52 protein-coding genes, 11 tRNA genes and 1 pseudogene (1 of these 64 running past the window's edge) are annotated in these 57,671 nt (G+C 45.1%); 31 read left to right on the top strand and 33 right to left on the bottom strand.

All coding sequences use genetic code 11. From position 1 onward, the window contains the following. Positions 1–586, top strand: partial view of a sensor histidine kinase gene (locus BT127_RS10310; RefSeq protein WP_075424915.1) — the end only. The gene continues 710 nt to the left of window position 1, outside the view; the window shows 586 of its 1,296 coding nt (coding positions 711–1,296); the start codon falls outside the window, past its left edge; its stop codon occupies positions 584–586. A 346-nt stretch (positions 587–932) separates the two neighbouring features. Then, entirely contained in the window at positions 933–1,370 is a 438-nt protein-coding gene (locus BT127_RS10305; protein WP_075424914.1) for a hypothetical protein, read from the top strand. Between the two features lie 336 nt (positions 1,371–1,706). Here BT127_RS10305 and BT127_RS16510 read toward each other — a convergent pair whose 3' ends face one another. The 4 genes from BT127_RS16510 to BT127_RS10285 form a co-directional block, all read right to left on the bottom strand. After that, entirely contained in the window at positions 1,707–1,841 is a 135-nt protein-coding gene (locus BT127_RS16510) for a FeoB-associated Cys-rich membrane protein (RefSeq protein WP_139275500.1), read from the bottom strand. Further along, positions 1,841–4,189, bottom strand: coding sequence for a ferrous iron transport protein B (gene feoB / locus BT127_RS10295; RefSeq protein ID WP_075424913.1), 2,349 nt, complete (start codon positions 4,187–4,189; stop codon positions 1,841–1,843). The genes BT127_RS16510 and feoB overlap by 1 nt, the downstream gene beginning before the upstream one ends. A 171-nt stretch (positions 4,190–4,360) precedes the next feature. Further along, positions 4,361–4,436: transfer RNA gene (locus BT127_RS10290), tRNA-Thr, on the bottom strand. 331 nt (positions 4,437–4,767) lie between these two features. Beyond that, positions 4,768–6,342: a cohesin domain-containing protein gene (locus BT127_RS10285; protein WP_075424912.1), complete on the bottom strand. Its 1,575-nt coding sequence runs from the start codon at positions 6,340–6,342 to the stop codon at positions 4,768–4,770. Between the two features lie 188 nt (positions 6,343–6,530). Here BT127_RS10285 and BT127_RS10280 point away from each other — a divergent pair, with 188 nt between their 5' ends. Next, positions 6,531–9,161: a cation-translocating P-type ATPase gene (locus BT127_RS10280; protein ID WP_082334997.1), complete on the top strand. Its 2,631-nt coding sequence runs from the start codon at positions 6,531–6,533 to the stop codon at positions 9,159–9,161. Between the two features lie 287 nt (positions 9,162–9,448). Here the strand turns inward: BT127_RS10280 and BT127_RS10275 are convergent, their stop codons facing one another. From BT127_RS10275 to prfB, 6 genes are all read right to left on the bottom strand, one after another. Beyond that, positions 9,449–9,904, bottom strand: a complete 456-nt coding sequence (locus BT127_RS10275; protein WP_082334996.1) for a GNAT family N-acetyltransferase — start codon at positions 9,902–9,904, stop codon at positions 9,449–9,451. A gap of 11 nt (positions 9,905–9,915) precedes the next feature. Further along, on the bottom strand, positions 9,916–10,677 hold the full coding sequence (locus BT127_RS10270) for an amidohydrolase family protein (protein ID WP_082334995.1): 762 nt from the start codon (positions 10,675–10,677) through the stop codon (positions 9,916–9,918). 90 nt (positions 10,678–10,767) lie between these two features. Next, entirely contained in the window at positions 10,768–12,114 is a 1,347-nt protein-coding gene (locus tag BT127_RS10265; RefSeq protein ID WP_075424908.1) for a leucine-rich repeat domain-containing protein, read from the bottom strand. Continuing rightward, positions 12,101–14,233: a leucine-rich repeat domain-containing protein gene (locus tag BT127_RS10260; RefSeq protein WP_075424907.1), complete on the bottom strand. Its 2,133-nt coding sequence runs from the start codon at positions 14,231–14,233 to the stop codon at positions 12,101–12,103. Before BT127_RS10260 ends, BT127_RS10265 begins: the two co-directional genes overlap by 14 nt. 258 nt (positions 14,234–14,491) lie before the next feature. Further along, entirely contained in the window at positions 14,492–15,052 is a 561-nt protein-coding gene (locus BT127_RS10255; protein ID WP_075424906.1) for a dockerin type I repeat-containing protein, read from the bottom strand. A 477-nt stretch (positions 15,053–15,529) separates the two neighbouring features. Next, entirely contained in the window at positions 15,530–16,648 is a 1,119-nt protein-coding gene (gene prfB / locus BT127_RS10250) for a peptide chain release factor 2 (protein ID WP_075424905.1), read from the bottom strand. A 491-nt stretch (positions 16,649–17,139) separates the two neighbouring features. On the opposite strand from prfB, the gene BT127_RS16850 reads away from it, so the two are divergent. From BT127_RS16850 to BT127_RS10230, 4 genes are all read left to right on the top strand, one after another. Then, on the top strand, positions 17,140–18,951 hold the full coding sequence (locus tag BT127_RS16850; RefSeq protein WP_075424904.1) for a hypothetical protein: 1,812 nt from the start codon (positions 17,140–17,142) through the stop codon (positions 18,949–18,951). Positions 18,952–19,362: 411 nt separating this feature from the next. Further along, the gene (locus BT127_RS10240) at positions 19,363–20,634 is read left to right on the top strand and encodes an SH3 domain-containing protein (protein ID WP_075424903.1); all 1,272 of its coding nucleotides are present in this window, start codon (positions 19,363–19,365) and stop codon (positions 20,632–20,634) included. A gap of 13 nt (positions 20,635–20,647) precedes the next feature. After that, positions 20,648–21,496 carry a hypothetical protein gene (locus BT127_RS10235; protein ID WP_075424902.1) on the top strand — a complete coding sequence of 283 codons (849 nt, stop codon included), beginning with the start codon at positions 20,648–20,650 and terminating at the stop codon, positions 21,494–21,496. Further along, positions 21,496–22,527: an acyltransferase gene (locus BT127_RS10230; protein ID WP_075424901.1), complete on the top strand. Its 1,032-nt coding sequence runs from the start codon at positions 21,496–21,498 to the stop codon at positions 22,525–22,527. Before BT127_RS10235 ends, BT127_RS10230 begins: the two co-directional genes overlap by 1 nt. A 77-nt stretch (positions 22,528–22,604) precedes the next feature. Here BT127_RS10230 and BT127_RS17200 read toward each other — a convergent pair whose 3' ends face one another. From BT127_RS17200 to BT127_RS10215, 3 genes are read right to left on the bottom strand one after another with little or no spacing between them, the layout of a single operon-like run. After that, positions 22,605–23,033: a hypothetical protein gene (locus BT127_RS17200; RefSeq protein WP_318257219.1), complete on the bottom strand. Its 429-nt coding sequence runs from the start codon at positions 23,031–23,033 to the stop codon at positions 22,605–22,607. 22 nt (positions 23,034–23,055) lie between these two features. Continuing rightward, positions 23,056–23,685, bottom strand: coding sequence for a methyltransferase type 11 (locus BT127_RS10220; protein ID WP_075424900.1), 630 nt, complete (start codon positions 23,683–23,685; stop codon positions 23,056–23,058). After that, positions 23,682–24,194, bottom strand: a complete 513-nt coding sequence (locus BT127_RS10215; protein WP_075424899.1) for a P-loop nucleotide/nucleoside kinase family protein — start codon at positions 24,192–24,194, stop codon at positions 23,682–23,684. Before BT127_RS10215 ends, BT127_RS10220 begins: the two co-directional genes overlap by 4 nt. A 197-nt stretch (positions 24,195–24,391) precedes the next feature. Here BT127_RS10215 and BT127_RS16500 point away from each other — a divergent pair, with 197 nt between their 5' ends. Next, a complete protein-coding gene (locus BT127_RS16500; RefSeq protein WP_139275498.1) occupies positions 24,392–24,700 on the top strand; it encodes a hypothetical protein in 309 nt (102 codons plus the stop codon). A 388-nt stretch (positions 24,701–25,088) separates the two neighbouring features. On the opposite strand, the gene BT127_RS10210 is transcribed toward BT127_RS16500, so the two are convergent. From BT127_RS10210 to BT127_RS10185, 6 genes are all read right to left on the bottom strand, one after another. Next, positions 25,089–26,135, bottom strand: a complete 1,047-nt coding sequence (locus tag BT127_RS10210; protein ID WP_075424898.1) for an RNA ligase family protein — start codon at positions 26,133–26,135, stop codon at positions 25,089–25,091. A gap of 27 nt (positions 26,136–26,162) precedes the next feature. Next, a tRNA-Gln gene (locus BT127_RS10205) sits at positions 26,163–26,237 on the bottom strand. Next, positions 26,238–26,313 (bottom strand) — tRNA-Phe (locus BT127_RS10200). A 5-nt stretch (positions 26,314–26,318) separates the two neighbouring features. After that, a tRNA-Cys gene (locus BT127_RS10195) sits at positions 26,319–26,392 on the bottom strand. A 119-nt stretch (positions 26,393–26,511) separates the two neighbouring features. Next, positions 26,512–26,585, bottom strand: a tRNA-Gln gene (locus tag BT127_RS10190). 33 nt (positions 26,586–26,618) lie between these two features. Further along, positions 26,619–26,849, bottom strand: coding sequence for a helix-turn-helix domain-containing protein (locus BT127_RS10185; protein WP_028519945.1), 231 nt, complete (start codon positions 26,847–26,849; stop codon positions 26,619–26,621). A gap of 487 nt (positions 26,850–27,336) precedes the next feature. On the opposite strand from BT127_RS10185, the gene BT127_RS10180 reads away from it, so the two are divergent. Beyond that, the gene (locus BT127_RS10180; protein ID WP_075424897.1) at positions 27,337–27,669 is read left to right on the top strand and encodes a hypothetical protein; all 333 of its coding nucleotides are present in this window, start codon (positions 27,337–27,339) and stop codon (positions 27,667–27,669) included. Positions 27,670–27,677: 8 nt separating this feature from the next. Beyond that, a complete protein-coding gene (locus BT127_RS10175) occupies positions 27,678–28,175 on the top strand; it encodes a methylated-DNA--[protein]-cysteine S-methyltransferase (RefSeq protein WP_075424896.1) in 498 nt (165 codons plus the stop codon). 51 nt (positions 28,176–28,226) lie between these two features. Here BT127_RS10175 and BT127_RS10170 read toward each other — a convergent pair whose 3' ends face one another. Further along, positions 28,227–28,847 (bottom strand): MBL fold metallo-hydrolase, encoded by a 621-nt coding sequence (locus BT127_RS10170; protein WP_075424895.1) that lies wholly within the window; start codon positions 28,845–28,847, stop codon positions 28,227–28,229. Positions 28,848–29,029: 182 nt separating this feature from the next. On the opposite strand from BT127_RS10170, the gene BT127_RS10165 reads away from it, so the two are divergent. Next, a complete protein-coding gene (locus tag BT127_RS10165) occupies positions 29,030–29,479 on the top strand; it encodes a GNAT family N-acetyltransferase (protein WP_009983429.1) in 450 nt (149 codons plus the stop codon). 116 nt (positions 29,480–29,595) lie between these two features. Here BT127_RS10165 and BT127_RS10160 read toward each other — a convergent pair whose 3' ends face one another. The 4 genes from BT127_RS10160 to BT127_RS10145 form a co-directional block, all read right to left on the bottom strand. Beyond that, complete coding sequence (locus BT127_RS10160; RefSeq protein WP_075424894.1) at positions 29,596–30,465, bottom strand: AraC family transcriptional regulator; 870 nt, start codon at positions 30,463–30,465, stop codon at positions 29,596–29,598. Between the two features lie 96 nt (positions 30,466–30,561). Then, complete coding sequence (locus BT127_RS10155; protein WP_075424893.1) at positions 30,562–31,065, bottom strand: DUF2262 domain-containing protein; 504 nt, start codon at positions 31,063–31,065, stop codon at positions 30,562–30,564. A 1-nt stretch (position 31,066) separates the two neighbouring features. Next, on the bottom strand, positions 31,067–31,696 hold the full coding sequence (locus tag BT127_RS10150; protein WP_075424892.1) for a methyltransferase type 11: 630 nt from the start codon (positions 31,694–31,696) through the stop codon (positions 31,067–31,069). Further along, the gene (locus BT127_RS10145; RefSeq protein ID WP_075424891.1) at positions 31,693–32,205 is read right to left on the bottom strand and encodes a P-loop nucleotide/nucleoside kinase family protein; all 513 of its coding nucleotides are present in this window, start codon (positions 32,203–32,205) and stop codon (positions 31,693–31,695) included. The genes BT127_RS10150 and BT127_RS10145 overlap by 4 nt, the downstream gene beginning before the upstream one ends. A gap of 578 nt (positions 32,206–32,783) precedes the next feature. Between BT127_RS10145 and BT127_RS10140 the strand changes: the two genes are divergently transcribed. The 5 genes from BT127_RS10140 (at position 32,784) to BT127_RS10120 (ending at position 33,601) form a co-directional block, all read left to right on the top strand. Beyond that, on the top strand, positions 32,784–33,008 hold the full coding sequence (locus BT127_RS10140) for a helix-turn-helix domain-containing protein (RefSeq protein WP_075424890.1): 225 nt from the start codon (positions 32,784–32,786) through the stop codon (positions 33,006–33,008). Between the two features lie 12 nt (positions 33,009–33,020). Continuing rightward, positions 33,021–33,107: transfer RNA gene (locus tag BT127_RS10135), tRNA-Tyr, on the top strand. 36 nt (positions 33,108–33,143) lie between these two features. Continuing rightward, a tRNA-Glu gene (locus BT127_RS10130) sits at positions 33,144–33,220 on the top strand. Positions 33,221–33,335: 115 nt separating this feature from the next. Next, positions 33,336–33,409 (top strand) — tRNA-His (locus BT127_RS10125). Between the two features lie 97 nt (positions 33,410–33,506). Beyond that, a tRNA-Ser gene (locus BT127_RS10120) sits at positions 33,507–33,601 on the top strand. A gap of 79 nt (positions 33,602–33,680) precedes the next feature. On the opposite strand, the gene BT127_RS10115 is transcribed toward BT127_RS10120, so the two are convergent. The 3 genes from BT127_RS10115 to dcm (BT127_RS10105) all read right to left on the bottom strand — a co-directional run bounded on the left by BT127_RS10115 (position 33,681) and on the right by dcm (BT127_RS10105) (position 36,937). Beyond that, a complete protein-coding gene (locus BT127_RS10115; RefSeq protein WP_075424889.1) occupies positions 33,681–35,045 on the bottom strand; it encodes a hypothetical protein in 1,365 nt (454 codons plus the stop codon). A gap of 182 nt (positions 35,046–35,227) precedes the next feature. Then, positions 35,228–35,599 carry an ATP-binding protein gene (locus BT127_RS10110; RefSeq protein ID WP_075424888.1) on the bottom strand — a complete coding sequence of 124 codons (372 nt, stop codon included), beginning with the start codon at positions 35,597–35,599 and terminating at the stop codon, positions 35,228–35,230. 15 nt (positions 35,600–35,614) lie between these two features. Beyond that, the gene (gene dcm, locus BT127_RS10105) at positions 35,615–36,937 is read right to left on the bottom strand and encodes a DNA (cytosine-5-)-methyltransferase (RefSeq protein ID WP_075424887.1); all 1,323 of its coding nucleotides are present in this window, start codon (positions 36,935–36,937) and stop codon (positions 35,615–35,617) included. Between dcm (BT127_RS10105) and BT127_RS10100 the strand changes: the two genes are divergently transcribed. Further along, positions 36,870–37,787, top strand: a complete 918-nt coding sequence (locus tag BT127_RS10100) for a GIY-YIG nuclease family protein (RefSeq protein WP_139275496.1) — start codon at positions 36,870–36,872, stop codon at positions 37,785–37,787. The genes dcm (BT127_RS10105) and BT127_RS10100 overlap by 68 nt on opposite strands. Positions 37,788–37,802: 15 nt before the next feature. Here the strand turns inward: BT127_RS10100 and BT127_RS17360 are convergent, their stop codons facing one another. Further along, on the bottom strand, positions 37,803–38,108 hold the full coding sequence (locus tag BT127_RS17360; protein WP_350339280.1) for an LPD28 domain-containing protein: 306 nt from the start codon (positions 38,106–38,108) through the stop codon (positions 37,803–37,805). Positions 38,109–38,304: 196 nt separating this feature from the next. Further along, positions 38,305–38,859 (bottom strand): annotated as a pseudogene (gene dcm / locus BT127_RS10090) (DNA (cytosine-5-)-methyltransferase); the annotation flags it as partial. Positions 38,860–41,095: 2,236 nt separating this feature from the next. On the opposite strand from dcm (BT127_RS10090), the gene BT127_RS10085 reads away from it, so the two are divergent. From BT127_RS10085 to BT127_RS10060, 6 genes are all read left to right on the top strand, one after another. Then, positions 41,096–42,871, top strand: a complete 1,776-nt coding sequence (locus BT127_RS10085) for a hypothetical protein (protein WP_075424884.1) — start codon at positions 41,096–41,098, stop codon at positions 42,869–42,871. 208 nt (positions 42,872–43,079) lie between these two features. Continuing rightward, complete coding sequence (locus BT127_RS10080) at positions 43,080–43,499, top strand: hypothetical protein (RefSeq protein WP_082334993.1); 420 nt, start codon at positions 43,080–43,082, stop codon at positions 43,497–43,499. After that, positions 43,492–43,920, top strand: coding sequence for a CopG family ribbon-helix-helix protein (locus BT127_RS10075; RefSeq protein WP_075424882.1), 429 nt, complete (start codon positions 43,492–43,494; stop codon positions 43,918–43,920). Before BT127_RS10080 ends, BT127_RS10075 begins: the two co-directional genes overlap by 8 nt. 585 nt (positions 43,921–44,505) lie before the next feature. Next, positions 44,506–44,784, top strand: a complete 279-nt coding sequence (locus tag BT127_RS10070; RefSeq protein WP_075424881.1) for a DUF6809 family protein — start codon at positions 44,506–44,508, stop codon at positions 44,782–44,784. A 121-nt stretch (positions 44,785–44,905) separates the two neighbouring features. Beyond that, a complete protein-coding gene (locus BT127_RS10065; RefSeq protein ID WP_028518030.1) occupies positions 44,906–45,097 on the top strand; it encodes a helix-turn-helix domain-containing protein in 192 nt (63 codons plus the stop codon). 103 nt (positions 45,098–45,200) lie between these two features. Further along, positions 45,201–46,394 (top strand): tyrosine-type recombinase/integrase, encoded by a 1,194-nt coding sequence (locus BT127_RS10060; protein WP_075424880.1) that lies wholly within the window; start codon positions 45,201–45,203, stop codon positions 46,392–46,394. Between the two features lie 122 nt (positions 46,395–46,516). Here the strand turns inward: BT127_RS10060 and BT127_RS10055 are convergent. Both BT127_RS10055 and BT127_RS10050 read right to left on the bottom strand, forming a co-directional pair. Next, positions 46,517–46,588, bottom strand: a tRNA-Glu gene (locus BT127_RS10055). 5 nt (positions 46,589–46,593) lie between these two features. Continuing rightward, positions 46,594–46,670: transfer RNA gene (locus BT127_RS10050), tRNA-Met, on the bottom strand. Positions 46,671–46,876: 206 nt separating this feature from the next. On the opposite strand from BT127_RS10050, the gene BT127_RS10045 reads away from it, so the two are divergent. Further along, complete coding sequence (locus BT127_RS10045; RefSeq protein ID WP_075424879.1) at positions 46,877–47,347, top strand: GNAT family N-acetyltransferase; 471 nt, start codon at positions 46,877–46,879, stop codon at positions 47,345–47,347. A 53-nt stretch (positions 47,348–47,400) separates the two neighbouring features. Here BT127_RS10045 and BT127_RS10040 read toward each other — a convergent pair whose 3' ends face one another. Then, entirely contained in the window at positions 47,401–48,318 is a 918-nt protein-coding gene (locus tag BT127_RS10040; RefSeq protein WP_075424878.1) for a uridine kinase family protein, read from the bottom strand. 389 nt (positions 48,319–48,707) lie between these two features. Between BT127_RS10040 and BT127_RS10035 the strand changes: the two genes are divergently transcribed. From BT127_RS10035 to BT127_RS10005, 7 genes are all read left to right on the top strand, one after another. Continuing rightward, positions 48,708–49,691, top strand: coding sequence for a biotin--[acetyl-CoA-carboxylase] ligase (locus tag BT127_RS10035; protein WP_075424877.1), 984 nt, complete (start codon positions 48,708–48,710; stop codon positions 49,689–49,691). A gap of 149 nt (positions 49,692–49,840) precedes the next feature. Beyond that, positions 49,841–50,362, top strand: a complete 522-nt coding sequence (locus BT127_RS10030) for a hypothetical protein (protein ID WP_075424876.1) — start codon at positions 49,841–49,843, stop codon at positions 50,360–50,362. Further along, positions 50,359–51,852 (top strand): glycosyltransferase family 4 protein, encoded by a 1,494-nt coding sequence (locus BT127_RS10025; protein WP_075424875.1) that lies wholly within the window; start codon positions 50,359–50,361, stop codon positions 51,850–51,852. Before BT127_RS10030 ends, BT127_RS10025 begins: the two co-directional genes overlap by 4 nt. After that, on the top strand, positions 51,849–54,302 hold the full coding sequence (locus tag BT127_RS10020) for a glycosyltransferase (RefSeq protein WP_075424874.1): 2,454 nt from the start codon (positions 51,849–51,851) through the stop codon (positions 54,300–54,302). The genes BT127_RS10025 and BT127_RS10020 overlap by 4 nt, the downstream gene beginning before the upstream one ends. Before the next feature lie 17 nt (positions 54,303–54,319). Beyond that, positions 54,320–55,108 (top strand): ABC transporter permease, encoded by a 789-nt coding sequence (locus tag BT127_RS10015; protein WP_075424873.1) that lies wholly within the window; start codon positions 54,320–54,322, stop codon positions 55,106–55,108. Positions 55,109–55,120: 12 nt separating this feature from the next. Further along, positions 55,121–55,858, top strand: coding sequence for an ABC transporter ATP-binding protein (locus BT127_RS10010; protein WP_075424872.1), 738 nt, complete (start codon positions 55,121–55,123; stop codon positions 55,856–55,858). Between the two features lie 11 nt (positions 55,859–55,869). Next, on the top strand, positions 55,870–56,496 hold the full coding sequence (locus BT127_RS10005; protein WP_318257218.1) for a CPCC family cysteine-rich protein: 627 nt from the start codon (positions 55,870–55,872) through the stop codon (positions 56,494–56,496). Positions 56,497–56,817: 321 nt separating this feature from the next. Here BT127_RS10005 and BT127_RS10000 read toward each other — a convergent pair whose 3' ends face one another. Further along, positions 56,818–57,546: a DUF2461 family protein gene (locus BT127_RS10000; protein WP_075424871.1), complete on the bottom strand. Its 729-nt coding sequence runs from the start codon at positions 57,544–57,546 to the stop codon at positions 56,818–56,820. Positions 57,547–57,671: the final 125 nt, after the last annotated feature.

The following is a 57,671-nucleotide window of genomic DNA, read 5'->3' as shown; positions in this document are numbered from 1 at the left end:
CGAATTCAGGAGCTTCCGACACGATTTCGGCAATCATATGATATGCCTTAGAAGTCTCATAGCAGATGAAAAGAATGAAGAAGCGCTTGATTATCTTGCTGAAATGGCAACTCTCAGTCGTCCCACGAAGGAGAATTTCGACACGGGAAACATCATAGTTGATGCACTTCTTGATGACAAGAACGAAAAAGCGAATCAGTACAATACACATATCGAGTTTTCGGGATTTGTGCCGACAATGGGCATAACGAATGCGGACCTCTGCACCATTATATCGAATGCAGTTGATAATGCGATAGAAGCCTGTGCAAAGGACGAGGAAAACAGTGAAAAGACCATAAACATCGAATCAGATTTCAGATGCGGATACTTCTTTTTCAGAGTAGTTAATCCCATGTTTGAGAAGGTAGAGATAAAGAGCAGAGGACGGATAGAGTCCTCAAAGAAGGACAAATCGCTTCACGGATACGGACTTGCAAATATAATGAAAACCGCTGACAAATACAGCGGCAAAGCGGATATAAGTGCAGAAAACAGCGTATTTACGCTGTATATAGAGCTGATGCTTGACCAATCGAGAAAATAAAAAAAGATAGAAATTTCCCCGGAAAAGGACATTTCACTCCCGAAACCTGTCCGTTCACTCCCTTATTGTTGAGATGATCGGAAATGCAAAGTATAATAATAACAACACCGCAGGAAGAACAGAACTGCTGAAAACACAAATGAGAGACGTCAGACTCTTATCCTTGAATACATGTGCAAATTCATGGTGTCCTATTATACTGAACTTTCAACGATCCCTATATGAAGTTTCGAGTCTGTTATGTGTTTTGAATTAAGCAGTGATGTTCTTCCGGGCGGGGTATTAAAAATGCTCTTTCGGGTACAGAAAGGATGACCTTACGGGCAGGATCAAGGGGCAGGGAAATATGCAGATAGTGGAACATCGCTCTCTGTTTTTTTGCAACCTTATTTCGTATAAAACTCATCTTGAAAGGGAAAAGCTTCCCGAATTCGCTGAACATGTAAAGAGGAATATAAGCCGTCTCGGAGTTGAGGCATCGGATAACATGCTTTTTACGGTAAAAAGCGGCGAATTCAGAAATATAGAGGTTCTTATACCGATAAGCGAAGAGCTGAAAAGCTGTAATGAATACAGTTTCAAGCCTGTATTCCGACTTATCAACGCAGTGTGTATACGTCATGAGGGAACTTTCGGCAGTATAGAGGAGACACTCGGTACTCTATTTGATTATATAAACAGCAGAGCATATGAACCGATAACAGCACCGTACTACAGTATAGTAAGACTCGGTACAGAGTGTATAATAGATATTTATGTAGGCACTAATTACAATATTCTTTAAACCAAGCGATCTTCTAACTATTTCCATCATTATTCTTTTCCTGTATGTGGGCGGCTAAATCAGCCGCCCTGTACTGTTTTATGAATGTTTATCGGGGGAAACCTTTCTGAGGAAAGGTTCTCCCCCAAGCCCCCTTCCAAAGACTTTCTGCCCCAAATTTTGAGCCTTACAGGGTACTCTCTCATAGTATTACTAAAACGGTAGTTTACATGAGTACCCTGTAAGGCTCAAAATTTAAAGTAAAGGCTTTAAAAAGAAATTGAGGGAAACTTTTTTCAGAAGAGTTTCCCTCAATAATATACATAAAACTATTATATAAATATTCGTTAAGTATCGCTATTTCTTGCAGCCATTGCAGTCAGAACAGTTACCGCAACAGCTGCCTTTTTTCTTCTGACGTATACAGCTTACGACTGCAAGGATGAACGCCGCGGCAATAACGGCAATGAGAATAATATCGATAAGGTTCATCATTTCACTCCTATCAGGATAAGCACGGCACGGATTATAAGTGCAGCGACCCATGCGATAACGCACTGCCATACAACAACGGTAGCTGCCCATTTGATACCGAGCTCACGCTTTATGGAAGCAACTGCTGCAACACATGGAGTATAGAGCAGTGAGAATACAAGGAGCGAAGCAGCCGAGAGTGAAGTCATAGCGGAAGCAACTCCGCCGCCGTAGAGTATCTCAAGGGTTGATACAACGCTTTCCTTAGCCATGAATCCGCTTACGAGAGATACGAGTATCCTCCAGTCGCCGAGACCTATCGGTTTCATTACAGGCGAGAAAATACCTGCGGCTTTAGCGAGTATGCTGTCCTCTGCGTTATCCACCATGTGAAGGTTGATATCGAAGCTCTGTAAGAACCACACAACGATAGTAGCAATTAGGATGACCGAGAATGCCCTTTGCAGGAAGTCCTTAGCCTTTTCCCAGAGAAGCTGTGTAACGTTGCGGAGTCCGGGAAGACGGTAATTCGGAAGTTCCATTACGAAGGGAACTGCCTCTCCGCGGAACAGAGTACCTTTATAAAGGTAAGCGGCAAGTATGCCGATTATTATGCCGAGAAGGTAGAGTCCGACCATTATAAGTCCGCCTCGTTTCGGGAAGAAAGCGCTTACAAAGAAGGCGTATATTGGAAGCTTTGCTGTACAGCTCATGAAAGGGGTAAGGAGTATAGTCATTTTTCTGTCGCGCTCACTGGGGAGAGTTCTTGTAGCCATGACCGCAGGTACAGAGCATCCGAATCCGATGAGCATAGGAACTATACTTCTGCCCGAGAGACCTATTTTTCTCAGGAGCTTGTCCATAAAGAAAGCAACTCTTGCTATGTAACCGCTGTCTTCGAGCAGAGAAAGGAACAGGAACAGTGTAACTATAACAGGCAGGAAACTCAGAACACTTCCCACACCTGCGAAAATACCGTCAATAATGAGGCTGTGTATCGCATCATTTGCGTTTGCGGCAGTAAGAGCGGAATCCGTCAGCTCGGTGAGTTTTTCGACACCTGTTTCAAGAAGTCCCTGAAGCCATGCACCGATAACGTTGAACGTAAGCCAGAATACCAGCGCCATTATACCGATGAAAGCGGGTATAGCCGTATATTTACCCGTAAGGAAGGTGTCTATCATGCGGCTTCGTATATGTTCCTTGCTCTCCGAGGGCTTTGTGACGGATTTTTCGCACAGCTGTTGAATAAAGCTGAACCTCATGTCAGCGATCGAAGCGCTTCTGTCGAGACCTCTTTCCTTTTCCATCTGCTGAGTTATATGCTCTAATGCTTCTTCCTCGTTTTTATCGAGTTTAAGCTGAGTAAGTATCAGCGGATCTCCTTCGACTACCTTGCTTGCGGCGAACCTCAGCGGCAATCCTGCTTTTTCGGCATGATCCTCTATAAGGTGCTCAACACCGTGCAGGCATCTGTGAACTGCACCGCCGTTCTGTGTCTTTCCGCAGAAGTCACGGAATACGGGACGTTCCTGATAGTAAGCAACATGTATTGCGTGTTCGACAAGTTCCTCTATACCTTCGTTCTTGGCGGCAGATATGGGAACTACAGGTACTCCAAGCAGGTTTTCCATAGCGTTTACGTCAATGCCTCCGCCGTTGGCAGAAAGCTCGTCCATCATATTAAGTGCAACGACCATAGGAATGTTCATTTCCAGAAGCTGCATGGTAAGGTACAGGTTACGCTCGATATTTGTAACATCCACAATATTGATAATAGCATGTGGTTTTTCGTCCAGTACGAAATTACGTGAAACTATCTCCTCGCTGCTGTACGGTGACATGGAGTAGATACCGGGAAGGTCCGTAATAAGGGTATCTTCATGACCTTTTATAGCGCCGTCCTTCCTGTCCACCGTAACTCCGGGGAAGTTTCCTACATGCTGTTTTGAACCTGTAAGGCGGTTGAAAAGTGTAGTTTTTCCGCTGTTCTGATTTCCTACCAGAGCGAATTTCATTACAGTACCCTCGGGAAGAGGATCACCGCTGCCCTTTGGGTGAAATTTACCGCCTTCACCGAGTCCCGGGTGGTCTATGAACTTCTTGTGTGCCTTTTTGAGTTCCTTATCATCGGTCTCATCGGTGGGACAGACTTCTATCTTTTCCGCATCCGCAAGCCGCAGTGTAAGCTCATAGCCATGAAGTCTCAGTTCTATCGGATCTCCCATCGGAGCGTATTTTACTATTTTTATGGTCGTGCCGGGGATTATTCCCATATCAAGGAAATGCTGCCTCAATGCACCGTCTCCGCCTATTTTCTCAACACGGACGGTCTTGCCGATCTCCGTTTCTCTTAGTGTTTCCATAATTCTCTCCCATCCACTTTATTAACTGTCTGTTATTTTAGCATATTATACGTATGATGTCAATGATGCGAACACTTTATGGTTCACATATGGATAAATGAAGCGTTACTGATAAAAAATGACGCCCCACTAATAAAGTGAGGCGTTGATCTGTATGCGCAGAATCTGCGCTGGAGCTTGTGACGGGACTCGAACCTGCGACCTGCTCATTACGAATGAGCTGCACTACCAACTGTGCTACACAAGCATATTTAATTTTTGAATTTTGTAAGGTGCTGCACGCTTGTCGCTTTATAATCAGTCCGAGACCTGCTCATTGTCGGTCAGAAATAAGTCGCACTGTTTCGCTGACGCTTGCATTGCTCCATATTTCATCCCTTCGCAAACTCCCTTCATCTGCCGCTGGCAGCGGTCGTTTGCTCAGCAAATTCGCTGCACGGGGAGCTGTGCTGCACAAGTGCATAAATAATTATACATCAAAACGGGATAAAAGTCAATAGCAGTGAGACAAAAAAGTACAGGGCGGAGGATATCCGCCCTGTGAGGTATTCGTTATTTTCAGCTTTATTTCACGCTCTTTACTTTACGAGCAGACGTCTGAGGGCAGCAAGGTCGAAAGCATCAAGAGTCTTATCCTCGCATACGTCAGCATTCTGCCAGCGCTGAAGCTCAGTCTCAGGGACATTCATGAGCCACTTCTGAAGGAGTACGGCATCAGCGATATCGAGTTTTCCGTCGCAGTTAGCATCACCCTTTACGGTAGAGAGGTTCTTGACGGTGATAGCGCCGCCTGTAGCCTTTACCTTATATTGTTTACCGTTTACAGCAGCGAAGCTTTCGATGAAAGTAACGGGGTATTTTCCGGGTTCTGTGTCCTCGGGGATAGTGAGGTATATTGAGAAGAGCTTACCTGTTCTGTTGTTGGATTTACCTGAATCGTCGAATGTAACTGTACCTGTTTTCTGATTAAGTGTAGCAACATTGCTTGTTGTGAGAGCTGCGGGACCGCTTATCGTATAAGCACCGTTCGGAACGGCAGATTCCTTTCGGATAGTGAAGCGCGGATCGAATTTCATCTGAACCGAAGCAACATCATATCCGGGGTTATCGTTGACGAAAACCGAGTAGCAGATAGTTTCACCAGGAACAGCAGTTATATTCTCGGCGGACATAGTAACCTCGGGTTCATCACCTTTAACTCTTATCCAGCCGTGACGGGATTCGATATCTCCAAAATCGCTCTTTGAATTACTATATTTTGAAGTTAGGATAACAGGGTAATATCCCGGCTTTGCGTCCTCGGGAATAGTGAACCACAGCTTCATAAAATCATACGAGCCTGAAGGCATCTTTGAATCTTTTAAACTTATACCTATAGAGGCGATACCCTCGTCGTCATTAATCGAACGTGTTATCGAGTAATCTTTAATATCCTTGAAGAACGACACATCAGGAAGATCATCATGGCCCTTTACGGTTTTGAGTTTAAGTGCATTATCGTAATCAAGCTGAACTCCTATGCCATATACTTCAGGAGGATTGATTGCCTTTATATTGTATTCAACAGTTTCGCCCGGTGTGCCGTAAATACGGTCGCCCGATATCAGCTGCTCAGGAGGGGTTACTTCGCTGAATACTTTGACTGCACCGTTTTTAGGAGTAACAGCGAAAGAATCGGAAGATTGTCCGAAGAGATCGGTCTCAGAGAAAGTGATGTTGTATTTTCCCACAACGGCGTTTTCGGGTACGATGAAATAGAGATCGAGTATCTTGCCGTCTTTAAGGGAAGTGTTGATTTTGTCTGAGGTAAATATAACGATGTGGTCCTCCTGGTTTACTTCAAACGTACCGTTGGTTATTCCTGTATTGCCGTAGGTAACATATGGATCATCCGAACCGAAGCTTGTTGTAGCAAGCTGGAGGGGCTGGTCGTAGGTTATAGAAAAAGCGAGTCTGTTTGATTTGGGGACATTTGAAGTGTTTGAAAGATTGATAGGGAACGAGATGATGTTACCTGCTCCGGCGTTGATCTCAGTTGCACTGATAGTGGCTGAGTCTGCTGCAGCGGCGCAGATGCTGCCTGAAGCGGGTAAAATACCTGAACAAAGCAGTATGACAGACAATGCCGAAGCAATAATTCCTTTGATTTTCATAAATACTCTCCTTTATTTTTTTTCTGTATGGTAAATAATACCGTGTTAATTCTAACATAGTTACACATTACAGTCAACAGAGTTGCCGTTAGTTATATGTAAAGAAAGTGTGAATTGATATTTATTTGCGTCATATCCTGTCCATGCCGGACATATCATTTATCAGTATAACTGAAAGGATGATACCAATGGGAATAACGGAAAAAGAAGCGGAAAAACGGCTTAAAGAAGAGGGAGAGAACGTCCTTTCCGAGAACCGCAGGAACGGTGCGGCGAAGATATTTTTAGGTCAGTTCAGGGATGTAATGGTGATGATACTGCTGGGAGCTACAGTCATATCCGTCCTTTTGGGAGAAATATCGGACGCAGTGACCATAATCCTCATAGTATTGCTAAATGCGGTGCTTGGATTCGTTCAGGAATACAGGACCGAGAACACTCTTGAAGCTCTGCGCTCCATGACTGCGCCCACAGCGAAGTGCTACCGTGACGGAAAGCTTGCTGAGATACCTGCCGCCCGACTGGTAAGGGAGGACGTTATCGAGCTTGAAGCGGGAGACAGAGTGCCTGCGGACTGTGTACTTCTCAGGGCGGCGGGACTTTATGCGGACGAATCCATACTCACAGGCGAATCCGAGGCAGTACGCAAGGCGGTGGGAGATACCGACGATACGGATAATTCGCTGAACAAGGAGAACATAGTCTACTGCGGAACATCAGTGACAAAGGGAAGCTGTACAGCACGAGTCATAGCTACGGGCAAATCGGCGCAGATGGGCAGGATATCGGAGCTTCTTAAGGATATCGGCAATGAACAGACTCCGCTCCAGAAGCGCCTTGCGGAGCTTGGCAAGGCGGTTGCTGTCATATGCCTTGCAGTATGTGCGGCGGTATTCCTTGCAGGAGTTCTCAGAGGAGAGGATGTTTTCGACATGCTCATGACAGGCATAACCATAGCCATTGCCGCTATACCCGAGGGACTTCCCGCAACAGTTACCATATCCCTTGCTCTTGCCGTAAGCCGAATGATGAAACATAAGGCACTTGTGAACAGACTTCACAGCGTCGAGACTCTCGGCTGCACTTCGGTGATATGTTCGGATAAGACAGGCACGATAACCGAGAACAGAATGACAGTTACCGAGCTTGCAACTGCGGATGAAGATTTCACATTCAGCGGAATGGGCTACCGAATGGAAGGAAAGGTATCAAAGGGCGGAGCTTCAGCGGATATCGGTTCGGAGCCTGCACTTGCGGAGGCACTGAGGTGCGGCTCTTTGTGTACGACCGCATCCATAGAGCCTGAGAAATCGGCATTGTTCCGCAGTTCGGGACGGAGCTGGAAGGTAACGGGAGATCCTACGGAAGCGGCGCTTCTTATTGCCGCAGCAAAGGGCGGACTCACTCCCTCAGCAGTATCATCGGAATACCGAAAACTTGATGAACTGCCCTTCGACAGCGACTACCGCTTCATGGCGGTACACTGCTCCGCAGGTTCAGAACGCATGACCTATTATAAGGGCGCAGGTGAGGTGATTCTTCCGCGTTGCAGGATGTATATGGACAGCAAGGGCAGTATCATCCCCATGACCTCCGCAGTGCGAAGCCGTATAGAACGAAAAATGAATGATATGTCCGGAAGGGCGCTGAGGGTACTTGTGCTTGCCTTCCGCAAGTCGGCGGACTTCGTTCCCTACAGCAGTGAGCTTGTATTTCTCGGTATCGCAGGAATGTACGATCCGCCACGTGAGGAGGCTAAAACTGCTATCCGCAAATGTGCCGCTGCATCAGTACGGACTGTCATGATAACAGGCGACCACAAAAATACCGCCGTAGCAGTTGCAAAAAAGGCTGGTCTGCTGAGAGGCGGTCTTGCAATGACAGGTGCGGAACTTGACAGGCTGTCCGACGATGAACTGGACAGGTGCATAAACAAATACACGGTATTCGCAAGGGTAGAGCCGATACACAAACTGCGTATCGTGCGAAGCTTCAGGCGGCTTGGTGAGATAGTCACCATGACAGGGGACGGCGTTAATGATGCCCCTGCGGTCAAGGAAGCCGATGTAGGCGTAGCAATGGGCGTTACAGGTACGGACGTAACGAAGCAGGCGGCGGATGTGATACTCCTTGATGACAACCTTGCGACGCTTGTTGGAGCAGTTGAACAGGGACGCTGTGTTTACGCCAATATAAGGCGGTTCGTGAGGTATCTTCTCTCCTGCAACATAGGCGAGGTCCTGACGATGTTCCTGGGGATACTTCTCGGTATGCCTGTAGTGCTGCTGCCTGTACAGCTTCTTCTGGTGAATCTGGTCACGGACGGTCTTCCTGCGGTGGCGCTTGGAATGGAACCGCCCGAGAAAAACGTTATGAGCAGACCGCCGAGACGTTCCGACGAGGGCTTCTTTGCAGGCGGACTGATGTGGAAGATAGTCATTCGGGGAATACTCATCGGACTGTCTGCACTTGCTTCATTTGCCGCAGTTATGCGGATGAGCGGTTCGGTGGATTCGGGCAGGACTGCCGCACTCATCACCCTTGTTATGTCCCAGCTGATACACGTTTTCGAGTGCAAATCCGAAGAACATTCACTGTTCGGCATAGACCTTTTCAGCAATATGAAGCTTGTATTCTCGGTGCTGATTTCATTTGCGGTACTTGCCGCCGCAGTCGCTGTTCCGCAGCTTCAGACGGTATTCGGCACAGTTGATCTTTCCTCGCAGCAGATGCTCACGGCGCTTGCATTCAGCGCAGCCGTACCGATAATAAGCAGCATATCGGGACTGCTGTTTTTGTCCCCGAAGCGTGACGAGTAAACTGGGAGACTTATGCATAAGATGTATGTATACTTATCGGGGCAATCTTTTGATAAGAGGTCTCTCTGAGTTCTTTTCTGAGCCTTTTACTTTAAATTTTCAGCCTTGCATGGCGCTCTTGTAAAACTACTGTTTTAGTAATACTATGAGTAAGTGCCATGCAAGGCTGAAAATTTGGGGCAGAAAGTCTTTGGAAAGGGGTTCGGGGGAGAACCTTTCCTCAGAAAGGTTTCCCCCGGATAAATACGCATATATTTTCTGTATAAGTGTCCCTATTGCACTTTGTCTCAGAGTGACATGATGTATATCTGACAAGGGTTATCCTCTCCCCACAATTCCTTTATGACCTCCAGTTCCTTGAATCCGCATGAGAGATAGAAGAGATTAGTTCTGTCGTAGTCCTCATACACTCCCATCTGAACTGTCTTGACCTGCATGAAGGAGAAACCTTCTTCCTTTGCTATTTTTTTAGCTTCTTCAAAGAGTTCTCTTCCGAGTCCCTTTCGGTGGTATTCCTTGAGAACTCCCATAACTGCAAGCTCAACAGTTGCATTTCCTGTCCTTTTAAGGCAGAGAAAACCGACGTATTCCCCGTCCTCTTCAGCGGCAAGGAATATCTGCTCTGCGCTTTCGGCAATATACTTTTCTCTGCTCTCATCAACTTCAAACCAGTCACGGAGCGCTTCAAGTACTTTTCTTGCAATTGTTCGTTTGGTATCTGCATCTTTGATAAGTTTGATCATAATTATCTCCTTTAAATCTGATATATTCTTTTTGCGTTGTCATAAAAAATTTTCTGTTTGGTCTCAGGTGCAAGGTCCAGACTTCCGATAAACCTGATATGCTCCTTCATACTGCATCCGAAGCTGTCAGAGCCAAATATAACACGATCCGGCACTTTTTCTATAAGTGTCATTACGCTGTCTGCTATATCGTTCTGTGTATCTGCATCATCAGCAACGGACGAAAGGTCGAAGAACATATTGGGATACTTGATAAGCTTCATGCATTTCTGTATATGCGGATACCAGCAGTGACAGCATACAAGCTTCAGCTCAGGGTATTTTCCAAGCACTTTCTCCGCAAGGTCAGCATTTCCGTACTGTGCATCATCCCAGCCGGAATGGAAAAGTACAGGTACATTGTACCTTAAAGCGGTTTCATAGACCTCACTCAGTCTCTCATCATCAAGATAGAATTTCTCGTGCCCTGTATACAGTTTTATTCCGACGATCTGTCTGCGGTCAAGATATCCATTCAGCTTTGAAAGGCTTTCTCTGAAGGAAACATCCGGACTGATACCGCCTGCAACCAGAACACGCTGCTCTTCGGTAACAGGAAAAAGATCTGTAAGCTCATCCGTCGAACCTATCTCGCTTTCCGGCCATGAATCTGCAATAACAATGCATTTATCAACGTGATTCTCATTCATCTCTGCAAGCAGTTTCTCTTTCTTTTCCTGAAGAGTGCGGAATTTCTCTCCTACAGGAAGGTGTAAATGTGCATCTATTATCAATATCCGATCTCCTTAATATAATTTACCATGTATGTAAGAAGAAAAGCCGCAGTGCTCATGAGTACTGCGGCTTTGATAGTCTGTGCAATATCATTCATCGATTATCTTCTTGTAGTTTGCTTCCTCTTCCTGTTCCTTTTCGAGCTTTTCGGCTTCCTTGACGGCTGCAGAAGCACCCTTTCTGCCTCTTGCCATAAGAACTATAGCAAAAACTATAGCTGCGATAACAAGACCTGCCGCAACTATCAGGAAAGCGGTCTTTTTAAGGTCCTTGTCAACGGAATCGCTGCTTATCTTATTGGAAAAAGCATATCTTGCGCCTGCCGTATTGGAGAAAACGCTCATTTTGAAGTTGTTGTTGAGCTCATACTGACCTTCCTGGCTGATATTATAGCCGAAAGCATTTTCGTCTATCTTAGTAACGCTTCTCGGAACAGCAATACTGTTCAATGAAGTACATCCCACGAAAGCGCCGTTTCCGACGGTTTCAAGTCCCTCGTTAAGTGTAACGCGGTTCAGCTTCGGACAGTTGAAGAAGGCACCCTCGCCTATTTCCTTAAGTGTAGTGGGGAACTCGACTGTTTCAAGCTCAAGGCAGTATTTGAAGGCTATCGGAGCGATAGTATTGAGTCCCTCTGAGAAATCTATCTTCTTGAGACCTCCGCAGTAGCCGAAGGCGTCGTCACCGATAGTAACAACGGAAGAAGGAATGAAAAGGTTCTCAATATTTTCGCAGAGTGAGAAAGCGCCCGGTTCGATAGAAGTTACGGTATTATCGATGTAAACATCGCCCGTAAGCTTGGTTGAAGCACGGTATATCTTTGTTTTTCCGCTGTCAGTCAGCATACCGTCGGCAAAGTTATAACCGCTGCATTTTGAAGCATCGATATTGTCAATGGACTCGCAGTCTGCAAAGGCCATAGTGCCAAAGTTGCTGAGTGAAGCGGGGAGGGTAACATCCGCAAGAGCAGCGCATCCATAGAAAGCGTAGTTGCCTATAGAGGTCACGCTGTCGGGGATATCCACCGATTCAAGGGAAGTACAGCTTATGAAAGCGCCTTCGGGTATTTCTGTAAGCTTATCGGGAAGAGTTATCTTGCTGAGTGAAGTACAGCCGGCAAAAGCGCTTGTACCTATCTTTTTTACCGACATCGGTATTTTCAGTTCGGTTATTTTGGTACATTCCGTAAAAGCGTTGTCAGCAATAGCGGTAATGGTATAGCCGTTTCTTTCCTGCGGAACTTCCGTAACAATGGCACCGGTCTCGCAGTGAGTAAGGATGTACGAACCGTTTTCGAGTTCGTAAGTAAAAGTACCGTCGGTAAGCTCTTCCTGTGGATTGAGCATAGTATCGTCCACAGCTGAAGCGGCTGAGGGAACAGCACTGAGGATGATGAATCCTGCCGCAGCGGCAGATAACAGCTTATTCAGCTTCATTCTTTTTGACCTCCTCTGCTTCTTCGCGCTTCTTTTTTATTTTCTCATTTGTAGCTTTAACAAGCTCGTCGTGTTTTTTCTGAGCTTTTTTTCTGCTGATGCTCTTGCCTGTTATAACGCCGATAACTGCCATTAAAGCGGCAGCAGCGAGACCTGCGATGCCGTAAAGGAAGCCTTTGGCAACATTCTTGCTTCCTATGGGGATGGTGTTTGTAACAGTTTCTATATTGTTTGCCTCTGCGTAGTTATAACCGAGAGTATTCTCGTCGGCGTAGATCTTGAATCCGTCAACAAGCCTGTCGGTAGAAGGCAGTTTCTCTTCCTCTTCGCCGAGAAGAGTGTCAAGAGCGGACTGCTGAGCTTTTTCAGCCTGTTTTTCCTGTATTTCGGCAGCAGCCTCCTCATCGAAGCAGTAACCGAAAGCACATTCTCCGAGAGTTTCAAGCTTGTTGTAAAGGCGGATTCTTTTAAGTGAAGGGCAGTCATAGAATGCATCAGCACCAACTGCAACGAGGTCCTTCGAGAACTTCACGTTGGAAAGTGAAGTACATCCCTCGAAAGCGTATGTACCGATATTCGTAACCGTTGAAATGTCGGCAGACTCTAAGTAAGGGTTATTGCAGAAAGCGGATTTGCCGATTTTTTTCACTGTTTTCGGTGCAGTGAAATCGGTCTGCCACTTAGCCATAGGATAGGCGATGAGCTCCGATTTATCGGCATTGTAGAGAACGCCGTTTTCCGAGCTGTAAGCGGTATTTCCTGCGGCAACGTTTATTTCTTCAAGACCTGTACAGTATATGAAAGGTTCTTCACCCTCGATAGTTGTACAGCTTGCAGGGAGGTTCAGTACGATAAGAGTTTCTTTGAAAGCCGTGTCGCCGATAGTTGTGACAGTCTCGGGGAGAGTTATCTCTGAGCAGTCACAGGTAAGGAAAGCGCCCTTGTATATTTTTGTAAGTTCATAGCCGTCTATTTCGGAAGGAACGTTCACATCGTATGCAGTTGAAGAGCAGAATACAAGGGTAGCCTTGCCGTCCTCTACCATATACTCATAGTCACCTGATAATTTGGTATCAAGCGAGAGGTATTCCTTTCTTGCTTCGGCGTATTGAGTGCTTACGAACTCGAAATTATTTTTATAGTCGTATTCCTCATCTGTATCGGTACAATATTTCTGTGCAGCGGAATTTTCATCGCCGATAACAACGAAGCCGCTTACAGCGTTTTCATTATCATCATATCCGAGGGCGGAATAGCCTATTGACTCGACGGATGAAGGAACGGTTATCTCCTTCAGACCTGTTGCCATGAAAGCGCTCTGACCGATATCTATAAGGTGCTGAGGAAGCTCTATCTCGGTGAGAGCCTTACACATGTAGAACGAACCAAGACCGATAGAAAGGCAGTTCTCATAGAATTTCACTTCCGAGAGAGAAGTACACTCGAAGAAAGCGAGGTCCTCGATGAAGGAGATCTTTGTACCCGACATATCGATGCTTTTGAGTGCGCTGCATCCTGCGAAGGTATGGTGTCCCATTTCCTCGGCGGAGGAAGGGAGCTTTATCTCTGTAAGTGAGGCATTGTTGTAGAATGCGGCAACTCCGAGGTTAAGCACGCCTTCGGGGACTGTATATGAAGTTCCCTGTTTTTTTGGCGGATACATAACGAGCTTTGACATATCCTTTGTAAAGAGTACGCCGTCCTTAAGTGTGTAGTAATCGCTTTCCCCGTCTATTTTTATTTCTTTCAGCTCTGCACATCTTGCAAAAGGATTTTCCGCATATATATACTCAACGGAAGAAGGTATGGTTATGGTCTCTGCGGGAGACTCTCCGAAAGCGCCTGCGCCGAGCTCCGTAACCTTTTTGCCGTCTATCTCATCAGGTATAACGAGTTCCGCTGAGGTATCGGAGCAGTCCTCGATACAGGCGTTTCCCTCTGTAGTGAGGCTATAGGTAAAGCTGCCCGAGGTCTTTGTTTCCGACTCGACTGCCTCGGTCTCGTCCTCTATCGCATAGAGACCTTCAGGTTCTTCTGCGAAAGAGACTGCGGGAGCGTATGCCCCCATGCAGAGCAGCAGGCTCATAGCAAAGGCTGCTGTCTTGTTTATATACTTCATTACATTCCCTCTCTCCGATCAGGCTGCATGTATGGTATCACATATCATGTCGGCTGAATCACGCAGACTGACCCATTTTTACTTTCATCATTATACCACAATAATTAACTCAATGCAACGGATTTCACACAGTTTTCGGATTTCACACAGTTTTTTCAGTATCTGTATGCTTGCTGTGGAGTTTTTATATAGAAACAGGCTCCCGAATAATCGGGAGCCCTTTCGTATGTGCATATTATATTTTATAGTAAGAAGTAATTATTCAGTCCACGGAAGCTGAAGGATCCTGCGCTGAATAGCTGTAACATCGGCATTTGTTATAGATCTGTCTCCGTTTACATCTGCACGTGTGAAGAGATCCATATTTGAAGCCTTGTCAATGCCGCCCTTTCTGATATAATCATCAAGAACGAGTACATCTACCATGCTGAGTTTGCCGTCAAGATTGATATCGCCTACTTCTTTCTTGAAGCGCTCTCTTGCCGCTCTTGATCTGTCGTATTTGCCCATATCCTTATCAGCGTACTTCTTAATTATAAGAGAATCAACGTAAGTGATAGTTCCGTCACCGTTAACATCAGCTGTTGCGAGATTGATCTCGTGTCTCTTTGCCGGCTCAGGATCGATGCCCTTGGAATAATTTGCAACAAGTGTTGCATCCTTGTCATTTGTATAGCCGTCCTGGTTTGCGTCACCGGGGATATATCCGCCTGTAACAGAAACATAGTATGCGTTTGCTGAGATTGTGTTCATCATCATAGGAACAGCGCAAAGAACTGCTGCTGCGATAGTTGCTGTAACTTTTTTAAAATTCTTCATTTTGATCATTATCCTTTATATTATTTTTATCCATTAATTAATCCCGAGCTGCGCAACTCTGTTATTTATTATAACATATCTCACAAGATATTTTTCATTTGTTGCGTAAGACCAACCACTATCTATGTATAAAAATTTACTTGATAAAATTGTATATATTCCATATTTAAGGATATTATTTTAAGTTTGCATATAAAAACATTTATCACAATCCGGCTGAAAGGCGCGGTATCGGTCAACTGTTTGTATACAAAAAGGACCGCAGAATCCTGCGGTCCCTATATTTAACTTATTGCTCTTTGAGGATCATTTTTTATCTTTTTGTACCAGGTTGGCTATTCCGATAAAGAAATCGACAGCTGCAAGTCCGATATATATAACAAAGCGTTTTGACACTATTGCCGATATCAGAAAGAGTATACCTGCACATATCCAAATAATTCCTATAGTGCGCTTACTCATTGCAATGCACCGTCCTTATTTTTCGAGAGTGCCGTGTGAGAGTGATTTGAGGTAAGCGTTTATGAAGCCGTCGATATCGCCGTCCATAACAGCCTGGATGTTACCGTTTTCAAAGCCTGTACGAGTGTCCTTTACAAGGGTATACGGCATGAACACGTATGAACGTATCTGTGAGCCCCATGCGATCTGGTTCTGAACGCCCTTGATATCCTCGATCTTTTCGAGGTGCTCTCTCTCCTTGATCTCAACGAGCTTTGAGCGGAGCATCTTCATAGCGTAGTCCTTGTTCTGATACTGGCTTCGCTGAGTCTGGCAGGAAACAACGATACCTGTGGGCTTATGGATAAGACGTACAGCAGAGCTGGTCTTGTTTACCTTCTGACCGCCTGCGCCGCTTGAACGGTAAACTTCCATTTCAATATCCTCGGGACGGATATCAACTTCGATAGAATCGTCGAGTTCGGGCATAACTTCGAGGGCAGCAAAGGAAGTATGTCTGCGTCCCTGAGCATCGAAAGGAGACACACGGACAAGTCTGTGAACGCCTGATTCTGACTTCATATAGCCGTAAGCGTTTTCGCCTTCGATGAGGATAGAAGCGGACTTAAGACCTGCTTCATCGCCGTCGAGGTAATCAAGGAGCTCAACCTTGAATTCGTGGCGCTCAGCCCAGCGGTTGTACATACGGTAAAGCATTTCAGCCCAGTCCTGAGCCTCTGTTCCGCCTGCGCCCGCATGGAATGTAAGGATAGCGTTAGCGTTGTCATACTCGCCGTTAAGGAGAGTTGAAAGCTTTTCGTCCTCAAGCTTGTTCTTGAAAGCCTCAGCTTCGGACTTTATTTCCTCAATGTCGCTTTCGTCATCAGCCTCGATAGAAAGTTCGATGAGTGTAATAAGGTCCTCAAGGCTGTCGTTGAGCTTGTTGAACTTTTCGATCTTACGTTCGAGGGACTTCTGTTCCTTCAGCACGTTCTGGGAATTTTCAAGATCGTCCCAGAAGCCGTCCTTAGCGGTCTCTTCGCCGAGTTCCTCGACTCTTTTCTTGGCATTTTCTATATTCAGAACATCCGCAAGCTCTTTCATTTCCTTGCGGTAGCCGACCATCTCTACTCTGAGTTCGTCCAGAATAATCATAATATCATTTCCTCTCTTTCGGATAAACGGAGCTTAGCGCGTATCGGACCTCCCGAAATACGCAATACAAATACATTATAACACATAACAAATAAAAAAGCAATGGGTAAACAGCAATTTTCCTCATTTGCGGACTTGTCGGACAGAAGGACAGTGAAATGCTGACGTGGAAAAAAGTAAAAAAACAAACACTATCCTCGTTGTAATAGAAACTGCCGAAGGGAGAATAATAAAACATTTTTCACTATATACCCTCGGGAAACTCCGAATTATTTTACGAATCCTTATAAAACTCCTCCGAAGTTCTGACAGTTTTCAACAATCTTGTGTTGAATCGAGTTGAGAAGATGTACGGATTTAACAAAATTTATTTTTTGTCAAATTCATGAATGACAATTTGAAAGAATGGTGATATAATAGTTATATACATCAGATTTTACAATCTGTATGTAAGAAAGAGAACAAAGAACAAAAAACAAGGAGGCATATTTATGAAAAACAAAAAAACAATGAAGCAAGCCGCTGCACTCTTACTGACTATCGCAGCAGTAGCAGTACCGGTAGTGCCTTCGGCACAGCCGCTCAGCGCATCAGCTATTTCAAACGCTGACGTACTTGGCATTTCCGTTTCGGGAGTTACAGCTCCTACAGGCAACCTCACACAGGGCAAGCCGTACATAATAACAGGAAATGTTTCATCAAAGTACACTATCGGCATGATCTACGGAGGAATCTACAGCTCGGACGGCAAGACAAAGGTCATTTACTGCGAGGATTACCCGAATTCGACCACATACAATTTCAGAACTTACCTTGACAATAAGTTAACATTCGATTCTCTTGCTCCCGGCAGCTACGTTTACAGAGTGTTTGCAAGAACTGTACAGGATGACGCAGTTATCGCAGAATCACAGTTCACAGTAGGAAACGGCAGCACAGCCCAGACTACTGCATCAGCTTCAAACGCATCTATCGCTGTATCGGGCAAGATAGTACCTTCGGGCAACATTGCACAGGGCAAGCCCTATATCATCGGCGGAATCCTCAGCTCCACAAGCAACATCACTCAGGTATACGGCGGAGTTTACAGCGCAGACGGCAAGACAAGCGTTCTTTACTGCTCGGATACTCCGAACTCAACTTCCTACGACCTGAGAAAGAAGTTCGATAATTCACTTACATTCAATACACTTCCTGCAGGCAGCTATGTTTACAAGATTACAGCCAAGACAGCAGGCGGTGAGGCAGTAGTAGCCGAGTCCAAGTTCACAGTAGGAAACGGTACAGCAGCAGCTCAGACTCCAGCCAATACAGCTATCACAGTATCAGGCAAGATAGTACCTTCAGGCAACCTTACACAGGGCAAGCCTTACATCATCGGCGGAATCCTCAGCTCGACAGCTAACATAACTCAGGTATACGGCGGAGTTTACAGTGCAGACGGCAAGACAAGCGTTCTTTACTGCACAGACAATCCGAACTCAACTTCCTATGACCTGAGAAGAAAGTTCGATAATTCACTTACATTCAATACACTTCCCGCAGGCAGCTATGTTTACAAGATAACAGCTAAGACAGCAGGCGGAGAGGCAGTAGTAGCTGAGTCCAAGTTCACAGTAGGAAACGGCACAGCAGCAGCTCAGACTCCGTCCAATACAGCTATCACAGTATCAGGCAAGATAGTACCTTCAGGCAACCTTACACAGGGCAAGCCTTACATCATCGGCGGAATCCTCAGCTCCACAGCAAACATCACTCAGGTATACGGCGGAGTTTACAGTGCAGACGGCAAGACAAGCGTTCTTTACTGCACAGACAACCCGAACTCAACTTCCTACGACCTGAGAAGAAAGTTCGATAATTCACTTACATTCAATACACTTCCCGCAGGCAGCTACCTCTACAAGATAACAGCCAAGACTGCAAACGGCGAGGCAGTAGTAGCCGAGTCGCCGTTCACAGTAGGAAACGGTGCTACAGCAACACAGAATGCTTCCGTAACAGTATCGGGTTCTATCGTACCATCAGGCAAGCTCACACAGGGCAAGCCTTACATCATCGGCGGAATCATCAACTCCAACGCTGCTATAACACAGGTTTACGGCGGAGTTTATACAGCAGACGGAAGGACAAGCGTTCTTTACTGCACAGACAATCCGAACTCAACTTCCTACGACCTGAGAAAGAAGTTCGACAATGCTATCACATTCAATACACTTCCTTCAGGCAGCTACCGCTACAAGATAACAGTCAAGACAGCAAGCGGTGATACAGTTATAGCTGATTCACAGTTTACAGTATGATATGATACTGCACTGAGTCTCGGTGCAGTCTGAACGTTCAGCGTCACGGATATGACAAATACACAATAACAGGGGTTTTGCGGACAAAATGACGTCACAGCAGGACCTCTGTTTGTGCGTAGTCGATTTATACAAAAAAAGCTTATTCTTTTTGTGCGGAGAAAACATTCTTTACGAATTACAGCGAAATGTGTGAGTATCTGTTGACTTTTAGCGTTTAATAAACGTATAATAACCAAGGATAAGAAAAATTGTTGCAGTAATAGCTTCTTCGTTGTATATATAAATAGCACTTAACAAAGGTTAAAAATTAAAAATATATTTTACCCTGTCACAGCAATGGAGATCGTTCCGATTGTTATTATTGAAACAAATATATTCTGAAATTATATTTTCAGGAAGGAGACATGAATGAATATCAAACCTGTTATCGCATCCCTGCTGGCTATCGCCCTTTCTGCCGAATTCATAACACCTTGTGTGGGCAGCGCTGATACTATGCAGCCTGTCAAGGGCGACCTCAATGCAGATGGACATTTTACCGAAAGCGATCTTGTTTTACTTCAGGATCATCTTATGGACAAGGCTGTTCTCAGCAAAGAGCTTTCCGAGAAAGCCGATATGAACGGCGACGGCAAGGTAAACAGCTTCGACCTTGTATTGCTCAGACAGGCTGTAGAGAAGAATATCAACGCTCCTACTCAGCCTGCAACTACAGCTCCTGTAACAACTGCTCCCGTTACTACTACAACTGCAAAGGCTACAACTGTAACTACTACACAGACTACTGCTCCCGCAACAACTACAGCAGCTCCTGTAACTACAGCAAAGCCTAAGTATGACCTGTATACTACATACAATGTTACAACATACCTCAACATCAGAACAGAGACCAACACGAATTCACCTGTTCTCGGAACTATCCCTGCAGGCGCTGAATTCAAGGTAACTTCAATAAACGGCTCATGGGCTTATGCAGAGTATAACGGCGTTATAGGCTGGGTAAATACAGCTTACATAACCAAGAAGGATACACCTGTAGAGCCTGCTGACGATATCTACACAACATATAAGGTAACTATATACATGAATATCCGCAAGGAGCCTAACGTAGGCGCAGCCGTACTCGGTACCATACCTGCCTATGCGGATTTCAAGGTCCTCGAGAATGACAACCTCTGGGCTAAGGCTGAATACAACGGAGTTACAGGCTGGGTAAATGCCGCTTACATCATAAAGAAGGGCACTACCAACAGCGCTTACAAATACCCCTATGCAGCCGCTACCCTCGATAAGGTAGGCTGGGACCTCAAGACTGCCTTCACTCAGGCAGCTTCCATAAAGTATTACGGTCATACCGACGATATGCCGCAGGATGACAAGACAACTATGGAATGGTACGCTAATTACGGCTTTAAGAACGGCAAGGGCAACTGCTATGTAATGGCAGCTATGTTCTGCGAAATGGCAAGAGCCATTGGATATGAATGCCACCAGATATCAGGACGTGTTCCGCTTTCCGCAGGAGGATTCGGTCCTCACTCATGGACAGAGGTCGTAATAGACGGCACAACTTACGTCTGCGATCCCGACTTCACCAATGAGACAGGAAGAAACGGTTACATGATAACCTACGGACAGTCGGGTACATGGCGTTATATCAAGGATACCACTATGAACTAATTTGGAGGAAACAATGAATATCAGACCACTTATAGCATCTGTTGCTTTAACTATAATTCTCTCAGGCTGCGGAAGCACTGTTTCATCAGCGCCTTCTTCAGCTTCAGAGGCAGCTACTACCGCTCCCGCTACCGAGGCTGTTACAGAGGAGGTAACTACTCAGGCAGCTACAACAGCACCTATCAAGGTCATCGGCGAGGAGAAAACAGGTGAGAACATCTTCAAGGTAGAGCTCACCAACAACACAGGCGAGGATATCACAGAATTCTCGGTCAAGACAGACGACGAGGAAGAATACCCCGATAATATGCTCGCAAAGGAAGTATTCAAGAAGGGCGAGAGCCGTATACTCTTCTACGAGAAGCCAAAGAACGCTGCTGCTGCGCAGGAGGATAACTCTCCCGTTATCTCCACAGGCTACACTATCAAGGTAAAATTCAGCAGCGGCAAGGAAGCAGTTCTTCATAACTTCCCATTCGGCGATATAGTAAAGGGAAGCATCGAGAACGAGGACGATACTTGCTTCCTGGTATACGATTCAAAGCGCTCAGGCGACAAGGTTTCAACCAAGGAAGCCGAGGAAATGAACGAGATCATTTCTCCCGAGCCCGAGGTAACTCCACAGGCAACAGAAGCTCCGCAGGAGGAAGTCCAGAACAACAACGACAACAGCAGCGCTTACAATAACGAGCCTGCAAACGAGACTCCGAACAGCTACGTTGAGACTCCTGTAACTCCTGCACCTACAGATCCCCCTGCACCTGCTTACGTGCCCGAGCCCGATCCGACTCCTGCCCCTGTTGAACCTACTGCCGCTCAGAATCCTGACGACGGATGCCTCCAGGGAGGACTCTTCTATTGATGAGACCGCAGATACTCTACCTTAACAGGCTGAAAGCGGTGGCATGTATTGCCGTTGTCATACTTCACACCTTCTTCGCAGCAGACGCTTTCGCTCAGACCGTTGCTCAGCATACCGTACTGCTCAGCGTAAGAAACCTTATGACATGGTCGGTTCCCTGCTTCGTTATGTGTTCGGGAGTTCTCCTCCTTGAACCGAAAAAGGAGATAGGGATGCAGAAGATAGTTAAATCATATCTTCCCCGAATGGTCATCGCACTGGTACTGTTTTCACTGCTGTTCGCACTGTTCGACAGCATATTCATGCAAAGCAGGTCGGTTGCAGCCATATTGGGAGAGGGACTGAAAAACGTCATAACAGGCGGCGGCTGGAAGCATATGTGGTATATCTACATGATGATAGCTCTCTATCTCATGCTTCCGGTATACAGACTCGTAACAAAGTCCGCTTCGGACAAGGACCTCAGATACATCGTCATTCTTTACGGTATCTTCCTTTCCCTTGCACCGCTGTCCGAGAAGTTCGCAGGTCTTAAGCTGCCCTTCTATATATTCGTTTTCAGTATATATCCGCTGTTCTTCTTTGCGGGATATTACCTGCATAAATACCGCAGATTCGGCAGAGTTCCTGCCTTTCTGATGGTGCTTGTATCAGCTGCTGCAACGGTTTGGCTGACCTATATAAGCTGCTCGGAAAACAACGAAAACCTTTCGGACCTTCTCAGCAATTACTCATCACCTGTAATAATACTCGGTTCGATAGGCGGATTCGTACTTCTCAGGGATACATCGGAAAAACGAAAAGGCTTTATTGATGCCGCTTCCGAGATAATATCAAAGTGCTCCTTCGGAGTTTACCTGATACATATGGCTTTCCTGAAATTCATATTCGCAGTTAAAAGATACGATCCTATGGCTAACGGCGGATATCTGACGGTATTGCTCATATCGCTGCTTGTTTTCGTAATGTCGCTCCTTGTGACATACGCATTCATTTCAGTTAAGAACATGTTCCGTAAAAAAGCAAAGTGATACGTAAAAATGCCCCTCTTTATGAGGGGCTGTTTCTTTATTATGGTAGCTTGCGGCTTTTGGTGTCAGGCTGCTTCTTACTCGTTATCAGCAAGAATCTCGATATAATTTATGTCATTTTGTCTGTAATACCAGCCATTTGATAGCCCGATTCCAGCAACATCATCTCCGCTGTCCCATTCTGATTCATATAAATCTACAGTTCCAATAAACTCATTATTGTCTTTATCAACTAATTTAATTTTTTTAAACTGTGTTTTGTAAAGAATCAAAGAATCAAAAGGATTTTTATCATCTATGTAATAAGCATAGTTCTTGACTAAATCGAACCATGCAAAAGGATATTTATATTCTTTGCTATTTCCGTCAATATTCTTTATTTCAACCATTTCTTTACCGTTTAATTTGTTTCTGCATCTGACGGCGTTATAAATTATACCTTTTTTTAATCCGTGTATTTCTTCTTCAAAGACATACTTTAATTTGATAGTTTTATCGTCTGACATACAGTACACCTCTATATAATTATTATACGCAGTTTCTTTTAAAATCCACCCTCACCAATGCCTTGCCATTCGGCAGCGGATATGACTCCTTCAAAATCATCGAGTAGCCTATCTCCTCCATGGTAGCCGTGAGCGCCTTTTCCTCCATTTGATGATGAACCTCGTCAAGCCTGTCGAAAGCTCGCAGGTACGGCGACTCCGACACCCACTGCTCCGCATCTGTGTTTATCTGTATCACGCAGGAAACGTACTCGGGAGCGGTCTGCAAAACGGCTCGCTGAAAAGCTTCATAGCCGATGTACTCGATAAGCAGGTTCGCTATCAGAAGCTGCGCCTGCGGGAGCTTCTCCGCCTCGTTTATAAGGTCGATGTGCAGGCACTCCAGAACTCCCGAAAGCTGAGTATATCGCTGAGATACCGCACTGAGGTAGTCCGCATTGATGTCGATTCCGTAGACCGTGCGGAACTTGTCAGTGCCTAAGTGTTCAAGCCCGTTTCCGCCTGCAACTCCCAGAACTGCGGAAGTCTTCACAGGATAGGCGGCGAACTGTTTCTTCATTATGGAATCAAGCGCTTGAAGCTGCCGCACAGAATCAAGGCTCATGTGCTTTTCGTAGTCGTCAAGACTTATTTCTTCCCAGGGGTTGCTCATATACAGCACCTTTCCAAATCGTATTCATCATTTATCAGAAAATAGTCAAGTCCGTAACTGATACAGCCGCGGAGATATTCCTGATTGTCCTGTATTATATCCTCAATACTGATGTCATTGGAGAGCCTTTTCTCGATAGCGTTCCCGAAGCTGACAATGTCACTGAAATGGCTGGTTATGTAGCTTTCACTCATAACAAGGCAGATGTATTTTATCTGCGACAGGTAGTCGGCGTCAAAGCTGTTCTTCCAGTCAAAGGGGATATAGCAGCCTTCAATTATGAGATTCTGCTCGTTTTCAATGGCAGTCTTTATCATCTCTTTCAAAATGTTCCAGAGGTATGCCGTCAGCTTGTCGTCGTCATAGGGCGTGAGCTCGGTCTGACCGCTTCTTATAAGTCCCATTTTCAGGTGGTCGATAGACAGGTAAGGGTATTTGTATTTTTCAAGCAGTTTCTGCGCAAGGAGCGTTTTTCCTGTATGCGAAGCACCTGTTATCAGTATTATCATAGTAACTGCGACTCCTTTCCGATAGTTTCCATAATTATATCATATTTGGGGGAGTTTTTCAATAAAAAACAGCTCCTGTCCGTGTGGATGTGAGCTGTTGTCAGCGTGAACTGTTGCGCTTTTTGCAATAGTTCAATTATATGTGGCGGTCACACTGAGACTCGAACTCACGTTTATGATACTGCCACTATCGATGTGTGAAAGCTCCCACGTCTGCGGAGGTGTCGGAATATCACAAGCGTATCGCAAGGCGAAGGGCATATGATGAATGGGAGAAACAGGCGTGGAGAACGCTTCACGATTATCTGTGGCTATTGCGTGAGTGGCGTGAACTTGCGCCGGAAAGTCCCGATGATGTACAGGACAAGCGGTTCGTATACAGCCTGCATCACCTTGACTATGCGGAATACCTGTGTGATGAGTTTATCCGTGCGGACAGGTCGGGGAAACTCGCCATGCGTGGGACAGTAAAGTTAATCGCTTCATTTATGTGCCGCAAAGAATGAAGCTTTCCTGCATAAAGTAAAGTCTTGATTTGTACTTTATCCACGAGATAAAAAAACTCCCAAATGATGATATCATCATTTGGGAGCCTTGTGTTAAGTGACCCGTACGGGAATTGAAAAAAACCCGAGCCTTTCGGCAGCTTTTAGTAAAATGCGAAAATGGCTGTATTTCGGCAATTTTTGAAGCTTCACTTTTAGCATCTTCAAGTGATTTTAAGCGATTTTCAGTGCCAATAAGTGGTAAATAAGTGGTTGAAAAGGCGCGTCTCTACCGAAAAAAATGACCAAAGCAGCTCTGTATAAGCGGTCATATCCCGAACGGAGCTGCTGTGATTTTTATCGGATTGAGTTGATGTAAAAATCACGATTATCGCCTCGAAATTGGATTTCAGTCATCATTTTTTAGCAGATACCTGTTGCTTACCACCTTCATGCTCAGTTCAGCGCCGATATTGCTACTGTATACAGGTTCAACAGGACGGATAACTATTCCCTCTTTTTTACCTCCGTTAGGATAATCGCCGTCTGCACGTTCAAGCAAAGCCTCTACTGTCGGATATTTAGCAGGCAGATCTGTGTCGACCTCCTCTATCGGAACAGTCGTGAAGTCAAGCTCCTTGCAGACTTCAAGTAGCCTGTCAAGCCCTACACGCTTGCCGTTCTCCATTACAGTGAAAACATACCACTCAGGTCTTTTGAGCTTCAGACGGTTCTGCTGTATACCCGGAGCGCAAAGCTCCCCTTGTACGGTGATAGAAGTAAGTCCTTCTTTTCCCATAAATACTTCGAGTTTTTCCTTGTAGCCGCGATCGTTGACAAGCTTGTAGAAATCGCTGTTGCCGTCATCCTTGTACTCGTAGTTATGACCTGTAACATGGAAACCGTCTTCATCTATACTGATAGAGTGGGAACTGCCGTCCATTTTGGTGCTGATGTAGTACTCAAGTCCTGTGAACTCCTTTATGAGCTCAGGTGCAGCCTGCACTCTTGTCTCATCGGTATGAGGAATGCTTCTCGGCAGGTTTCCGATGATGGTTCCGCCGGAGGTAGCACGTTCCTCTATCTCCCACTTGCGAACACGAAGTATCTCTGTTACATCTGCGCCAAGCTCAATATCAGCCGGTATTTCGGGGAATATACTTATAGGCAGCAAAAGTCCCTGCGATACCTGTCCTCGGAATTTTTGAGTTTTCAGACGGAATCCCTCGCCCATGATGTCAGTGTTTTTGTAGCTGGACGCTCTCAGAAATTCAAACTCAGGTCTGACGGGAATAAAGCTGTCTATCTCAAAATATACGGCTAAGTCCATAGGCTTGAACTGTCCCTTGTTTACTACGCACTGCCAGCCAAGAACATAAGCCAGCTCTATTCTGTCAGCTCCTTCTATAGGTTCTATCTTCCATATTCTTTGTATACTTGCTAATTTTCTGCTCATAATAATCATTCCTTTCATAGTTTTTTGTGGTTCCCGTTGGAAGGCTCGAACTTCCATTATCGGAGTCAAAGACCGATGTCCTGCCCATTAGACGAAACGGAATGGTGCCTCCGGCAAGAGTCGAACTTGCGACGCCAGGTTCTTCGGACCTGCGCTCTACCGGCTGAGCTACGGGGGCAAAAATGGAGACTGTGACAGGGGTCGAACCTGCGCTCATGGAGTTGCAGTCCATTGCCTTTCCACTTGGCTACACAGTCATCGTTGTGTATATGTTACAATTTAGATACTACTGCCGTGAGCGAAAGCAGACTATGCTTTCTGAAAAGAGTGAGCGAGCTTGCGAGCGTCAACGTGGACGGAGGCGCAGGCTCTGCGCTGGTTCCCGCTGAAAGAATCGAACTTACATCTTCTGCGTCAGAAGCAGATGTCCTACCATTAGACGAAGCGGAATTATCTCCCCCCGCCCGACATGGGCGGGAGTGTCTAATTAGTTATAATTATCTCGTCAATAGGCACATCAAGTATATGTGCCAGTATGACTATGTTGTCGATAGAGGGCATAGCGTCTCCTCTCATCCACTTGAATATCGCTTGCGGCGTGTTGAAGCCGAATACTGTTTGTACATCAGCCACCTTGAGTCCTTTGCCTTTTATCAAAGCTCTGATGTTTGCGCCTGTTGCTATCATATCGATAGTCGGAGCTGCTATGGGCATAAAAATAACCACCTTTCTGAATAGAATAATAAAAACCGCCTGTGTGAGTTGATACTGCACACAGACGGCTATGTTCTATCAGAAGATGGTTTACAATGCAACACTATCTCTGCTTACCCTGTCAGGGCAACTGAACAAGCACTTTTCTGTCCTGTGCGCAGCAAAACTGAGCCATTATCCTCCTGCTGGAAGAAATAGCTTGACTGCTGGAAATCAAAAGCACAAATGTATGCAGACATAGCGTTGTTCATGATAGCTTTCATTGTTTTCACCCTTTCGTTAGTAAGAATTCCGGGAGCTTTTCCCTTGTGTTGACATCATTATATCACGGCATTACGGAAATGTCAAGTAAACCTGTGGTATAGTTTTTATCGGCAAGAATTTCTATGCATTATCATTGATTTTTTGCCGATAATGCAGTATAATACAATTGAGGCATTGATATAGAAATATAAAACCAGTGCTAAAGCTATGATTGGAGTATAATATGGATAAGGATAAAGTAAGACTTATTAAAATAAGCGAAAAAGCATTAAAGGAACTAATTTATGAAACATTTATTGAGAAACAATCTGTTTTTTTAGATGTTGAAGCTACTGAAGTTTCGGATTTTTTTGAGTTTGATCTTGAAAAAGGTGAGTTTATCTTCTGTGCAATAAAGTTGAAAGATGAAGAAGGAAACATTTTATCATTGCCTCGGGAAATCGATTTGAAAAAAGCTATGAAGAATATTCCTGACACAACAGATTCCATGTTTTCTGCAAACAGATATAAAGAATATACGATGGACGAACTGATAGAAATATCAAGTCAACAATAAGAAAGACAATGAATAACACATTTCACTATACCTCTCCCCTCGGAGGTATAACCCTCGCCAGTGACAGTGAAACACTGACAGGCTTATGGTTCGACGGGCAGAAATACTTTCCCCATAAACTTGTTGAAGAAAGCAGCGAAGCAGAGCTGCCGATATTTACGCAGACCTGCAACTGGCTGGATATTTATTTCAGCGGAAAAGAGCCGGGTTTCACTCCGCCTATAAGTCTGTGCATAACACCATTCCGGAAGGCTGTATATGATATACTTCTGACGATACCTTACGGACAGACTATGAACTACGGAGAGATAGCCAGTATCCTCGCAGAGCAGCAAGGAGTTGAGCGTATGTCAGCTCAGGCAGTCGGAAGTGCTGTGGGACATAACCCTATCTCGATAATAATTCCCTGTCACAGAGTTGTCGGAGCAGACGGCAGTCTGACAGGCTATGCAGGTGGTTTGAATAAAAAGACAGCCCTTCTGAAACTTGAGAAGTACGAAATATAATGAAAAAGGCAGCCGCAATGGCTGCCTTCTTACTGTTCACGATATTTATCATCAGATTTTTATAACTACCTCTATGCCACTGTCCACAGCCTTTCGGAACTTCTCACCGTCAGCAGGGCTTCCTACGACTGTTCCGTAGTGAATGGGTATAGCATATTTCGGACGGATAGTGTTAGCGAGCTCCGCAGCCTGTGAAGCATCGGTAGTGAATGTACCTCCGGCAGGGATAAGAGCAATGTCGCACTTCACTTGTTTATTGTCTGGAGTGATGTCCGTGTCGCCTGCGATGTAAATGCGTCCGTGGTCGGGACTGTCGATGATGTATCCCAGCCAGCCGTTGGATTTGGGGTGAAAGGGCTTGCCTATATTGTACGCGGGAACAGCCTCTAATCTGATACCGAGGACCTCAAACTTCTCGCCTGCGGAGACCTGCTTAACGGTCAGACCAAGTTCCTTCGGCTCGTTTACAGTGTCCGGACAGACGATGATAGTGTCGGACTTAATTACCTTGCGGATATCATCAGGGGAGTAGTGGTCGAAGTGGCTGTGTGTGATGAGGATAATGTCAGCATCGTGCGGTGCGCAGTTGATGTTGTACGGATCGGAGTAAATAATCTTTCCTTCGTCAACGCGGATACTGCTTTGTTCGTTTATGGTTATGAAATCAAGCATGGTGAGAACTCCCTGTCGGTATTTTTCTACAATTATAGCATAGATCGGCGTGGATAGCAAGCAATTTTTCGTTGTTCATATAAAACCTGTGTATTATAGAGCTTTTATTGACACGGCAGTGATGCTATGATATAATGTATACTAATATAAATCGAGATTTGTAAGACGATTGAGGAAGTAGAATGTATATTGTTACAGCAGAAGAAAACCAGATAAAAACAATTGTAGACATATCTGTCAGAGCATTTGAAACAGACGTAAATGTCGGCGGTGCAAAAGGTGACTGTCCGCCCGGATATGATTCGGTAGAATGGCATAAACAGATGGCTCAAGAGGGGCATTTGTATCAAGCAATGATAGGAAAAGATATTGTGGGAGCAGCCGTCATATTCCCGGATGAAACAAAAAACAGTGTGTACATTGGCAGAATTTTCATCGACAGCGTCTATCATAGAAAAGGTTATGGAATTCGTTTAATGGAGTGCATAGAAAAGAACTATCCATTTGCCGCGGAGTTTGATCTTGACACTCCAAGCTGGAATGTACGGACAAACGCTTTTTACGAAAAATTAGGGTATCAGATCATAAAAGAAGAGGACGGTTTTGTTTTTTACAGGAAGACGAGAAAGTGAACTTCATTTAATTCAGGTTCTTACATAAATACTGATTTATCTCAGTAAGCAATCCAGAAAACGATGCCCCTGAGCGTTAATTGAAACGTTCAGGGGAAGAACTGTATGGGTGAGTTTTACTCGCTCACAACAGGAATCCATATCTGGCTCTTGTAGTCGGGAGACAGCATATCTCCGTCGGGGTAAGCCTCGATGTCCATTTCGTAGGTGGGAGTGTAGTCCGATGTGGGGAAGAACTCCGCACAAAGCTCGTGCCAGAGCTGCTGTATAGCCTCGGGCATGGGACCTGTACACTCTGCCACTACCCACGTTCTTGCAGGGATAGTATTCACACGGAAGCCCTCGGGAGCGACTGTATCGGGAGTACACTCCACAGCGATACCGTAGTCGAAGGTCTCGACGTCTGTGAGACCGTTGCCATAGCAGGTACCGTAGATAAAAGCGCTGTCCGATGCGTGTTCAAGCAGGGTAGTGATAGTGCCGTCGGACTTGGCTCTGCCCCAGAATTCGGGGATAGTGTTCTTGTTCTGCTCGCCCACAACGGTGTGCTGCTCAACCTTTTCAAGCACTGTGAATGCTTCCTTTTTAACGATGTTATAATTCATAGAATTACCGCCTTTCAAAATGATCTGCACCTTGAAACGGGAAAACGAACGGAGCCTGCCGCCCTCGCGCTTTGCCTCAGTAGGAGTTACGCCGTGGAAGCGAGTGAACGCTCTTGTGAAGCTCTCGGGGGACTCATAGCCGTATTTCAGCGCCGTGTCGATGACCTTTGCGTCCGTTTTCATAAGCTCACTGCCGGCAAGTGTGAGCCGCCTGCTGCGGATGTATTCGCCTACGGTGATACCGCACAGTATACCGAAAATCTTCTGGAAATAGTAGGGCGAGCAAGCCGCCTGACTTGCGACCTCCGCCATATCAAGCTCGTCGGTGATGTGCGATTCGATGTAGTCGATAGCTTTTTGAATACCTGTGGCTAAGTTCATTGTTTTCCCTCCTTTAGTGTGATTCCATTATAACATCGTGAGAGTTTTCTGTCCTGATATTTTGTGGCTTGTTGTGTCAGGCGGATTTATAGTGGTTTATCCCGCAAGTGAACAGGACAGTATCTCACCGGTGCTTTTGGCTTCAATCACGATCTCATGGTCAGTGAACAAGCCGTCAGCAGGTATCCTGAATGTTATCTCGCCATTGTTTGTAATGAGTATTTCAAAAACAGCAATCTCTTTTATGAATTCTTCTTTTGGCATTGGCGGAACATTGTCCTCTTTGCCGTCGCCCCATATCTCGACCATACCGTTTTCGTCCATAAATTCAGCCGCGGCACATTCCTTGACCTTTCTGTCCCATTCCTCCATATTTTCGTAAAGCATATGGAACACGGCGAGAGCTTTTTCAATGGTTGGGTTCTCGCTTGGGTATTCATCAACATCAAGCACAATGTCACAATCATAATTGTGCCATTTCACTGTGCCTTTGTACTCTGAAACGTCGTCTGCATCGGTAAAATCACAGTATTTGTCGTGAATGACTTTGAGCTCTCTTTCAGGCTTTTTACTGCCGAAAAGTTTTGAAAAAATTGACATATTATACCTCGTTTTTCTTAAAATCCAGCCTCACAAGTGCCTTGCCGTTTGGCAGGGAACAGGACTCCTGTAATATCAGCGAGTAGCCTATCTCGTTCATGGCAGCCGTGAGTGCCTTTTCCTCCATTTGGTGATGTACCTCGTCAAGCCTGTCGAAAGCTCGCAGGTACGGCGACTCCGACACCCACTGCTCCGCGTCAGAGTTTATCTGTATCACGCAGGAAACGTACTCGGGAGCGGTCTGCAAAACGGCTCGCTGGAATGCTTCGTAGCCGATGTACTCAATAAGCAGGTTCGCTATCAGAAGCTGTGCCTGCGGGAGCTTCTCTGCCTCGTTTATAAGGTCGATGTGCAGGCACTCCAGAACTCCCGAAAGCTGAGTATATCGCTGAGACACCGCGCCGAGGTAGTCCGCATTGATGTCCACACCATAGATCCTGCGGAACTTGTCGGTGTCAATGTGTTCAAGTCCGTTTCCGCCTGCAACTCCCAGAACTGCGGCAGTCTCCACAGGGTAGGCGGCGAACTGCTCATTCATTATTGAATCGAGAGCCTGAAGCTGCCGCACAGAATCAAGGCTCATGTGCTTTTCGTAGTCGTCAAGACTTATTTCTTCCCATGGGTTGCTCATATACAGCACCTTTCCAAATCGTATTCATCATCTATCAGAAAATAGTCAAGTCCGTAACTGAAACAGCCGCGGAGATATTCCTGATTGTCCTGTATTATGTCCATAATACTGAGGTCATTGGAGAGCCTTTTCTCGATAGCGTTCCCGAAGCTGACAATGTCGCTGAAATGGCTGGTTATGTAGCTTTCACTCATAACAAGGCAGATGTATTTTATCTGCGACAGATAGTCGGCGTCAAAGCTGTTCTTCCAGTCAAAGGGAATATAACAGCCCTCAACAATGAGGTTCTGTTCGTTCTCAATGGCAGTCTTTATCATCTCTTTCAGGATATTCCAGAGGTATGCCGTCAGCTTGTCGTCGTCATAGGGAGTGAGCTCGGTCTGACTGCTTCTTATAAGTCCCATTTTCAGGTGGTCGATAGACAGGTAGGGGTACTTGTATTTTTCAAGCAGTTTCTGCGCGAGAAGCGTTTTTCCTGTATGCGAAGCGCCTGTTATCAGTATTATCATAATAGCCGCGGCTCCTTTCCGATAGTTTCCATAATTATACCATATCCGGGGGAGTTTTTCAATAAAAACAGCTCCTGTCCGTGTGGATGGGAGCTGTTGTCAGTTATCGCAAAATATGCGACAACTCATTTTAGCAGGAACAGTTACGTTTTTTGCAACTGTTCATTTTCAGTTGTTGCAAATAATACAACAACTCATAGTAATGTGCAGGAAATGCATATTGCTATTATTATAATATACCTATGGTTTACTTGTTTTTTCTAAAAAGCTATGATATAATACAGGTAAAGTCAGAACAGGAACGGTCGCAGAACGACCACTGTATCAAGAATAATTACGAAAGGAGTTACCCGAAATGAGACAGTTTACTATGGTATATCTGTATAGCGAACACTATGAAAAAGGTTTCTATCACGAGAGTGAAGAGGCTCTATTTGTGCTGCATACAGATAAACGTAGTGGATAGTCATTTCGGAGAGCACTTTCTTTGTGTTGTGATCCATACAAATGATGACACCGTCTGTATGTAAGCAGGCGGTGTTTTTGTTTTCATAATGCAGAGAAAGGAGTTGCTTATCATGCCTATAATCGACGTAAAAGCGACTGGTAATAATATAAAGAATATTATAAAATCTAAAGGCTTCAAGATATCCGATGTGCAGGCAAGATGCGGTTTCAATACTCCGCAGGCTATATTCAAGTGGATGCGTGGAGACGCTGTCCCTACTATCGACAACCTGATAATACTTGCGGATATGTTTGATGTGCCAATAGATAAAATAATAATCGTCACTCGTGTCTGAGTGACGAAATATGGGTAAGTGCGCCGAATTGGTGAAGGCAGCGGACTGTAAATCCGTGACATAGAAACGCTGTAGGTTCGAGTCCTACCTTACCCACCAATAAAAATCTCCGTTAGTTTCTGAGCGGAGATATATGGCGGATTCGTCTAATAGGTCAGGACAAGAGGCTTTCAATCTCTAAATGCCGGGTTCGAGCTCCGCATCCGTCACCACAAGCTGAGCTAGCTTGACCGCAGCCACGTTGACGCTCGCAAGCTCGCTCGCCCCGTACAAAAGCGATAGTCTGCTTTCGCTTACGGAGGTTTATTTACATCAAATATATTTATGGTGGTCGTCGTCTAATGGAAGGACGTCAGATTGTGGCTCTGAAAATGAGAATTCGATTCTCTTCGATTACCCCAGCGTCGAGCTCGGCGCGTGCGGTCTTGCGTTTCACTTTTTGCGGAACGCGAGAAACCTCCGCACATTCAGCATTGCGAATTGTAAAAGCTTATATAAGGTCGCATAAGCCTAACCGGTAAGGCAACAGTTTGCTAAACTGTGAGTAATCGGAGCATTCCGATGTCTGAGTTCAAGTCTCAGTACGACCGCCAAAGAGAAAGCTCCGTCTGATGTAATGTCAGGCGGAGCTTTTACACAATATGATTAGGATTTGAAAAAGGCAGTGGCTATTTATTGTGGATTATTAAACGAAAGCTGTTTGGGCTGGTTGAGTGCTTGGGTTATAAAATCATTATTATTGATGTCATTGTATCTTTCTATCAGTTTTGATTTTAGGTTAAAGAGCCTTTTTTCAGCGGTGCTTACTAATTGATCATAAGTATATGCTTTAACTTCACCGTATTCTTCAAGTTTTTTATAATTGCTCATATTATCATCTATAGAATCACCTATTACAAATGCTCGAATCTTAGGCTTTGAGTTTAATTTGTTTCCTTTATAAATTGTATCAACATACTCTTCAGCTTGTGACATTTCTTGCCTTGTAATTTTAAATCCGCCTTTTTTCAATTCAATAATGAGGACATTATTGATAATGGCAATTTCATTTTGATCTATATCTTCCGTACATGTTGCTGCGATTGAAAATGTATCACAAAAAACAAGATCTGGTCTTTTTCGCCAATTGATAGAAGTGTTTTCTTTTTTTATTCCCTTCATCAATCCTTCGATTACTGTTGTTAATGCTTTATTAAAAGTAAAGGCGTTGCTATCATACTCGATTCCAAATAACCATCTTGCTTGACTAATCAATGGATGAAGCACATGCAATTCATCTGTAGAAGGATCAGCAGATAATTTCTGAATAGCATCGATTACTTGAATCCTCGAGTCTATTTCATCTAAAACAATTTTAATATCAGTAATAGACCATTTATCTAAAATGGTGTTAAGTTCATCGATTTCATATGTGTCCATTGATCCAAGTTTTGATAATAAAGAAACACCTGACCTTGAGTTTAAAACTTTGACTAATGCAGATACTATTATATCAAGTTCATCTGTATCAACATCTGGTTTTTGTTCAAGATAACAATCAAAAAACTCATTTAGTTCGTACTGTGCAGGAATTGATAATGCTTCAATCGATTCAAGTTGTTTATCGATAACACTTTTTCTAACTTCATTAGTTTTGCCACTATAGTACTCTTTTCTATAATTTCTTATATAATCTATAACTTTATCATAAGCTTCAATTACAGGTTCGGTTTTTTTGAATCCAGACCAGTCATATTCAACATCATTTATCAAATAGTCGGTATTTACGACTATGAGATGTTTAAGTGCAAATTTTCTGCGAGCATCTTCGACTTTATAGTCTCCAATTGTCCAGCCCGGATTACCAATCAGACGTTTTCCGGACCAAAAAGAGATTCCGTTCATAGCTGTTGATTTTTCGCCATCTGGAATCGTATAGATACTTATTTTTAATTCTCCATACCGCGTTTTTATGCATTGTTGTTTAGTAGGCTGTAGCATTTTATAATAATCAATTTCTTTTCCATTTATGATAATTTTAAATTCAGGATCAAACATAAAACGATATCCCAGAGTTTTAATAATTTCATATTCAGATGGACATTTTTTTATAGCCTTTACTACGAGCTTAGTTCCATTGCCTTCTCTTTTTATGGCCCTATGTTTAGTAACCGAAAAAGCGGATTCTCCACCATCTATTTTAAGTTGATAAAAGTTGAATTTTCCGTTTTTCCCAGTTTCTATTGTATATTCATCATTGAAACAAAAAAGGGAATGCCTTCCTGCGCCGTTCCTACCATATGCAAGACGACGACATTACTTTTTGATGGAGTAAAATATTCAACGTACTCTCCTTGATGTTCTACACGATTATACCCAATCACCATCCAACGATCGTTGAATTCTTCGTTAGTCATCCCGGAGCCGTCATCTTCAATCACAATTTCACCGCCTAATTTTGGAGGAATAGTGATTTTTATTTGGCTTGCTCCGGCATCCCATGCATTAGCTACTAATTCGGAAAATGCAATATTTGCATCATTAACAACGGAGTTATATGTTTTCTCAATAAAATTATTTTCAAATTTACTTGTAGATAATTGCTTATCCATAGATATCCTCCTTTATCATTTTTCAATATGCTTTATTACAAACATAGAGAGAACACTTGACGTAGCTTTAATAATGTTAATCACAACAGCATTTCCCATACAAAAATACCGCATCTTCTCCGGCATCCCCGTATTCGTCCAGTTGTCTGGGAAACCATTGAGCCTTTCGCACTCTATCGGTGTCAGCACTCTGAGTCTTCCGGTCTGCAAGTCAGTGACAATATGAGAAGTCCTGCCGACTTGTGTTTCTGAGGTAAGCATAGTTCGTGAGGGCTTATCGAGCGAGTCGGGGAAACCAACAGCACCTTCGTTGAACCAATATACACTGCCGTCACGCCTGCGACGTTGTTCGTGTTTCGCACCCTTGGTGTAGATCCACTTCGGCATATCTTCTTCTCTGAGGAAATACCGTTCATCGACTGCACCTTGTTCAAGTATCTTCCCGAGGGGGATAAAAGGCTCATATCTTGGTGTGACCTCAACAGAATATATCCTGCCGTTCATCATAACGCCAGCATTGTAAAGATACACTTTCTGTATCTTGGAAAGCGAATCCATATCCTCAAATCGCATCTCATCTATCCAATGGTCAACGTAGCTGCGCTTATGTGAAGCTATCGGGAAAGCCTTTGGCATTATGCCATTCTCAGCGACTTGCCTGTGCATAGCTTTCAAGCCTTTAAGACAGACCTCCTCTGCGAAGTCTTGAAATAGCTTTGTGCGATTATGATAAGCGATGATGAAAGTCCTCCGCCGGCGTTGAGCCTGTCCATAGTCGGCAGCATTTATCACACGCCACTCGACCGCATAGCCTTTCTGATAGAAGCACCTGAGAATGATAGAGAAATCCCGTCCGCACTGCTTTGCAGGAGAGCGAATCAGCCTGTCCACATTTTCAAGAATCACATAGCTTGGACGCTTCTCTCGCAGTATATCGTCTATCTGCCACCAGAGAACGCCTTTCTTGCCTTCGATGCCTGCGGAGTTCTTCTTCATTATCGAATAGTCCTGACAGGGGAAGCCTCCGACAAGTAGGTCATGGTCGGGGATATCTTTCTTTGCGACAGCTATATCCTTGCAGACATGGTTCGGACTTTTGCCGAAGTGCGAGACATAGCAATCAAACGCCCACTGGTCAGCCTTATATGGCTCCCATTGGTTCGCCCAATTATTCTCGATTTGATCTTGAAATAATTGTCGGATTATGCTATAATTATACCATAGGTAGACATAATGTGTCAAGAAATTTAGCGAAAAAGAGGTGCTTGAATTGAACGCACAAGCTAAAACAATAAATTTATTATTATATAGTGGAAATCTTAACGGAGTTATCAGCATTGAGGATTCAAGCTGGAATTCGGGAGAGCTCTATTCCGCTCCGAGAGAATCCGTATCAGATTTGTTAAAAACAGATGCCTGCAATAAGTATGGTGTCTATTTATTGTTATCCCAGGATATGGTTTATGTAGGACAATCATTTGATTTATCCAAGCGACTGAATCAACATTTGAATGGCAAGGCTTGGTGGGAAAGCGCAGTTATTCTAACAACAAAAGATGATAGCCTTACACATTCAGATATAGATTACCTTGAAAATATTCTTATAGATAAAGCGTTTTCAATCAAGCGCCTTGATTGTGATAACAAGAAAAAAGGCAATCCGCCGAAAGTTGATAAATTCCGAAAAGTAGTGTTGGAGCAGTATCTTGAAGAAGCGTTATTTTTAATGCAACTAATAGGAATAAACGTGTTCTCAGATACGGTTCAGAAAAATCAGAAAACGGTAAAACCGCATATAGATGTCATGAGTGTATCCGACAAACTATCATTAGGAATCAGCAGTAAAAGTGAAGCGGTTGCATTTCTGAAAGAGCAGAGGGTTATACTTCAATCAACGGTTACATATGCAACTTTGAAACCCGATAAAGATTTCTTTTGGCTTAATCCAAAAACTTCATATGTGACGAAAGATTGGAATATTGTTTTGAATGATACAGAGAATTCCGAACTGATAGTATTATATATTCCGTCAGATACTTTTATTGTTTCTTCTGATAATAAAAAAGGACTTGTCACAAGAAGCGACAAGCCAAGCCTTATCGAAATGAGAATCAGTAAGAATACACTATATGAAAAGAAAAGTGATACTGATTTTTCAAAATATGTTCAGACCAGAATAAAATATTAGCTACAACAAGCGTTCCTACATAGGAGCGCTTGTTTTTGTATCAAAGAATTCATGTAAATAACAACTATCACCTGTGTAATGGTAATCATTTTCTGTCACAAAGCAACAGCCCCAAAAATCGTCCATTTTAATAGGAGTATCTGTTATAATTGTTCCCCAGTGATTAACAAGTACAGAATGCTTGATTTGGCATATTTCCCCCGAACATTCATCATCGTCCCTTACATCATATGTGTAAAGACCATCGGGAACAGTTTTCCTGTCAATCCGCATACAGGTAAAAAGGACTTTTCTGCCAAAAAGTTCAAGAATATCAAACATTTCAGTCGTGGCATTACATAACATTTCTATCATCTCCAAAACAGTTTATACACTAATTGTAACACCATACTGAGTTGTTTTCAATAGAATTTGAGATTGTTTACGATCTTTTAGATCATTCGTAGATCTTTCGTAAAATAAAAAAGACTTAATCCCGAAAATGGAATTAAGCGTACTTCACTACATTCGTATCATCATTTTTATAGGCGAATATGAAAGTCATTCTCCTTCTCTGAGCTGCACCGTACAGAGCTGCATTGACCACACGCCATTCAACGCTGTAACCAAGTTCGGCAAAGCAGGCGAGTATAACACCGAAGTCACGTCCACGCTGTTTTGCAGGAGATTTAAGAAGCCTGTCAACGTTTTCCAATATGCAGAAAGGCGGACATTTCTCTTCAAGAATGTCTCTTATCTGCCACCAAAGAACACCTTTTTTTCCTTCAATTCCTTTGGCAGAAGCAAGTGTATGAGCTACACTATAATCCTGACATGGGAAACCGCCAACTAGTAAGCTGTGGTCAGGTATCTTTGACTTATCTACTGTACTGATATCATCGCCAGTATGTAATTCGCCATCTATATCGGGCGAATCACCAAAATGCTGTACATAACAGTCATGTGCCCATTGAACTTTTTTGCCAGGTTCCCACTGAGAGAACCAGGTCGTTTTCCATCCGGACGCAAGCCGATCAAACCCGAGTCGAAAACCTCCGACTCCGGCAAACAACTCACATATCGTTTTTTCCATTTTAAGCCCTCCTATGACCCTAAAGGTCAGCTCGCTTTTATCATAGACCTAAAATTATTAGCACCGACAGATGTCGGATCGTTGGTCTACATATTGATTGTATCACAAAATGACATAAAAAGCAATGATTCTTACTGATTTTTTGTTAAAGGATATTCGAATTTTGCAATAATGTTTGGATAAGCTTGAATTAGAAGTTATGATAAGTGAACTGTTGCAAAAAATGCAACAGTTACGATAGAAAGCTGGAGACAAATAGGAACATGAAAAAACTGCATATTATAGACTTAAGGGTGAAAAAATGAAGAACAGTTGTTGTGCTTTTTGCAACAACTGCCACTGCCGAAAAAGAATAATTATTAGTGCAGCACCTGCAATATAAACAATTGCAGGTGCTGTTTTTTGTGCGTTTATCCAAAGATTTGAAAAACGACTGTGCAAAATGGCTTTCCCAGTTCCTTATAAGTAGATGGCATTGAAAGGCGTCCTCCTCATCGGCGACAATAAGGTGACGATAAAAACGCGGGTTATATTCAACCGGCTTTTATGCAGCTCTACAAATTAAAGTGAAAGTTGTGTGAAATAGGTTATCAAAATGCCTCTCCCATTCCCCTATAAGTAGAGGGCAAAATAATCGGCACATATTGGTCGTGTTTTGTGCAGCTATCCAAACTTTTTTAGGCAAACTTCAAAAACACCTTCTCCCATTCCCTTATATATGGAGGCGATAAAAATGAGAACATTGATGAGCAGACAATTATGCACCTCTACAAAATAATACGAAAATATTATGAAATGGGTGGTAAAACGGCTATCCCAGTTCTTTATGAGTAGAGGACAAAATAAGCAACCGCCATATGCCTCAGCTTGTGCATAGTCACAAAGTTTTTGAAAAATAGGGCTACAAAATGCCTCTCCCAGTTCTCTATAAGTAGAGGGGCATAGAATCTTGACAATTGAATATCCTGCGCAGGAGTGATAACACAGCAGTTAAGTGCGCCGCAATAGCTTGGATGGGCTTAGCGCATCGAGCTGTGAAATACTTCTCTCTCGTCACACAAGACGGAATGAAAGGAACGGTACTGCGCAAGGGCTCCTGTAAAAAAATTGCTAACTTGCTACCAGACTATCGTAAACGGCGGTATATCTTCATTTTCACTGATAGCAAAGTTGATAGTTGTTAGTTTTTAATTGGCAAAATATACGAAGCTTCAAACATGATTCTGTGCAAGCCTACAAAGTTTCAAAATCATGGCCCAAAAGAGCATCTCTCAGCGGCTACTATATGAAGGACACAAAAGCGGCAGCAAAATAAGTAATCGAACTTGTGCAATCATACAAATTTTGAAAAAAGTCGTTCAAAACAGCCCTTCCCAACGGCTACTATATGAGGCGATAAAAATGGGAATATTCATAAGCCGGCAATTATGCACCTCTACAAAATAATATGAAAAAATTATTAAATGGGTAGCAAAATGGGCTCTCTCAGTTCCCTATAATTAGAGGGACAAATAATTCGGTGCTTGTGCAGTCCTACAAAGTTTTACAAAAAGACTGTGCAAAACGCCCTTCCCATTCCCTTATAAGTAGAGGGCAATTTTTAGAAATGGAGAATTTTCTGAAAAATTTGCCGGAAAGGCTTATCAAAACGCCTCTCCCAGTTCTCTATAATTAGAGGGCAAAGTATCTTGACAATTGAATATCCTGTGCAGGAGTGATAACACAGCAGTTAAGTGCGCCGCAATAGTTCCGCAGCGTGTCCTCAGCAAGTTTGGCTACCGAGCCTTAAAGTAAGGGTTCGTATTTAGTAGCTTGCGAAATTGGCTGAAGGGGCACCCTTCCTTGGAGGGGCTTAGCGCATCGAGCTGTGAACTACTTCTCTCTCGTCACGCAAGGCGGAATGAAAGGAACGGTACTGTGCAAGGGCTCACACAAAACAATTGCTAACTTGCTACCGAGAGCGCCTAAATGCCGATATATCTTTACTTCTGCCGATAGCAAAATCGGTAGTTGTTAGTTCTGCGATAGTAAATTGCTAACGCCGGAAAAGCTCTGTATCAGGTGCTTTGACAGTGTTTGGTAGTTTGTTAGTAAAATCAGAGTGGCAGGCACCGTGTCGCACGTTTGTGCGCGGTTTGTGCCGCCCTGAGAAGGAAGGAGGGATAACTACACCACACAAGCTCTCGGAGCGAATCTTAGGGCAAATAAAGCGAGTTTGAAAAGAAAGGATGATAGGATGACCGAAAACTACGACAACAACATTTACAACGAGACGTATTGCGTCAAAGACGGCTGCCTTTACGAAACGGTCGAGCGGAAGGGAAAGGTCACAATGGTCAGGCTCTGCGATTACGTTCCTGTGCTGAAATCGGAGATAACCTTCGACGACGGAGCGGAACAGCGCAAAGCATTCGAGGTCGGAGCTGTACACTCAAACGGAACGACAATGCCTACAGTCACAGTAACCGCAGACGAGATGAGCAGCATGAAGTGGCTCATCGAGAAGTGGGGTTCGCTGGGTTCATATTCGCCTGCAAACAATACGCTCGGCAAAATACGTCATGCAATTATGAGCACCAGAGCTGATGTCGAGTTCAGGACAGTGTACAGTCAGACGGGCTGGCGGTCGATCGGTGAGCGGTATGAGTTCCTGATGCCGTCTGCGGATAGCGAGTTCACTGTGGAGCTGCAAGGTAAGCTGAACGCTTATCATTGGAGTATACCTGCCAGTGCGGACAAGCTGTTCTATCTCACAGCTCTGCTTGAAAACGGTCTGCTGCCGCAGAGAGTTATGCTGCCGCTGCTTGCAGTAACATTTTTGTCTCCATTGGAACACTTCTTGAAAGCGGCGAGCTGTGAACCGAAATTCATAACTGCTCTTGTTGGTAAAACAGGTACGCGCAAATCAACGACTGCGGCGCTGATGTGTTCATTCTTCGGCAGCTTCACTGCAAGTACGCTCCCGATGTCGTTTCACGATACAGCGAACAGTATACTCAGCAACATCTATTCGCTGAAGGACGTGCTGACCTGCGTCGACGACCTGCACCCGAATGGTGTGTACGGTGACTCTGAGATGAAAAGCACTGCGCAAAATCTTGCACGTTTCTATGGTGACCGAATCGGTCGTGCAAGGCTGAATAGTAAGATTGAATTGCAGCCGTCGCGTCCGCCGACGGGTATGTGTCTTGTCACTGCGGAGTACGTTCCCGAGATATCGCAGAGCGGTCTTGCGCGTTATTTCATCGTCGAGATGAAAGCGGACGACATTGACCTCACACTGATGACTGAATATCAGCAGCTTGCGGCGGACGGTGTGCTTGCGTCGATAATGCACAGCTACGTTGACTGGCTGCGTGAAACATATCTCTGCGATGAAAATACTTTCGTGCAGGGCTTGTCAGATACATTCAAAAAATACCGCACCGAAATAACAGCGGAACTGTCTGCAAGGTGTGAAAACATCCATACAAGAGTTCCCGATACTCTCGCGCATTTGATGATAGGCTTCGACTTACTGCTTGCGTTTCTCAATGCCAAAGAAGAAATAGGTGTGCAGGACATGGAGAACTACAAAAGCTCGTTCCGAAACATAATCGTCACAAGTTCAGTCAGAAATAATTCCATTGTCGAGAACGAAAACTATTCGTATCAATTCTGCGACAAGCTGAAAAGTCTGCTCGACAGCGGCAGGTGCAGTGTCAACGTTATTGGCAGCGACTGCGATATGAACCGAAAAGGCTTCATCGGCTTTGATGACGACAACTTCTACTACCTCATCATGAATGCGGCGTTCTCGGAGGTTGTGAAGCTGTCGAAGGAAATGGGTGAGAGCTTCTCCATTGGCAAAAATAGTCTGATACAGCAGCTGGTAGATGACGGTATCATGGTCGTGAAGGGCAAGCGCAACACGACGACTGTTCGTGTCACCGATGACCGTCAGATGAGCGTTGCGGTGCTTGATAAGTCGAAGATGTTTGCGGACACGGAAGTGCCCGAAATCAGGCATTGACTGTCTGTTGCAGGTTAAAATTTCGGGGTCGCAGCCCCCGAAATGGTCACAGCGGAGCGGCAAAGCCGACCGCAAAATAGCAGAAAAAGAGGGTTCTGCCAAAAGGAGTCGTAACTTCGCTGAGTGTTACGGTTCAGGAGTCGGAAATGAAAAAATCAGCGAAACATAGGAAATTAAACGGAGTCGGTGAGTAATAATGGAGGGAATTATGGAGAAAAAGGAAAAGCAGGCGGTGTGGCTCTACCCCAGTACAAAAGAGCTGATGGTTGATCATTTGAAGGCAGCAAATGCTACATCTCAGAGTGAATTCATTGAGAACGCTATCAAGTTTTATTCAGGCTACCTCGATTGCAATTCGGGTATCGCAACGGAATATCTCGCACACGTCCTGACTTCAATTATCGACGGAATAGTCAAAGGCTCTGAGTACCGTATCAACCGCGGGCTCTTCAAGCTGGCGGTGGAGTCGGCAATGCAGTCACACATTATCGCGGCGGTCAACGATGTAGATGACGAAACGATCGACGACCTCAGAGGTATGTGTGTCGACGATGTTGCTCACATCAACGGCGTTATCAACTTCGAGCGTGCCTACGATTATCAGAAAGGAAGCGATGACGATGAGTGAAAAAGTGAGGACTGGCATTTATATTTCCGAGGACTTGCTCCGCGAGTGCGACGAGTATCTTTCCAAGAACGGCGGCAGCCGCTCGGAGCTTATCGAGTCCGCACTGAGATTATATCTCGCAACGAGGAAGATAAAAGACAAGTCAGAAGTGCTCGTCCCTGAGCTTGCAGAGTGCATATCCGCGGCAAATGATGAGGGCATAACGAAAATCTCAAAGGGACTTTTCCGTTACGCTGTAGAGGTCGAAATGCTCATTGCACTGCTGGCAGAGACCTTCGAGGTCAGCAAAAATCATCTCAAGGACGTCCGACGTGAGGCTGTCAACAACGTCCGCAGAACGAGAGGAAAGGTCAACCTCGATGACCTTATCATGCGAAATGAGCGTGAGGGGATAGTCGACAGCGATGACTCTCCGATATAGGGACTCGACTACCGTGACGGTACTTGAAGTCCCGAAACAGGACTGCACTCATTCCCGGCTCAGGATAGAGTTCCCATAATGGACATTCGTTATGGTGGGATGAAATATCCCGTCACGATTATGAGGTGGTGAACCGCCACCTCATAAACCTGAGTTGGCAAATCGCAGACTCAGCAAAGGGGTGTCCAAAACGGACTGAGCTGATGTATGGAAATACGACAGCAGCTCAAGGTGAATGCTGCGTTCACCGTACTGCACTCGCCCTGTTTCGGGGCGGGTGTGAACGAAACGTTCAGTACCGACAGGCGTTGCCAAAACGGCAGCACCTTCAAATCATCCATATCGGAAGGTATGAGCTGACAGAACGATTTGTTCGGTCAGGGGGCTGGAGTAACGAAACGTGACGGCGTCTCTGTCAACAAAGGGTATCATCAAACGTGACAGCCTTTGTAATAAGGGTATCGTGAAAGCCGATACCCTTGTAGTGGTTGTGCTCGGTATCAACAGCCGACATTCGTCCAGTCTGGTGAATGGATTTCGACAGCAAGCTGTGGTATGATTGTTGGTCAGGAGGTGACCGCGGCGATGAAGTTGCAGGATCTGTATTACGGGAACGTCATACCGTGTCAGCACGATGTCAGGAAGGACTCCGACTATGCAAAGCGAAGTCTGGAACTGCTTGAGATGTGCGACACACTGGAGAAACGACTGTCGGCTGACGACAAGAAACTGCTGAATGACATAACAGATATGCAGGGAATGCTGTCCGAAACAATGGCAGCAGAGAGCTACATACAAGGCTTCCGCGACTGCGCCGAACTGATAACTGATGTGATGTTCGGCAGCAGCGAGAACCTGAAATAGCATTATAGAAATGGCATGGGTACGGTTGTCGCCGTGCCCATTTGACCTTTGAAGGGAGTGATAAAAATGACCGCAGCATTCATTCGTGAGAACAACTGACGTTCGGCGAAAGGAGAATAGAATGGGTGAAAACAACGAGGAAAGAATAGTTATGCTGACCATAAAGGAAGCGGCTGCACTGGTGGAGGGGCTGACCGAATACAGAGTCCGTCAGATGTGCATAAACGATCAGGTGCCGCACATAATGGCAGGCAAGAAATATCTCATCAACAAGGACTTGTTCCTCAGGTATCTGCGTGGGGAGACTGCGTAAATAAATAGTGCGAAAAGGCGCGTTTCTGCTGGACTTTTCTGCCGCGTTGTGGTAGAATGTTGTTGGTAGAAACGCGCCGTATTATTGAACGGAGGTTTTATATATGGCGGCTATCAGAAAAAGAAAAAACGGTTCGTATGAAATAAGAGTCTCCTGCGGTTACGGAGTCGACGGCAAGCAGCACAATCAGTACAGGAGCTACTATCCCGAGCCCGGAATGACTCCGCGGCAGATAGAGAGGGAAGTCAACAAAATGGCGGTGCTGTTCGAGGAAGAGTGCATGAGGGGACAGATAACCTCGGCGATAAAGTTCCAGCGATTTGCGGAGCAGTGGTTTGAGGAGTATGCAAAGCCGAATCTCAGAAACACCACATACGAGCGTATTCTTCAGCTTAGGGGGAGAATATACCCTGCACTTGGTCACATGAGAATGGACAAGATAACTCCGAGACAGATACAGGCATTCGTCAATTCTCTTTCGAGAGAGGGCGCGAATGAGCGCACGGGGAAGCCTCTTGCACCCAAGACCATAAGGCATAACCTGAGCTTCGTGTCCGATGTTTTCAGCTATGCCGTGAAAATGGGCGTGGTGAACGACAATCCATGTTCAAAGGTAACGTTGCCGAAGAACGATCAGGCGGAGAAAAAGATATACACTTCTGAACAGGTGCAGCGATTCCTCACGCTGCTGAACAATGAGCCACTGAAGTATCGTACATTCTTCAATCTGATGATATTCAGCGGTTTCCGCCGTGGTGAGATGTTAGGACTTGAATGGAAAGATGTGGACTTCGAGAACAATATCATCAGTGTCCGCAGAACAAGCAACTACACAGGCAGAAAGGGAACGTACACCGATACCACCAAGACCAAGAAGTCCCAAAGAACGCTGAAATTTCCGAAGGAGATAATGGATATGCTCCGAGAGTACAAAGACGAACAGGATATGCAGGCTCTCAAATGCGGTGACAAGTGGGTGGAGACAGACAGGCTCTACACCAAATGGAACGGCCTGCCCATGCAGAATGGCACACCTTATTTCTGGCTCGGTGAATTCTGTGAGAAGCACGATCTTCCGTTCTATGGCTTACATAGTTTCAGGCACTTGTTCGCTTCACTTCTTGTCAATCAGGGCGTGGACATCGTGACAGTCTCAGGAGCGTTAGGACATTCGACTGTTTCTACAACAAGTAATATTTACTGTCATATGTTGGAAGAAGCACAGGCGAAAGTCTCAGAAGCAGTCAGTGCAGCTCTTGATTTTTCAGGCAATAAAAAGGAGCCGGGAGGTGAATAACCTCCGGCTCTGAAAACGACGTTTTTTGAAATAAAGAACAAACAAAGAACAAAATGCATTTTTACGGATAAAAAGAAATTCGCAAATGGCGATATACCGTCATTTGCGAATTTATCGTTAAGTGACCCGTACGGGAATTGAACCCATGATTCCGCCGTGAAAGGGCGATGTCTTAACCTCTTGACCAACGGGCCATATTTGGTAGCGGCAGTAGGATTTGAACCAACGACCAATCGGGTATGAACCGAGTACTCTAGCCAACTGAGCTATGCCGCCGTATTGACTTGCAGGCATCACCTGCGACTAAATTATTATAATACAAAAGCGGGACAAAGTCAAGAGGGAAAAGCAAGGTCAAATATAAAATTGTATATTTGCACAAAATCATTGCGTATTTTTTGACAGGTAATCACATATATTTATAAATTAGTATTGACAAACGTATACAAATGAAGTACAATAATAAAAAAGGAGGGAGACTTATGATACTTAAAAAGGCAACATCTGAAAATGCAAAAGCAGTTCTGGAACTGTATCGCTCTGTCATTGGCAGAAGGTTCTGCGTATGGGATGAAAATTATCCGAATGAGCAGACTATCCGCGAAGATATCAATGCTAACACGCTGTACATACTTGAAGATGAAGGCAGGATAATCGGTGCGGCATCGGTTGTGCCTGAGAACGAGTGTGATCATCTTGAATGCTGGCAGTGTGAGGGCAGGGAAATAGCACGTGTAGCAGTTGCTCCCGAATTTCAGGGCTGGGGGTTATCAAAGGCTATCATGAGCCGTATCATTGATGAACTGCGTCAGCAAGGGTGCAAGTCTGTTCACCTTCTGGCAGCGGTCGAGAATATCCCTGCTGTAAGGACCTACAAGCGGCTTGGTTTCGAATTCTATGATGAAGTTGAGGAGTTCGGACACATTTACTATCCCTGTGAGAAGCTGTTGTGAACGACATAAAAAAGTATAACCCTCCCTCGGAAAAGCTTCGGGGGAGGGGATTTTTAATACTTGAACTGTCCGTGACCGATGAACTCGCATACAAGTGAATCGGGAGTTATAAAGCGTTTATCGATAGGTTCGGTATTTTCGAGGACCTTTGTAACGTCGGCGAGCTCACTGTCTTCCATTTCTTTGAGCTGACCGAGAAGTGAATCACGGTAAGCGCTCAGCTCATAGCCGATGAAGGTATCGATATCGTAGTCCGAGCGGTGCTTGTAAGGCATGATGTACTTGTTTTCGCCCTGTTCTACGCTGTGGAACATGTTCATAGTCTCTCTCAGCGAGCGCTTGCGGAAGTTGTTGTCTCTTATCATTCTGCGGAGAAGACGCACCTTCGAGGGGTGAAGGATGATATCATCGCAGGTTATACGTGTTCTTACGCTGACGTAGAGCTTGCAGAGCTGTTCATCGGGTACGGTTATAACATCGGGGTTAAGAGCGTGAATGCCCTCGAATATAACGAGTTCGCCCTTTTTTCTTTCGAGTGTGAGCTTGGATTTACCACGTTTCGACTCGGCGAAGTTATAGTGCGGTATCTCGGTAGGTTCGCCTCTTTCGATGGACTCTATCTGACTGTTCAGCAGGTCGGCATCCACACGCAGGGGAGATTCGAGGTCCATTCTGCCCTCTGCGGCGAGTTTTTTCTCTTCCTCTGTAAGCGGCTTGAAGTAGTTATCCATTGACAGAGTATGGGTAGTGCAACCCTTTTCGTCCAGAAGCTTTTCTATCATGAAAGCGGTAGTGGTCTTGCCCGAACCTGACGGTCCCGAAAGCAGTATGACGGGACGTTCATCACGGTGAGCGGCTATATCGTCGGCAATTCGTTCAAGCTGGAAGAGGTACTCCTCGTTTATGTTCTTTACGAATCCCGAAGGATCCTTTTCTATATTGGCGTTTATGCGGTTTATCTCTATGTTCATGGTGTTCTCCCTTCAGAAATGTATATTTATTTTACCACATTCTTGCCGTTATTGCAATAGCGAGTTTAGAAATCAGAGCCGAGAGTTTAGAAATCAGAAATCAGAAAGCAGTACGGGCGCACAGTGTGCGCTCTTTTTAATTCGGAATGCGGAATGCGTAATTAATGTGTCACCTGACGGGGACGGATTTGAAATTGGATTACGGGTAAATGTACGTATGCCTACGGACCGCCAAAGGCGGCCCCTACACTGCTTTCTCTGCTCTGATTACTGATTTCTGATTTCTGATTACTGATTTCTGTCCAAAGCAACCCATTGACAAAACCGCCGCAACGTAATAAAATGTATTATGGAAATTATTTGAATACAGAGGAGTTAACAAGGAAATCATGAATGTGAAAAAAGACCTTCTGAACGCTCTCGCCGAAGCTGAGGGCGATTACATATCAGGTGCCGCACTTGCCGAGCGTATCGGAGTAAGCAGAAATGCGGTCTGGAAAGCTGTGAAGTCCCTTCAGGCTGAGGGCTACAGCATCGATTCGGTAACAGCAAAGGGGTACAGACTTGCCTCGGATAACAACCGTCTCTCCGCCGAGGTCATATCCGCAGGCATTACCGCAAAGACTCTCGGGGGAAAAATAATCGTGCTGGACGAGGTGGACTCCACTAACAACTACGCCAAAAAGCTTGCATCTCAGGGCGCTTTGCACGGCACAACAGTGATAGCCGACCGTCAGACAGGCGGCAAGGGAAGGCTCGGACGTACCTTTTCTTCACCGCCCGAAACGGGACTCTATATGTCCGTCATCGTGCGTCCCGAATGTGATGCGGAGACCGCCGCTATGATAACTACTGCTGCGGCAGTTGCGGCTGCCGAGTCGGTTGAACTGCTTTGCGGTCACAGGACGGATATCAAGTGGGTTAACGACCTGTACATCAACGGCAGGAAGATATGCGGCATCCTCACCGAGGCTTCAATGAGTATGGAGACTATGTCGATGGACTATGCTGTTATAGGCATAGGTATAAACGTCCGCAGTGTAAAGGATATCTTCGATGCCGAGCTTCTGAAACGTGCATCGTCCATCGAGGATGAAACGGGCGTTATCCCCGACAGGAACAGGCTTTGTGCCGGGATAGTCAACAGGCTCGAAAGGGTTCTCGGAGAGCTTGAAAGCAGGGAATTCCTTGCGGAATACCGCCGCCGGGAGATACTGACGGGACATACTGTGACCGCAACCGTAGGAAACGAGGTCATAACTGCCGAAGCCATAGGCATTGACGATAATGCAAACCTCATAGTCCGCACCTCCGACGGAACAGAGCGCCATCTGGGTTCGGGAGAGGCTAACCTGTGCAGGATAAGCGAATAAAATACACCGAGAAGTCCGGAGCTGTTTCCGGACTTTGCTTTTTTGTGAGAAAATGCATTTTTCTTGACATAATAATAGATGTATGTTATAATAAACTGAATATGCCGTAACGGAAAATACGGCGAAAAACTACTTTTTCGGAGGTCAATATGAATAAGAACAGTCCCGAAGTTCAGGCTCTGCTTGCAGAGGTCAGGGAAGAAACAAAAAAATCGGGTGAAGAATGTAATATCCTCTCATTCCACGATTTCTGGACGGAAAAATATTCAGCCGATGATGCGAATTTCAGCATAAGCTCGTTTCTGGGCGACCTTTCTATGCTCCTCGGTCATAATCAGGTGGCATACTATAAGGACCTTACTTCCTACAGAAGCGGCCTTTCACGCCTTGTACTGCCTGTAAAGCGCGTTATACGCAAGCTTGTGGCGTTCCTGTTCCTGCCTGTTGTGGCTGAACAGAACGAGATAAACCTTAACATGGCAAGACTGTTCGTACACCTCAGAGGCTATGTCAACAAGGGCAACAGCAACAGGGCTGACCTCTCCATAAAGGAAAAGGAAATGGAACAGCAGCTCCGTGCACAGCGTGATACGATAAACGAAATGAGTATGCAGATAGCAGAACTCACAAAGAAGATAGAGGCACTTGAAAAGGGAGGTGCGGATAATTGAAGATATATCAGATAGTCGGAACTCTCAATTTCGGTGATGCCATAGGCAACGATGTTATCGCAATAAAGCACGTTATCGAGGATATGGGCATCAAGACCGCTATAATCTCTACTGCGGTATCGGATAAGATAAAGGAAAAGGACGTTTATACCCTCGAAAAGGCGCCTAAGTTCCATGATGACGACATCATCATCTACCACATGGGAAGCGGAAATCCCCTTAACCGTATGACGGCTGATCTGAACTGCCGCAAGATAATGATATACCACAATATAACTCCATACGAGTTCTTCAATATCGACCAGCCTGCCGCTTCCGAGAACTGCCGTCAGGGACTCATCGACATGAGGACCTATATGAAGGGCAAGTTCACTTCATACCTTGCGGATTCCGAATTCAACAAGAGCAACATGGTGGATATGGGATATAAGGCCAGCGAGATAGAAGTAATACCTGTTATCGTGCCCTTTGACGACTATAAACAGGCTCCCGATGAAAAAATGGTAAAGCGCCTTTCGGACGGCGTTACCAATATCATTTTCGTAGGCCGACTCGCTCCCAACAAGAAGCAGGAGGACATAATCCGTGCATTCGCTTACTATAAGGAGCATGTCAACAGCAATTCACGCCTTATTCTCGTGGGAAGCGCTTCACAGAACGGCGCTTATTATCCCGACCTTGTAAGCTATGTTGCAAAGCTCGGAGTTCAGGACGTTATCTTCCCTGGACATATCTCCTTCGCAGAGATACTTGCTATCTACAAGACAGCCCATGTGTTCCTCTGCATGAGCGAGCACGAGGGATTCTGCGTTCCTCTGCTGGAGGCCATGACCTTCGATGTTCCGATAATAGCATATGATGCATGTGCAGTCCCCGAAACTATGGGCGGTTCGGGTATTGTTGTGGACGATAAGGATCCCGTGTTCCTTTCAAAAGTCATCGACAGGCTCGTTAAGGACGAGAACCTCAGAAACAGCATAATATCCGCTCAGCGTGAAAGACTCAAATTCTTCGAGTATGAAAAGATAAAGGGACAGCTTCAGGACTATATCCGCAGCTTCATGGATAAGTACCCTCCGCTTTCGCCCGATGACAACAAAAAAAGCTACCGTAATCTCTATGATATAGTGGACGACAATATGAAGGGTGCAGGCAAGTCGATGGATTTCACTCCCGAGGCTCTCCTTGCATGTGCGGAGCGTTCTTCTGAAACTATCGATATAACAGAGCTTCTCAATAAGGATATGTCCGTAACAAGCATGATAGAGACCGTATATATCAGCTGTTTCAATTCTCTCCCCGATAAGGAGGGCTATGTTTACTGGACCGGCGAAGCCGAAAAATACGGCCGTGAGGAGTTCATAAAGCGTCTTGTATCCTCGGCAGTCGATTCTCAGGACAGAAAGGACAAGGGCACAAGGATACTTTTCAACCCCTTTGCACATGCAGAGTTAGAGGCTGAAGCGGAAGGCGGTGTTCAGCCCGTATGAAGCCTGTATATATAGATATAACCAATATACCCGAGCTTGAAAGGTATACAGGTATATCACGAGTTGTAAGCGAGATAGCGGTGAAATTCATCCGCGACGGCGTGGACCTGAGACTTCTCTCATACGATCCCCGTAAACACGCTTACTGTATCATTGATAACGATATCTTCCTTCTTGGCGCCAACGGTATGATGGAGGACAAGAAGAAGTGCTATACAGAACAGTACATCCCTGCGGATGAACTGGAAAGCGGTTCGGTGTTTTTCGATGCCAACAGCGCATGGCATACCCTTCCCAACAGAAGCTGGCTCCTGCCGAGACTGAAAGCACGTCAGATACGCATAGTTCCGCTTATATACGATATAATACCTATACGCTATCCACAGTACATGGTGGGACAGACTCTCGTAAGGTTCATGGAGTTCCTTACCGCACATATGACCTATGCCAGCGAGATACTCGTGAATACCGACGCTGTGCGTCAGGACCTGAGAAAGCTCTTCGGCGAAATGGGTATGGCTGAAAAGCCTATATACAAGATAGGTCTCGGTGCGGACTTCTTCACGGGAAAAAACAGCATCGATCCCGATGACGAGCTTGATCCCTATGTTGAGGAGATAACCGAGGGAAGAAGATTCCTTCTCACTGTGGGTACAGTCGAGCCGAGAAAGAATCAGAAGGTGCTGGTAGAGGCTTACGAAAAGCAGATCGCCGATATGGACATCGATGTTATCATAGTCGGCAGGATAGGCTGGGAAATGGAAAGCTTCCTCGAACGCATAAAGACCAACAAGAAGTACAACAAGGGTATATACGTCCTTTCGGGAGTAAACGATGCTACTCTCGATTATCTCTACAAGAAGGCATTCATGGTGGTGTTCCCCTCATATACCGAGGGTTACGGACTTCCTACCATTGAGGCGCTCATAAACGGTATACCGATAGCTTGTTCCGATATACCCGTTATGCGTGAGGTGGGCGGAGACTTCTGCGATTACTTCGATCCCGATAATGCGGATCAGCTTTCAGGCATAGTTAAAAAATACGCCGATGATAACGGACTCTATACGGAAAAACGCCGACGTATCGCTGAGGAGTATCAGCCTCCCCGCTGGAGCGATTCCGCAAGAGAAATGGAGAGCTTCCTACTTGGCGAAGGCAGGGAACAGCACTTTGAGCATAAACCCGTGAAACAGGTTGTGTTCCTCTCTGCAAGACCTGCACCTATCCTTGAAACTCTCCCGTTCATCGAGGAATTCATGCCCTTTATCACCGAGCTTGTGGTGTGCTGTCCCGACTTCATGGCGGAGTATATGCACAAAAACTACGACGGCAGACTAAAGCTCACCACTATCACCGATGATGAGCTTCTCGGGGAAAATACACTTCCTCCCGACCACTCAACACGTAACTTCTTCCTGCGCTGTCTTGCTATGCAGCAGGATGCTATAGACGACGAGTTCATAATGTGTGATGACGATTACCGTCCGCTTAAACCCATGACCGAGGAGGTCTTCTACAAGGACGGCAGATATATCGGCTACTATTTCTCGGATATCAGCAAGTGGCACTATAATATAACAGACCTGTTCAGCTACGATTTCTGCCACTTCCGTACACTGGGATTCCTTAAAAAACACGGCTATCCCACACTTCAGTACTCATCGCATCAGCCTCAGCTCATCAACAAGGTCTGGTACAATGAGCTGATAAGCCGCTATCCCGATATCATTCGCAAGGGCTATGACGAATGGAGCACTTACTTCAACTACATTGCCGCAGAGCATCGTGAGCAGTATGAACCAAAGCCCTATGTAACGCTTTCATGGCCTCCTGTAGGCGGCGACGACAAGGGCGTTATACAGTCCGATCTCATATTCGAGAACTTCTATGAGGATCACTATGCAAGCGGAAAAGTCTTCGGTAAATTTGGCAGACGCTTTACAAACAGAGAACGCGTTCTGAACGATAACGCCGACAAGGTCCTTATCGCACTGAAATACAGGGCAGAACACAATGAAGCAAAGAGGCGTTCAGCACTCTATGAGAACGAGTATGAGGACAAATACAGCGAATTCCCCTCTGTATCGGTATACTTCGGAAAAAGTGCGGAAGTCCCCGAGCTGGGAGTACCCTGCTATGTTCAGCTCAGCAGAACTCTTCTGAACCGCCTGAAAATCAGCGTTGCACGTTCACGCATATGTGCAGCCAATATCGTTCCCGTATGTATAGAGATAAAACTTGTGGACGAAAACGGCGGTGTTCATTTCGCAAGAACAGTCCAGCTTAAACCGAGACTGAATCACAGTACCGCTTCATTTACGCTTCCCGACACTCTTCCCGAGGATAAGGAACTGTTCTTAAACGTAAGAGCAAGACTGAAAAACAGCGTGAATGCCGCAGAAAAAACTGTACCCGTAGTATTTACGGAAGAAAGCATCCCCGAATAAAGAAAGGACAGACAAATATGATCGAAGCTATCAGATCACAGATAGTTCAGCTTAAAAAACACAAGTTCCTGTTCGAGGAACTTGTAAAACGTGATTTCAAGAAAAAATACAAGCGAACCGTGCTCGGTATGCTGTGGAGCCTTATTTCTCCCCTTATGCAGCTTCTCGTAATGAGCGTTGTATTCACCCACTTCTTCGGACAGCATAAACCGCACTACACTATCTACCTCTTTGCAGGAAACCTTACCTACTCATTCTTCAAGGACTCTACCAACGGCGGTATGAACTCGCTCATGCAGAATGCAGGCATCATTACCAAGATAAACCTGCCGAAGTATATGTTCCTGTTATCCAAAAACGTCGCCTCGCTAATCAACTTCGGTCTGACGCTGATAATATTCTTGGTGTTCGCCGCAGTGGACGGAGTGGTGTTCCATTTCAGGTTCCTTATGCTGCTGTATCCGATAGTGTGCCTTATCATTTTCAACATCGGATGCGGATTCATCCTCTCGGCACTGTTCGTTATCTTCAAGGATATCCAGTATCTCTATGATATCTTCACCCTCATGCTGATGTACCTCTCGGCTATATTCTACTACACAGATTCATACCCCGAGAATATCCAGAGACTTTTCTACCTCAATCCGCTTTACGTGTATATAACCTATATGCGTCATATAGTACTCGACGGCTATATCCCCGGACTTGCTACCCACGCACTCTGCCTGATATACGCTTTCGGAGCGCTTGCGATAGGTGCGCTTATATACAAGAAATACAACTATAAATTCATGTACTATATGTAATGGGGGACAAAAATGAGCAAGATCGAACTTAACGACGTTTCGGTATCATACATCGTCGGAGACTTCTCCAATGTTGGCCTTAAGGACGTTATCATCCAGAAAATAAAAGGTACCTATACCCAGAAGGAATTCCTTGCTGTGGACCACGTTACCTTCTCCCTTGATGAGGGCGAGCTTCTCGGTATAGTCGGCTCGAACGGCGCAGGCAAATCAACTCTGCTGAAGGTAATATCAGGAATCATGCGTCCCACTAACGGCACTATGGCTGTAAACGGAAGCATCGCTTCCCTCCTTGAACTCGGTACGGGCTTCGACGGAGACCTTACCGTAAAGGAGAATACCTTCCTCCGCGGCGCTATGCTGGGATATACAAGAGAATTCATGAACGAGACCTATAAGAGCATCATCGATTTCGCCGAGCTTCAGGACTTCGAGGACAGAAAGTTCTCTCACCTGTCTTCAGGTATGAAATCAAGACTCGCCTTCTCCATTGCCTGCCTTGTAAAACCCGAGATACTCATTCTCGACGAGGTCCTTTCGGTAGGCGACGGCGCATTCAGAAAAAAGAGCGAGGACAAGATGTTCGAGATCATCAAGGGCGGTGCTACAACGCTTCTTGTTTCACACTCTATCTCGCAGATAAGACGTATGGCAACAAAGGTTCTGTGGCTCGATAAGGGAAAACAGATAGCATTCGGCGATACCAAAGAGATCTGTGATAAGTATGAGGCATTCCTCAAAACCAAATAGGAGGTTCGGAAATGACAAAGTATCAGATACTTTTAGCACTGTATTCTCTTCTGTATGAGGAGTTTGAGAATAACAGCGACAGATCGGAAGAATATATACAGTATATCAGTTCCGTTGATCCCTATCTCTGGACGGACGGAAAAACTGCCGATCCCGCTTATTATAACGAATTTATGGAGATAATGGAGGATATATCATCCTCCGATAATTTCAGCGCCTCTGAGGCTTACGACTGCGCTCTTAAGTATCTCTCCGAGCTGGAAAAGCGCAGTGACAGTGATATTTCCGAAGTCGTGGAGACTGTCCGCAGCTGTCCCGAAGAAAGATGGACTGCTATTGCCGATAAACTTACAGCAGGACTTACCAAGAAGTATAAGTGTCCCTGCTGCGGCTACTACACAATGGACGAGCCTAACGGAAGCTACGGCATTTGCGAAGTTTGCTTCTGGGAGGACGACAGATCACAGAATAAGGATCCCGAGCTTGCAGGCGGTGCAAACAGAGTCTGCCTCAGAGAGGCAAGGGAGAATTTCCTCAGATACGGCGCATGTGATGAAAAGGCGATACCCTTCACCCGTATGCCTACTGCGGAAGAAGTCAGCGGCATTGTCCACGAACCCGATGACTCAGACATATAAAAAAAGCGGCGGTACCGTGTTCGGTATCGCCTTAATTTTTTATAAACCATGAAAAAAAGCGGATGGTTATGATACTCCGACAAAACCTTGCCTGAAATGGATCGATAGGGAAAATGTTTGATAATGTGCAGCTGAGTCAACATAGTAAGAATGTAGTAAAATTGTTGCTGTAATTATATTGAAATGTTTTTGGCAAGGCTTTATTGGAGTATCAATTCGACGGAGGTTTCTTCCGCCATGTATAAGTATATCAGCCAATTGAAGCTTTTTCAAGTGCTTTTCGGCGAACGGTAATTTTTGGGCGGTGAGCGGTCTTGTTGTTTACCACATGAATTCTACGTCGGGAGCTTTTACCGTTTCTTTCTCGGGTACAAGTACAGCTTCTTTTTCTATGGCCTTTGCAAGCGTGTTTATCTCAACCAGTTCGCGGAATATGTCGTAAAGGGGCTGAACTGCGTTGAATACCCCGGCTATATGCTCTGCAAGGCGGCGTGAGAAAAGCTCCTCTGTGTCCGTTACCTTCACAGCCGCCGTCATGCTTCTGAACTGCCAGTATTCCTCAGCTTCCGCCACGGGACAGGGCTTTTTGCGCTTGTATTGCTCTCCGCTTATGGTTATGCCTGCCTTTCTGACCGACTCCGCTATGGCTCTGAACTTTGCGGGATCCTCTGCAAGCTGTGCGCGGAAACGCTCCATTACTGATGCTTCGGGCTTGGGTATGCCAAAGCCGAATTCTGCGCCCTCGGGTGATATCTCAAAGTAAAGACAGGGAGTCCTGTTCCAGTAAAGCGCCTCGTGACGTATCACGAACCACATTGCGTCGCGGTAGTGAAGATAAGGCGGAAAGCCTGCATCACGGTATATCCTGCATGCCTTGTGCATCATGCCCTCACCGTTATAGGGTTCGGCTATCTCCTCGCAGAGCTCCTTCAGCGGAGCCTGTACCTTCTCGGTGTATATCTTCTTGTGCGCCTCGAACCACTCCTTGTTGTTGTTTATCCTTATACCAAGCAGGAAATCCAGCGCATCCTGCGAAAAACCGTTGAACATCGTTATTCTCCTTTAAATGTATACTAATGCTTTGCATTCATTATATCATAAAAGCGAAGCGTTATGATATAATTGTCCGATATGCAGGGAGCAGATCAGATCTGCGTATCTGCAAGGACATTCAG

It is taken from the genome of Ruminococcus sp. XPD3002, from assembly GCA_900119535.1.
Lineage (GTDB): Bacteria > Bacillota > Clostridia > Oscillospirales > Ruminococcaceae > Ruminococcus > Ruminococcus flavefaciens_H.
The sequence above is the reverse complement of the archived record's forward strand: the minus strand, read 5'-3'. Positions and strand labels throughout refer to the sequence as shown.

Excerpts from the sequence above, each read along its gene's own strand:
- BT127_RS10305 (WP_075424914.1), top strand. The coding sequence starts at position 933 with ATGCAGATAGTGGAACATCGCTCTCTGTTTTTTTGCAACCTTATTTCG.
- BT127_RS16510 (WP_139275500.1), bottom strand. The coding sequence starts at position 1,841 with ATGAACCTTATCGATATTATTCTCATTGCCGTTATTGCCGCGGCGTTC.
- feoB (WP_075424913.1), bottom strand. The coding sequence starts at position 4,189 with ATGGAAACACTAAGAGAAACGGAGATCGGCAAGACCGTCCGTGTTGAG.
- BT127_RS10285 (WP_075424912.1), bottom strand. The coding sequence starts at position 6,342 with ATGAAAATCAAAGGAATTATTGCTTCGGCATTGTCTGTCATACTGCTT.
- BT127_RS10280 (WP_082334997.1), top strand. The coding sequence starts at position 6,531 with ATGGGAATAACGGAAAAAGAAGCGGAAAAACGGCTTAAAGAAGAGGGA.
- BT127_RS10275 (WP_082334996.1), bottom strand. The coding sequence starts at position 9,904 with ATGATCAAACTTATCAAAGATGCAGATACCAAACGAACAATTGCAAGA.
- BT127_RS10265 (WP_075424908.1), bottom strand. The coding sequence starts at position 12,114 with ATGAAGCTGAATAAGCTGTTATCTGCCGCTGCGGCAGGATTCATCATC.
- BT127_RS10260 (WP_075424907.1), bottom strand. The coding sequence starts at position 14,233 with ATGAAGTATATAAACAAGACAGCAGCCTTTGCTATGAGCCTGCTGCTC.
- BT127_RS10255 (WP_075424906.1), bottom strand. The coding sequence starts at position 15,052 with ATGAAGAATTTTAAAAAAGTTACAGCAACTATCGCAGCAGCAGTTCTT.
- prfB (WP_075424905.1), bottom strand. The coding sequence starts at position 16,648 with ATGATTATTCTGGACGAACTCAGAGTAGAGATGGTCGGCTACCGCAAG.
- BT127_RS16850 (WP_075424904.1), top strand. The coding sequence starts at position 17,140 with ATGAAAAACAAAAAAACAATGAAGCAAGCCGCTGCACTCTTACTGACT.
- BT127_RS10240 (WP_075424903.1), top strand. The coding sequence starts at position 19,363 with ATGAATATCAAACCTGTTATCGCATCCCTGCTGGCTATCGCCCTTTCT.
- BT127_RS10235 (WP_075424902.1), top strand. The coding sequence starts at position 20,648 with ATGAATATCAGACCACTTATAGCATCTGTTGCTTTAACTATAATTCTC.
- BT127_RS10230 (WP_075424901.1), top strand. The coding sequence starts at position 21,496 with ATGAGACCGCAGATACTCTACCTTAACAGGCTGAAAGCGGTGGCATGT.
- BT127_RS17200 (WP_318257219.1), bottom strand. The coding sequence starts at position 23,033 with ATGTCAGACGATAAAACTATCAAATTAAAGTATGTCTTTGAAGAAGAA.
- BT127_RS10220 (WP_075424900.1), bottom strand. The coding sequence starts at position 23,685 with ATGAGCAACCCCTGGGAAGAAATAAGTCTTGACGACTACGAAAAGCAC.
- BT127_RS10215 (WP_075424899.1), bottom strand. The coding sequence starts at position 24,194 with ATGATAATACTGATAACAGGTGCTTCGCATACAGGAAAAACGCTCCTT.
- BT127_RS10210 (WP_075424898.1), bottom strand. The coding sequence starts at position 26,135 with ATGAGCAGAAAATTAGCAAGTATACAAAGAATATGGAAGATAGAACCT.
- BT127_RS10185 (WP_028519945.1), bottom strand. The coding sequence starts at position 26,849 with ATGCCCATAGCAGCTCCGACTATCGATATGATAGCAACAGGCGCAAAC.
- BT127_RS10180 (WP_075424897.1), top strand. The coding sequence starts at position 27,337 with ATGGATAAGGATAAAGTAAGACTTATTAAAATAAGCGAAAAAGCATTA.
- BT127_RS10175 (WP_075424896.1), top strand. The coding sequence starts at position 27,678 with ATGAATAACACATTTCACTATACCTCTCCCCTCGGAGGTATAACCCTC.
- BT127_RS10170 (WP_075424895.1), bottom strand. The coding sequence starts at position 28,847 with ATGCTTGATTTCATAACCATAAACGAACAAAGCAGTATCCGCGTTGAC.
- BT127_RS10165 (WP_009983429.1), top strand. The coding sequence starts at position 29,030 with ATGTATATTGTTACAGCAGAAGAAAACCAGATAAAAACAATTGTAGAC.
- BT127_RS10160 (WP_075424894.1), bottom strand. The coding sequence starts at position 30,465 with ATGAACTTAGCCACAGGTATTCAAAAAGCTATCGACTACATCGAATCG.
- BT127_RS10155 (WP_075424893.1), bottom strand. The coding sequence starts at position 31,065 with ATGTCAATTTTTTCAAAACTTTTCGGCAGTAAAAAGCCTGAAAGAGAG.
- BT127_RS10150 (WP_075424892.1), bottom strand. The coding sequence starts at position 31,696 with ATGAGCAACCCATGGGAAGAAATAAGTCTTGACGACTACGAAAAGCAC.
- BT127_RS10145 (WP_075424891.1), bottom strand. The coding sequence starts at position 32,205 with ATGATAATACTGATAACAGGCGCTTCGCATACAGGAAAAACGCTTCTC.
- BT127_RS10140 (WP_075424890.1), top strand. The coding sequence starts at position 32,784 with ATGCCTATAATCGACGTAAAAGCGACTGGTAATAATATAAAGAATATT.
- BT127_RS10115 (WP_075424889.1), bottom strand. The coding sequence starts at position 35,045 with ATGTTTGATCCTGAATTTAAAATTATCATAAATGGAAAAGAAATTGAT.
- BT127_RS10110 (WP_075424888.1), bottom strand. The coding sequence starts at position 35,599 with ATGGATAAGCAATTATCTACAAGTAAATTTGAAAATAATTTTATTGAG.
- dcm (WP_075424887.1), bottom strand. The coding sequence starts at position 36,937 with ATGCTGATAACTCCGTTAAGATTTCCACTATATAATAATAAATTTATT.
- BT127_RS17360 (WP_350339280.1), bottom strand. The coding sequence starts at position 38,108 with ATGTTTGATATTCTTGAACTTTTTGGCAGAAAAGTCCTTTTTACCTGT.
- BT127_RS10085 (WP_075424884.1), top strand. The coding sequence starts at position 41,096 with ATGACCGAAAACTACGACAACAACATTTACAACGAGACGTATTGCGTC.
- BT127_RS10080 (WP_082334993.1), top strand. The coding sequence starts at position 43,080 with ATGGAGAAAAAGGAAAAGCAGGCGGTGTGGCTCTACCCCAGTACAAAA.
- BT127_RS10075 (WP_075424882.1), top strand. The coding sequence starts at position 43,492 with ATGAGTGAAAAAGTGAGGACTGGCATTTATATTTCCGAGGACTTGCTC.
- BT127_RS10070 (WP_075424881.1), top strand. The coding sequence starts at position 44,506 with ATGAAGTTGCAGGATCTGTATTACGGGAACGTCATACCGTGTCAGCAC.
- BT127_RS10065 (WP_028518030.1), top strand. The coding sequence starts at position 44,906 with ATGGGTGAAAACAACGAGGAAAGAATAGTTATGCTGACCATAAAGGAA.
- BT127_RS10060 (WP_075424880.1), top strand. The coding sequence starts at position 45,201 with ATGGCGGCTATCAGAAAAAGAAAAAACGGTTCGTATGAAATAAGAGTC.
- BT127_RS10045 (WP_075424879.1), top strand. The coding sequence starts at position 46,877 with ATGATACTTAAAAAGGCAACATCTGAAAATGCAAAAGCAGTTCTGGAA.
- BT127_RS10040 (WP_075424878.1), bottom strand. The coding sequence starts at position 48,318 with ATGAACATAGAGATAAACCGCATAAACGCCAATATAGAAAAGGATCCT.
- BT127_RS10035 (WP_075424877.1), top strand. The coding sequence starts at position 48,708 with ATGAATGTGAAAAAAGACCTTCTGAACGCTCTCGCCGAAGCTGAGGGC.
- BT127_RS10030 (WP_075424876.1), top strand. The coding sequence starts at position 49,841 with ATGAATAAGAACAGTCCCGAAGTTCAGGCTCTGCTTGCAGAGGTCAGG.
- BT127_RS10020 (WP_075424874.1), top strand. The coding sequence starts at position 51,849 with ATGAAGCCTGTATATATAGATATAACCAATATACCCGAGCTTGAAAGG.
- BT127_RS10015 (WP_075424873.1), top strand. The coding sequence starts at position 54,320 with ATGATCGAAGCTATCAGATCACAGATAGTTCAGCTTAAAAAACACAAG.
- BT127_RS10010 (WP_075424872.1), top strand. The coding sequence starts at position 55,121 with ATGAGCAAGATCGAACTTAACGACGTTTCGGTATCATACATCGTCGGA.
- BT127_RS10005 (WP_318257218.1), top strand. The coding sequence starts at position 55,870 with ATGACAAAGTATCAGATACTTTTAGCACTGTATTCTCTTCTGTATGAG.
- BT127_RS10000 (WP_075424871.1), bottom strand. The coding sequence starts at position 57,546 with ATGTTCAACGGTTTTTCGCAGGATGCGCTGGATTTCCTGCTTGGTATA.